Raw genomic sequence first — 57,671 nt, forward strand, 5'->3', positions numbered from 1 at the left:
CTGTCTGATACAGATGTCAAAAGCATAGCGATAGAAATAGGCAATCAGTTATCAGAGAATCAAACACCTACAGACAAAGCACCCGAGGAGGAAGAAGATTATGGCGAGGACACGTTCACTATCATCGATTAAGACTGAGATCTCAAAGGTAACAGCTGAACTTCAAAAGGCTCAGGAGAAGGTTGACGAGCTTACCCAAAGGCTGCTTGAACTCCAGGAACAGAAGCAGTCCATAGAGGCAAAACAGATCATGGATGCCTTCCGCAGGAGCGGTAAGAGTATGCAGGAGCTTATGACGTTTCTTGAGGTGTGAGGAGCGTCAGAATACTTTTAGTGTAACTTTTTTGCAAAGTTAGCATATAGGCCTTAAAGCCCTCGCCATCCAACTGTACAGTATCCATACCTACATGGATCAGCAGTTCGGCGCCGCTGTCGCTGGTAATTCCAATAGCGTGGAGGGTTGGAAATAAAGTAGAGACTGTGCCGTTGACCGGGGATACAACTTTCCCCTCTTTCGGCTCAATTCCCACGCCCTCACCCATAAGGCCGGAGGAAAAAGCCTCGTCTTTCAGTTCACTTAACGGAATAACTATCCCCTTCATAGGCGCTCCAAGCACCTCGCTCTTTTGATCCTCCCCAGATGTCCCCGCGGCTGGCACAGATGTTCCCACTGTTTCAACGGCTGTTGCCCCAGCTAAATGGTCTCTCCAGAAAATATAGGTCAGCAAAAATCCGATAACCATGGACACAACAATACATACAAAGGAATAGCACATAGACGTGGCGTCTCCGGTCTGCTGGTCAATAAAGCTTACAGTTCCAAAAATCCCAAGGCCGCCCACAATGTACTGGTGTCCGCCCATCATAGTAAATACACCGCCGCCGATAGCCGCCGCGATACAGGCAAAAATAAACGGCTTCTTTTCAGGAAGGGCGTAACCATAAATGCCAGGTTCTGTCACCCCGCAGAACCCGGAAATGATCATAGGCACCGCGAGAGATTTCCTCTTTTTGTCTTTCATCCGCAGGCACATGGCGATCAGCACCGCTGTCATGGCAAAAGTAGTGCCAAACTGTCCCACAAGGATGGTATCATATCCGAGATTTTCTATATTGACCATGGCCAGAGGCACGATCGCCCAGTGGAGACCAAAGATCACAAGGATCTGCCATGCAAAACCTACCAGAAGTCCGCTGATAATTGGCGAGAATGTATAAACCGCCGCGAATCCCTGACTTAGCAGTTCAGTGAGCAGTGAGATTACCGGCCCGATAATAAGCAGGCCAATAGGCAGGCTGATCAGCAGCACGAAAAAAGGGACAAAGAAGTTTTGAAACGCCTCCGGTATAATCTTTTTCGCGTATTTTTGGATCAGCGCCGCCAGAGCGACAATAATGACTACCGGGACAACGCTGCTTGTATAATTGGCAGGGACAAACGGAATGCCGAGAAATGTCGAATAAAAATCCCCAATGAGCGGAATAGAACCGATGGCATCTCCGGCCGCCGCCAGGGCATCCGCCTGGATGGCAGGGTAACACAGAGCGCCGCCGATGATCATGCCTACAATAACATTAACGTTAAATTTTTTCGCCGCAGTGTAGCCTAAGATAATCGGTAGAAAATAGAAAATCGCGTTGCCGATGGCGTTGAGAATGGCATATGTACCGCTGGCGTTATAGGATGTCCCCAGAATAAATACAAGGAGAGCGTTCAGGCCCCGGATAATACCTGACGCACACAGCGGGCCTAAAATGGGCTGGAAGCAGCCGCTGACAATATCAATAAGCTTATTAAAAACGCCCTTGGGAGCCTCCTCCTTGACCTCCTCTTTCGGACCATTTTCAATGCCACACACAGCGCAGACATTCTCATAGACAAAGGGCACATGATTTCCAATGACGACCTGGTACTGTCCGGCGCTGTGCATCACAGTGACCACGCCGTCCATATTTTTAAGAACGTCATCATGAGCTTTGCTCTCATCTTTCAGCCGGAATCTCAACCGTGTAATACAGTGGGTCACGCTGTTAATATTCTCATTGCCGCCCACATTTTTTACAATGTCTTCGGCCAGTTTCCTGTACTTTCCCATAGTATATCCTCCTTCTTCTTATAAGCTTTCCGCTTACTTTAAACACAGTATAGCCCTAAAACTGTCCTTAAAGAAGCCACGTATTAGTTGTGAAGTATATACCTATAGGTTTTATGCTGCCTGTTCATGTGCCCTTGGTTCCTGCTATCAAACCTCCTATAAGTTTATGTATAAAAACCGTCGATCACTTCAAAAAATTCATTAATATTAGACCCCTTTTTCCCCAATTTTTCCCAATCATAAACGGTAGAAACTTTTATTTCGTAATGCTTTCTGTTTATCGAAAAATGATTAACAACAAAACAATCTTCTTTTTTTAGCGATGACAGCATTCGGTTGTAAGAATTTCCATTGGTATTAAGAATATTATAAACATTTAAATCAGTCTTAAATTCATCTATACTTTTATACCCAAGTTCTTTCATAATATATTGAGTTACATTCTGTCCCCTATATTTAGGTGTATGCATACAGGCAATATACTCAAAATCAGGATAATCCAAAATCAAAAAATGCGGAACTCTTTCACTTTGATTTTGTAACATACAATATTCTAAAAGTTTCCGCAAATTTCTTTTTTCACTATCATCTGCTACTGCCCGGTCCCCATCAATAATTATAAATTTTGCCAGGCAGTTTGCAGTACCGTCTGTTTTTACCCGATCTAAAAAATTGCTATAACCCCCACCCTTCATATTCACTGGTTTTATAGCGATTGAAAGTTTTTTCTGCCGACGCATTTTATCAATATAATTATATTCTGTATCGCCTTCACAAAAAACCTTAAAATTCTTTTTTGTTACACGCAATTTTCTACTCAATAGCTGTACCTCCCAAAATCCCTTTCATATAAAATTCGTATATTTTTGTGGTTTCATATCTTATTTCTGGAAAATCTGCTAATGAATATAATTCTGATTCTAAAGTCTCGATATCTTTTGTAACAAAATAAATCTGTTCTTTCATATAGTTTTTTAAATCCAGATGTAAAACGTTATGTGTGGTAAAAATAAATTGTCCAAAATGATTTTTTCCATTTATGAAAGAAATAACCCGATCGGATAAAACAGGATTTAATACACGGTCCATCTCATCGGCAAACACAATCTTATTTTCATAGACCACTTTAAAAATCTGGACAGCCCATGCAAAAAATTCACGGACACCGCTTGAATCGTGAACCAGATCTCTGGAAAAAGTGCCGCCATCCTTTTTTTTACGGATCACCATAGTTTTTGAAAAGGGTTTTTCTTCATCCACCTTCAAATCTATAATACTATAATCAATCATTCTGAAAATATCCAAATACCTTGAATCATGTAATATTCTCAAATCATCAACTTCGTTTTTCATAGATTTATAGATATCATAATTTATAATATTTGTCTCCGGACACAAAACATTTTTTACCCAGTCTGTAAATGCAATCCCGTGTTCATTCCCTAACATCGCAAGTTTAGTCACTGTTAAGCCAAGAGCTTTTTCTTTATTGGCCGCATTTTCCAAAACTCTCTCAATTTCTTTTTCAAACCCCGGTATATCAAAAATATAGGCAACCTTAACTTCCGTATAACATTTTTGGTTTATACATTCGTCTTTATTTTTACATTCTATCTGACATTGATTCCTTGCTACAGAAAATATTTTTTTATATTTATTTTTTTCTAATTTTTTGAAATAAAGTTCTTCTTTTACGATTCCAACAAAATCCACCTCTAAGTGATAGAGATACATAATGTTTTCTTTGACAAAAATCTCAATTTCAAACGATTGTAATGTATTACTTTTTTTAGGACAAAAATCCTGGTTATTATTCGTATTTATAAAATTATTATAGGCTTTTGTTGATTCCGTTTTCAAAAAAAATGACTGAAAATAAGATAAACTTCTGATAAAGTTAGATTTTCCGCCTGCATTTTCTCCAACAACAACAGCAGTCTTTAACACATCAACTCCAACATTGGTTGTGATAAAATTATCAGGAAATCTTTTTTTAACTTTTGTTTTTGGCGCCACCATGGAAAATTCTACATTTTCCTTAAAAGACATAAAATTTTTAAATTTATAATTAAGTATCATGACACTCCTCCAAAAACTTTTTTTTGTTTTTCCTCATCGTTTTTATCATTATAATATACATATTTATATCAGTCAAATTTATTTTTTTGTATTAATAATTATATCCAATTTTTCCAAATAATATTAAAAGACCGACACAGAAAATGCCGGCCCAGAAAAATCAATATTCTTTTTCATCCATGACCCGTATACTCACTCTATAGGAGATCATCACACTGACCAGGGAGACAGCAATACCAAAAGCAACACGGAAAGGGAGAGATTGCAGAAAACCGCTGCCGGCCGGATAATTTTCCGAAAACTACTGTATGCCCTGGGCCAATTCCGGCCCAAAACAGATCATCGCGACAAGAGCTAACAGGGCAAACACCATAAAACTTTTACTTGTTTCACCGTATCCATACTTTAAACGGATTGGCAAAATGATCGCCATCATCACAAACACAAGATACACTATATTTTCTAAATAGTATTGCGATGCCGGCGCGGGAATATTTTGTGCAGAGCCCATGTGAACAAGATAAGCCAGGCCAACAGACAGCAACCACGCCGCACATAAACATAACCCGCTCAAAAAATATTTTTCCTTCACGTACGTTGTCCGCGTGACAGGTAAAGTTAATAAAAAGGGGGTTCCGTTATTTTCATCATCAATGGTCGCTGTATTTACAGCAAATAGCAAATAGCATAAAGCCATAAGAAAGCAGCTCAACCATAATATTTTCCCTTTCTGCCAAGAAAAGGAAACAGACACAGACAATACCCATAGCGGCAAAAAATAATTTCTGCCTTTTCATCAGCATAAAATCTTTGATCAATAACCCTCTCATCTTCCCAGCCCCTCCCGCGAACCTTAAAAACTTAAAAGTAACAGTTCATTTAAAGTAACACTTCAGCCCGCGCCTACGCTGGGCGCGCTTACGCGCTGACCCGCGGCTTACGCTGCTCCTTTGCTCATTTTCAGGCGCTCCGCTCATCAGAACTGGGGCGGCCAGATTCTTATGCAAGCATAAACCAGTCCGCCCAGCTCTGATGGCTAAACTGTTACACCTTAAAACTCTTTCTTTTCCACGATGCCCCTGCTGATCAAGGCAGAAATGACCATAGCCACTGCGCCGATGATAAGGACGGCTGCGGTAAAACCAGCCTTTTCCAAAGCAGAAACAAAATCAAAACTGTCTCCCAGCTTCACATTCAGAAGCTGAAGAACATATCCTCCTGCAAAAATGGCAGCGAAAAGGACGCCAAGGACGATCAGAAGAACAATACGGCCCTTTTCCGCGCCAAACTTTAACTGGAACGGAATCAAAAGGGACAGAAGAACCCAGTCGGCGGCAAGCAGCATCAGGCATTGAGGAAGCCATTGTGTCAGCAGCTCTGTCTGGGGATTTCTAAGTCCCCAGGCCACACTGGCAATCAGTGTTCCCACAGCCCAGGCAAGTATTCCGGTGAGCAGGCCAAAACCGTACTTTTCAAGGGCATACTGAGCCCGCGTAAAGGGCAGCGTAAATAAAAACGCGTTGCCGTTGTCAAATTCATCGTAGCTGATGGTGCTGATACAAAACAGGGAGCAGACATAGGTGATAAAACCCACGCAAAAACTTTCACCGCCCTCTCTTGCCGCAAAAACCACACACAGCAGAAACAGAACAATAAAATAGCCTTTCTGATTTTTCATCAGTTTGTAATCTTTAATCAATAAACCTTTCATACCTCATTCCCCCCGGATCATACACATAATCACGCCGTCAATGTCGGCATTTTCAACCACCATCCCAGGATAATTTTCCAGATAAAACTGTTTTTCACTGGTGAGACAGCAGTAACCGTAGCTTTCTTTCACTGTTTTCACCACATACTGTTTATCCATCCGGGCAAACTGTTCCTCGTCCATTTTCAAAATTCCATAACTTCCAAGAAGAACATCTGTATCCTCATGAAGAACAACTTTGCCTTTACAGATCATATACAGATCATCGCAAAGTCCTTCCAGGTCTGTGGCGATGTGGGAGCTGATCAAAATCGCGTTTTCCTCATTCATTTCCATGTAATCCCGCAAAAGCCCAAGGACATGATCTCTGGCCACCACATCCAGCCCCGCCGTAGGCTCATCCAGCACAAGAAGACCGGCATTGTGGGATATGGCGGATAACACTTTTAACTTGGCCTTCATCCCCGTAGAAAAATCTTTAATTTTTTTGTCCAAGGGAAGCTCAAAGTCCCGACACCGCTCCAAAAAATAAGATTTATCAAACTGACAGTACAAGCTGTTCATTACAGGAACAATATCCTTGATGGTCAGATAACCTGAAAAGCCAGAATCTGACAACACAACGCCCAGTCTCTCCCTGTCGCTGGCGGTAAGAGCCGAGACGTCCTTGCCAAAAAGTTTCACTGCCCCGCCGTCCGGCCGGATCAGGCCTAAAAGCGCCTTAAATGTGGTGCTTTTCCCGGCGCCGTTTGGCCCGATTAGTCCGGTGATCTGTCCCGGACACACATTCAAAGAACAATTAAGCTCAAAAGTTCCATACCTTTTCTTTAAATCTCTGATTTCAATCCTGTTATCCATTCTTACTCCTCCATGATAAGGTCAACTAATTCTCTGATCTCATCATCTGTTAATCCGCAGCTTCTGCCTTTTTGTATGGCCATTTCCAAATCGGCTTCAACTTCCCTGCGATATTCTTCTCGCATCAGTTCCTTATTGGCTGCCTTTACATAGGTTCCTTTACCGTGAACAGTCACGGTAAACCCTTCCTGCTCCAGATTGTCATAGGCTTTCTTCACAGTCAGGGCACTGATTTTAAGTTCCTTTGACAAAGTACGGACAGAGGGAAGAATATCATTTTCTTTGAGCGTCCCGTCAACAATCATTTTTTTGATCTGATCAATGATCTGCTCATAAATAGGCACCATGGATGCCCCGTTAATAATTATCTTCATTTTGATCTTCCTCTTTTATTTTCACCCGCAACTCCGGGCATCTCCTCTGTTCAATAAACAGTATATAACAGTATTAAACTGTTGTCAACTGTTATATACTGTTTATTTCAATCAGTTAAAAAAAGACCGGGGAAAAGGGATTTCCCCCTTTCCCCCAGTCTTTCATCCTTTGGCAAACTGTATGGGATCTGTATTTTCATCAATAAGTTCAAAACTGTATCCCGCTTCCTTCAACTGGCGGATGATCTCAGGGAGGGATTCAATAACAGTATCCTTTCCCGGAATATTATGCATTAATAAAATAGAACGTTTTGTATATGTACTTTCCTTGACGGCTCTTTTGATCAGGTCATCCCCCTTATATCCGTCGCAATCTCCGTCATAAGCATTCCAGTCATAATAAATCAGCCCTTCATCTTTCACCCGGCGGATCAGATCTGTCCGGATTGCCTCATTATATCCGGTGTTGCTGCCGCCGGGGAAGCGGAAAATCTTACTGGGTGTTCCGGTAGCTTTCTGTATAAGCTGATCCATCTTATTATAATCGGCCATAAAAGCGTCCACAGAGCTATAAATCTGCTTATAATCGTGGGAATAACTATGTACAGCTACTCTATGGCCCCGGTCACTGATATTCTTGATCTGCTCCACAAGGTCATCTTCACTCATAAACTGAGCGGTGACAAAAAAGGTGGCCTTCACCTGATATTTATCCAACACATCCAAAAGTTTCGGGGTTGTGGAGCAGGGACCGTCATCAAAAGTAAGATAAACAATCTTTTGGTTGTCTTTATTTCCATCCGGAGCAGAAGCGGAATCTGCCTTTTTATCTCCCTCTGGTTTAGAGGGTACCTGTAAAACTTCATTTGTCCCCGGGGAGAGCCGCTCCGGCACAGCTACAGTTTCAGATTCCGTCTCTGTCTCCTTCCTCGTATCGGTCTCCTTATCTGCCGTCCCGTTTTCCCTGCCATCCTGTTTTAACTGCTGACTCTCACTTTCCTGCCGGAGAGAAGATTCTTTGGTGCTGCAGCCGGAAAATATTCCTGCTGCCATTAATACAACAATAAATATAAAAATCAAGAATTTACCTGCTATTTTCCTGCGTTTATTTCCATGATTCTGTATATATCTCAATATTTCACACCTCCTGTATATTAACGGCCGGCGGGAATTGCCGCCCCCTTGGTCTTTTTATTAGAGGCATTATACAACAAGATTCTATCTTTTTTATATGCCAAAACCTTAAAAAGAACTGACAAAATTCCAACGCTTCCCCGTGTTTTGCCGTCATCCGGCATTTAGATATACATACTGGAAAAATAAGAGAAAAAAGGATATAATAACGCTAAAAATGTCCGCTTGTCTCGTTGCTCGCGGGAATAAAGGAGGAAAAACTTATGAAAAAAATAGCTGTTATCGGTTCGATAAATATGGATATGACGGTCCAGACACAACGCCATCCCAAAGTCGGTGAAACTGTTGCCGGGCACCATCTTTCCTACATTCCCGGCGGCAAAGGCGCCAATCAGGCTGTGGCGGCAGCCAGACTTGGCGGCGACGTGACTATGTTTGGCTGTGTGGGCGATGATATTTTCTCCGGACGCCTGATAGACAATCTTGCAAAAAACAATGTGGACACCCGACACATCCGTTCTGTGTCAAAAACATCCTGCGGCATTGCCATGATCACCGTCGCCCAAAAGGATAATACCATCATTGTCATCGCCGGCGCCAATCAATATGTAAGCCGGGAATATATTTCCCAGGAAAAAGAAAATATTTTACAGGCTGATATTATTCTCCTGCAAAATGAGATTCCTTTTGAAACTGTCGCTTACGCTGCGGATATGGCCTGGAAACATGGAAAGACAGTAATCTATAATCCGGCGCCTTTTCTGCCGGTACCCCAGAACTTTATGAACAAGATTACCTATGTCACGCCAAACGAGCATGAGGCGGCCCTTCTTTACGGGGAAGATCAATCCATTGAACAGATGTTAGAAAAAAGCAAAGGCAAAGCAATCATCACTCTGGGCGATCAGGGCGCCGCTGCCTGGATCAACGCAAGATCCGTCTTTATCCCGCCCCGTCCGGCAAATGTCACAGACACCACCGGAGCCGGAGATACTTTTAACGGAGCCCTCGCCTGCGGCCTCTCCCAGGGCCAGACTTTGGAGGAAGCCCTGCGCTTTGCCAATACGGCGGCCAGCCTGTCCACAGAAAAAATGGGAGCCCAGACCGGAATGCCGGACAGAGCCGCCGTTGCCCGTTGGATGCCTGCTCATGCACCAAAGATCTAGTATACTGGCTCCGGCGGGAACTAAACACGTGCCGCCGGCACGCAGCGCGTCCAGACGTATTGCGAAAAAAAAGCTGCCTCTTAAAGCACTTTAAACCATGCTTTAAAAGACAGCTTTTTACTTTATCTCTGATTATTGAGTTCTTAACTGGGCATTCAACTTTTTGCCGAGTTTTTTCATCACCTGATTTGCCGCGTTTTCAATTTCCTGAGAAGTGAGCGTCTTTTCACCGGAACCGATAGTCAGACGGATCGTCACAGACTTCTTTCCTTCGGGAATCTGTTTGCCTCTGTACTCATCAACAAAATCCGCGTTTTTCACAAGAGCGCTGGCTTTCTTTTGACCCATGATAGCGTCATAAATATCGTTCCATACAGCTTCTGAATCAAAGAGCATGGAAATATCATATTCCACTTCCGGATACTCGGCAAGGTGGGTAAATTTGTTGGTTCTTGATTTCAACGGCTGCAATCTGGAAGCATCCAGTTCAAAAAGCATGACGGAAAGATTTTTAATACCGCATTCCAGGGACACTTTCTTTGAGAGAAGGCCCATATCGCCAATCTTTTCATCGCCACGCCAGATATTTAACCACACCACATTGTCCGCCCACACAGGCTTCTCTTCTTTCTTAAATTCAAAACCTTCCATATGGGTGAAACGGGGCATATACTCTAGAACACCCTTGGCTTCTCTGAACAGCTCTGTAATATTTTTCACGCTGCTGGCAAAGGCACCGCCGATATGTCTGCGCTGTTCCGGAAGGGATTCCGCCGGGTCATATGGGGTGCTGTAATTTTTATCAAAAAATACAAGCGCTTCTTCAAAAATAGAGAAGTCGTTAAAATAACGCTCATTTTTCACTACCGCCTCGCACAAATTTGGCAGCAGGGAGCAGCGGATATAGCTTAAATCCGGCGCCGGAGGAGTGGACAGCTTTAACACGCCCTCGGTGGTCTGTAAAACGGCGTTGACAAAGATATCATTCATCCATGGATAGGTGTAAACTTCCTGCATACCACAGCGTCCGGCCAGATATTCTTTAATGTTGCGGATCAGATCCTGATCTTTCTGGTTAATGGCGTGGTCAAAAGACGTGGTAAATGCTGTGGGCTCAAAATTATCGTAGCCGTACATTCTCGCCACTTCTTCCATAACATCATCTTTGATGGAGATATCCCCGGTGGAACGCCATGCAGGTGCAATCACATGCATATTATCGCCGGCAATTTCAACTTCAAATCCGAGAAGCTCCAGCTTTTTGCGGATCACTTCATTAGGCAGAGTCTTTCCGATACGTTTCGCCAGCCAGGACAGGCTTACGTCAATTTCCGCTTTTTTCAGCGGTTTCACATAATTATCGCAAAATCCGGTGACTTTAAGTTCCGGGTAAAGCTCTTTAAAATATTTCATAGACAGGGCGAGGGCCTGATCACAACGCTCCGGATCCACAGCCTTTTCATACCTGGAGGAAGCCTCGGTGCGGGTATCATAGCGCAGCGCCGTTCTGCGGATACCGGTAGACTCAAAGTTGGCGACCTCAAGGATCACACGCTTTGTGTCCGGCAAAATGGAATCTTTTGCCCCGCCCATAACGCCGGCCAGGGCGACAGGGCCTTCCGAATCTGTGATCACAAGATCGTCGGGGCACAGTTCCAGTTCTTTTTCATTTAACAGCGTCAGCTTTTCCCCTGAAGCCGCATGTCTTACAACAATATGATCGGTAATATTGTCTGCGTCAAAGGCGTGGGTCGGGTTGCCTGTGGCAAGCATCACATAGTTTGTAATATCCACAAGGGCGTTGATGGGGCGCATACCTGCCTTCCAGATACGGTTCTGCATCATATATGGGGACGGTTTTACACCCACGCCGGACATTTCCACGCCGATATACCGTGTACAGCGGTCCGGATCGTTAATTTCCACTTTAAAATCCGAAGCCACATCTGTTTTATAAGGATCAATGGTCACTAAAGGCAGATCATATAAAGCGGCGATCTCCCGGGCAATACCATAGTGTCCCCACAGGTCGGGACGGTTGGTCATTGATTTATTGTCAATTTCAAGAATCACATCGTCCATGTCCAAAGCCTTAGCCAGAGGTGTTCCCGCAGGCACATCAAAAGCGGACAGGTCAAGAATTTCAGCCTCCTGACTTGAAGGGAACAACTCTCCCAGGCCAATCTCCTCGGAAGCGCAGATCATGCCGAAAGATTCAACCCCCCGCAGTTTGGAATTTTTAATGACAACCGGTTCGCCCTCGCCGTGCCAGCGGACAACGGCGCCGGGACAGGATACGGCCACTCTCATGCCTTCCTTCAGGTTAATGCCACCGCAGACAATGTCCTTGACCTCTCCACCGCCAATATCCACTTTGCACACTCTCAGCTTATCCGCGTTTGGATGAGCCTCAATTTTTTCGATCACCCCTACAACCATATTGTCAAAACGGCGGGCAAGGTATTCCACATCCTCCACCTCAACAGTTGACATGGTAAGGTCATAGGCCAGTTTTTTCAAATCAGTATCTTCAGGAATACTGACGTAATCTTTAATCCATGATAATGATAATTTCATTTCAAACTTCCTCCCCTTATCTGAACTGTTTCAGGAATCTGAGATCCGCGCTGTGGAACAGCCGCACATCGTCAACACCGTAGCGCATCATAACCAGACGGTCCAGGCCAATATTTACATAAAAGCCGGTATATTCATCCGGATCCAGTCCTGCAGCCCGCAGTACATTGGGGTGGGGTGAACCGCCGGGCATAACCTCGATCCAGCCTACATGCTTGCAAACACTGCATCCTTTGCCGCCGCATACCTGGCATTCCATATCAATCTCAAAGCCCGGCTCAACAAAGGGGAAGAAACCGGAACGCATTCTTACAGCCACATCGGTTCCGAAAACCTTGCTTAAAATACTTTTGATCATAACAATACCGGAAGTAAAGGTAATGTCTTTGTCAACGATCAGCGCCTCATACTGGAAAAAGGCTCGCTCATGGTGAGCGTCGGTTGTCTCATTGCGGTATACGCGGCCTGGATATACAAAACGGTAGGGCGGCTTGTGTGTCTGCATATAGCGGACACTCTCGCCAGTGAGATGGGGACGCAGACAGAGCTTTTCATTGGTACTGCCGCTGTCATGGCCTTCCAGCCAGTAAGTATCCATGCTCTCCCGGGCCGGATGGTTAGGCGGGAAATTCAGCTTATCAAAAGCGTACAGCTCACTGGTAATCTCGTTTCCGGAAAAAATTTCAAATCCCATGGAACGGAAAGTATCATTTAAATCGTAGCACATCTGTGTTATGGGATGAAGGGCTCCCTTTGACGGCATAATACCTGGAACAGAACAGTCAAAATCCGGGGATACCTGTGAAGCTTTAAGTTTCAGATCCATACGCTTTGCGTCAATCTGCTCTTTCACCTGATTTTTAGCCTGGTTCAGCAATTTTCCCATTTCCGGGCGAAGGGCCGGATCAACTGTGGGAAGTTCTTTCATCAGTAAGCTTAAAGAACCCTGCTTGCCGATATAAGCGTTTTTTACGCTCTGCAGTTCGCTCTCACTGGCTGCTGAGGCGATTTTTGCGTTTGCTTCCGATAAAATTTCAGCGATTTTATCCTTCATTGCGATTCTCCTTTTTTCATTTATTACCGCGGCAGTGCGATCCTGCGCGGAGCGTTTTTTATGTCGCAGGAAACGCCGTTTTCTGTGACACAAAAAAACACCGCCCTGCCAAAAAACAAGGGACGATGTTCATCGCGGTACCACCCTATTTCAGAGTATTTTATACTCTGCACTCATTTTACGTGCTTTACTGCCGCACTGGCATCCGGCTTAACGCGGCTCCCGCTTTTCGCCGGAAGGCTCCCATACTGAAACTTCCAGAAGGCTCGTGTGAAATGCTTTCAGCCGGTGACATCTCATCTCTGTCTCACTACATCTCCTGTACTCACATATGTTCATAGCCACAAATCGTTTTGATTCTAACACTTATCAGAATATTTGTCAATGACACCCGTGATAAAATCGCCGTTTTTCAGTCCCAAAAACACCTGACCGCCCTCAAAGCCGCGGCCGGGTCAGTAAGCCCCGCCCGCCAGCTTTTCAATATCCTCCGGAAAAGGCATCACTCTCAGCGCGCCCTTGCGGGTTGTGATCAAAGAGGCTCCGGCATTGGCAAAGATAAGCATCCGTTGAAGATCTTCCATATCCAATGCTTCCAGGCCGTGGCCGCAGATATAGTGAAGGACGCATCCGCAGAAGGTATCGCCGGCCCCGGTTGTATCCACCGTATTATCCTGAAGAAACGGGGCTGCCTGGACCATCATTCCCCGGTAATAAGCTCTGCTCCCCTCTTTTCCCATAGACACCAGGATCAGAGGAATGGAAAACCGCTCATTGATCCACGCCACACCCTCTGTATAATCCTCTTTTCCGGTCAGCCATTGGATCTCATTGTCAGAGATCTTCAGAATATGGCAGTGTTCCAGGCCATAGAGGACCTGCTTTCTGGCTTCATCCAGGCTGTCCCACAAAGGCGGGCGCAGATTCGGATCAAAAGAAAGAACGCATCCCGCGTCTTCGGCGATCCTGACAGCTTTTTTTGTAGCTCTGCGCACGCCTTCATGGGTCATAGACAGGGTGCCAAAATGGAAAATCCGGGAATTTTTCACAACATCTTCCGGAATCTCATCTTCCGTGAGCATCATATCCGCCCCAGGGCTTCGATAGAAGGAGAAATCCCGATCCCCGTCGGGAAAAGTATGAACCATAGCCAGAGTCGTATGGACATCTTTATCCATGCGAAGACAGGATGAATCAATACCCGCTTCTTCAATAGCTGATTTTAGCTGTTCCCCGAAAAAGTCCCGTCCAACTTTCCCAATGAACGCCGTACTGTGCCCCAGTTTTGCCAGCATGGCCAGGACATTGCAGGGCGCCCCTCCAGGGTTTGCCTCAAACAGAGGATTACCCTGGCCGCTGACGCCGTTTTCCGTAAAATCAATGAGAAGTTCACCAAGAGCTGTCACATCATATGTTTTCATAGATCATTTCCCTTTCTCAGATATTTTATATAAGGTCATATTTCACGACATCCATCGTCACCTTTCCATCAGCAAAAAAAGAAATCCCGTCCGCCAACGGATCTGTATACATAATTGCCGTCATGACCTGTTCCCCGTCATTAATAAAAACTTCCACGCTGAACCGGTCAAGGATCATTCTCAGTTTTAGTTCACCATTTTTACTGTTTACAAGGCTTCTGCGCTGATGAATGATCGCTCTGCGGGATCCGGAAAACTTTCTGTCCACCTTCAGCACAGACTCATGAGGGCGAAAACTTAAAGCGGTCTGATACTGGTCATTCTGGGCAAAACGCACAGCAAATTTCTGATACACAGAATCCGGGCTGCCTGATCTTATGGACAATTCCATATCAATTGTCCTTCCCTGTATTCCATCCAGAGTGATCACATCCGAAAAAGTGATATCATGATAAGCCACTTTATTGGCACGCATACTTTCCAGTTCTCTTACCGGCTGCTGGAACAGCCGGCCATCTCTGATCGAAAGTTCCCTGGGAATGCTCATCTGCCCCAGCCACTTCTCCTCCGGAGACCTCAGGCTGCAGGTATCCCAGTTCTGCATCCATCCGATCATTACTCTTCGACCATCAGGCGTAAGGGTTGTCTGGGAGGCATAAAAATCAATACCGTAATCAATAGCCTGGTTATGGTGTTCCGCAAACGTTCCGGTCTCCCCATCATAATCGCCGATAAGGCACAGCGTCCCATTACCGTTATGGTACTCAAAGCCTTCCGGCAGCATATCCTGAGGGCTGGTTAAGAGTACCCATTTCCCGTCCAGCAGAAAAAAGTCAGGGCACTCCCACATCAGTCCGAACCGGCCGCGGTTAGCGTCAAGGACGCTCTTAAATTTCCAGTCAAATCCGTCAGGGCTTGTAAACAGCAAAATCTGCCCGGTGCCATCGGCTGCCCGGTTGGCCACCACACAGCTATAGGTGCCATCCCCGTTACTCCATATTTTCGGGTCACGAAAATCATGGACACTGCTTCCCTCTGGAAGATCTGTTTTGTCCAGCACCGGGTTGGCCTCATACTTTTCATAATCCATGCCGTCGCCTACTGCCACGCACTGCGTCTGTATATCCCGGTATTCGCCGTCATCCTGCCGTTGCCGGACCACGCCGGTATACATGAGCAGATGTCTGCCATCCGGAAGCGCCACAGCACTCCCGGAAAAGCACCCGTCTCTGTCATAAGCCTCATCGGGAGCCATAGCCGCTGGAAGATACTCCCAGTGGAGAAGATCCTGACTCACCGCATGGCCCCAGTGCATAGGACCCCATTTTGACTCATAGGGATTATACTGATAAAAAAGATGATATTTCCCGTTATAAAAGGAAAACCCATTGGGATCATTCATCCAGCCTGTACGGGTGGATAAATGAAATTCCGGCCGTTCCTCTTTCCTGATCATTTTTTCGGAGGCTTCCTCATATCTTCTTGCTTCACGGAGTGTCTGGCTTGTCATATTTTATCGCTTCCTTTCACTGATTTTTCTTTAATTTTCCAAAGCAGTCGTGTCCGCGTTTTCTTCACCCTGACCGGACAGCGACGCCTGATACTGGTCAAAATATTTCTGCTTAATCCCGAGATACTCTGAGAGTCCATAATCTTCCATTTTCTGGAGATAGGAATCCCACTCTTCATCAATGCCGCCATTTAAAATCCAGTCTGCTTTCTTCTGCTCAGCGTATTTTTTGATATCCGTGTCAAGCTGTGACACTCTGTTCGTATCGTCAATACTCATAAATACATTTGGATAGACATATTGACTGTTCATATCTTCAAGGTAAGTCTCATGCATATTGTCCAGACGCCACTTGGCATCAGCCGGCTGGGTAACGTAGACATCGTAATATTCGTTCAGCACAGCCAGAGGGCCATTAACTGACTGAGCCTGCCGTACTTCTACAGGGGAAGCGTCGCCCAGATCCAGATGTTTTAACATTCCCCCGCCTTCCGCGTTGGTACTCAGTTCAAAAATGTTATCGGCGTCTTCTTCCCCGTAGGTCCCCCAGTTATTTTGTACCGACTGAAGGGGCGCGTACATCTGATCGATCCAGGCCGCGGCCAGAGCCGTATCCCGGCAGCTTGTGGTCAGCACGCATCTTCCGCGGTCAAAGCCGCTGGTCTCGCTGCCGTTTTGCCGTGTAATATTCACAAGGCCATCCGGCCCGGCCAGGGCCGGAAGCATGACATAATCCTCATAATTGTCAATGTTGGCAATGTCCCATGTAAAACACAGCCCGTATCTGTGATTTTTTCCTTTGGCCACATAGGTGGACCATTCCTGGGTAAATGCCTCCGGGTCTACAAGATCCTGCTCCACAAGGGAATGAAGCCACTTGATCCCCTCTTTGTAACCTTCCTGGACTGTGGTATAGATCACTTCACCTTCATCCGTCACGGCGAAATGATCTCCTGTATCCCCGTAACCTTCCCCAAAACCATTGATCAATATTGCCGGGTCCTGGTCACCGTTGTTGATGATAAACGACATGGGGATCACATCCCCCTCAATATTAAATTCAGTCTCAATGGCATCCGCGTTATCCCGGAAGGCGATAAGGACCTGCTCCAGCTCATCAGTCGTTTCAGGTACCTCAAGTCCGAGGAAATCCAGCCACTTTTTGTTAATATAAGGGATATTGCCAATAGCCTGTATCGCCTCTTTTCCTTCGCCGAGCTGTTCTATCCACGGGAAGGCGTAAATATGTCCGTCCGGGGCCGTACACATAGTCCTGTACTCCGGATATTTCTCAAATACTGCCTGGAGATTGGGCATATATTTATCAATAAGGTTTTCCAGAGGAATTATGATTCCCTGCTTCGCGTACCTGAGCAGATCATAGTTGCTCATCCCCGCCGTAAAAAGCCCGTCCGGAAGATTTCCAAACTGAGCCAGGGCAAGATTTTTCTTATCGGCAAACTGATCCTCCACAAAACAGGTCCAGTCAATATGGACATTCGTCTGTTCCTCCAGTCTCTGGAAAATCAGTTTCTCATTAGGATCCTGTGTGGTCGTCGCCGGAGCGCTTGTAATAAAGGACAGCTCTTTTGTCTCCGCCAACGGAAATGCGACCTCCTCTATCGGTGTATCCGGATCAATCTCCGCCACCTGGGCGCCTCTTCCGCCGCACCCCGCGGCAGAAAAAGCAAATATCATTGCCAGCCCCAATCCTGTCAGTCTCTTTATTTTTCTGTTCATTCTTTTCACCTTCCTAACCTTTTACAGAACCTACCATAATGCCTTTATCAAAATATTTCTGGAAGAACGGGTACATGATCAGCAGCGGCAGGCTGGATACAATAATCGTGGCATATTTCAGCAGCTCCGCCACCTTGGACATTTCCGCCGTACTCTGGATATCCGCGATCATGCCCGGCTGAGGCGTATTCTGAACAAGGATGGACCGCAGAACCAGCTGAAGGGGCTGCATGTCAGCGTCATTGAGATAGATCATAGCGTCAAAATAGCTGTTCCACATGCCTACAAATGACCAGAGGGCCAGCACGGCGATGATCGGCTTGCACACCGGCATCATAATCTTAAAAAAGTGCTGAAGCTCATTGGCTCCATCCAGCGAGGAGGCCTCCCGGAGTTCAGTTGGAATAGACTGATAATATGTTCTGGCGAGGATCATATTCCACACATTAAACGCTCCCGGGAGGATGATTGCCCAGACAGTGTTTACCAGATGAAGATTGTTGATCAATATGAATGTAGGAATCATTCCTCCGCCGAAAAACATAGTGATGACAAATATAATATTAAAAAACTTCCGTCCCACAAAGTCTTTTTTAGACATGGGATAAGCGGCCAGAAGCGTCACAAACACAGAAATAACTGTAAATGCTGCCGAATAAAAGAAGGAATTGGCAAAACCGCGCCAGATCATGGCATTTCCCAGCACCCGCCGGTAGGCTTCCAGCGTCCAGTCTTTAAAGTTAAAGCTGATCCCCTGATTATTAAGTACATTAGGGTCCATAAAAGAGGCCAGGACCACATAAGCCAGCGGCACAAAGACCGCGATGACAAACAGGCCAAGGAGCGTAAATCCCACACCAAGAATTACTCTGTCGGATAACCCCAGTTTCATTCGTCTTGTTTCCATCATCAAATCCCCCTTTATAATCCTTCGCCGTCATTAAGCTTCTTAACGACCCAGTTGACCAATATAAGAAGTATCACGTTGATCACTGAGTTGAAAAGCCCCACGGCCGTTGAATATCCATAGTCGCCATTGAGAAGACCAAGTCTGTATACATATGTAGAAAGGATCTCTGAAGCCGGAAGGTTCATATCTGTCTGTAAAGCGTAAGCTTTTTCAAATCCAATACTCATAATATTTCCCGCCTGTAAAATAAACTGGATCACAATAATATTTTTAATAGCGGGAAGCTGTACATATCGGATCTGCTGGAGGATATTGGCGCCATCCACGACCGCCGCTTCTTCCAGATCCTTGCTGGCGTTTGACAGGGCGGCTGTATACATAATAGATGACCATCCCGCCGTCTGCCAGATGCCGCTGGCAATGTAAATAGTTCTGAAAGCGCCCGGCATTGTCATCCAGTTTGTATCAATTCCGAGAAGGGAATTAATCGGACCTACCGGTGAGAGAAACATGCGGACCATACCGCAAAGGACGATAACCGAGATAAAATTCGGGGCGTAGATCAGAAGCTGGATTTTTTTTCGGATTCCGGTTCTTCGGATCTGATTCAGTAAAAGCGCCAGTATGATCGGTATGGGGAAACTCCACAAAAGCCCGTACACGCTCAACTTCAGCGTATTCATCAGATAATTCATAAAATCCGGCGAGGAGAGGAACCGTTTAAAATAATCCAGTCCCACCCACGGACTGCCAAGAACACCGTCAATAACGTTATAATCTTCAAAAGCGATGAGAATGCCGCCCATAGGACCATACTTAAAGATCAGTGTCAGTAAAAGCCCCGGCAGCAGAAAAAACACGTAAAGCTGCCAGTTCTTTTTAATATACTTCAGCTTTTCCCCGGACGTCTGTCTGGCAACCGCCGTGCTTTTTTTACGAAAAACTTTCATTTTTACACCCTCCTGTGTTTACATTTGCATACTCTGCACTTCTTTGAACGTTCTTTTTATGCACAGATTTGTTATTTGTTATGTTTATAGTACCATTCATTGTGCATAATGTCAATACTGTTTTTACATTTGCTCAAATTATTTATTTTACATTTGCACACACGCTATAATTACACAGCTATATGCACAGACAGTCTTTATAAATATCTGCCAACTTTGATTTTTACATTTGACAAATCTGCACAATTGGATTACATTAAATGTAACACTAAGATTTGAGAGGTAGGTCTTTATGGAAAAGAAAACGACCATTCAGGATATTGCAGACGCTCTGGGTCTTTCCAGAAATACAGTTTCAAAAGCATTGAATAACACAGGAGTCCTTGCCAACGAAACCCGTCAGAAAATTCTGAACAAGGCAGCGGAAATGGGTTACCGCCGGGTGATCTATCTGTCCCAGCCTGCCCCGGAAAAAACCGATGTAAAGGAACTGGCGCTGATCACTCAAAATATGCCCTACGGCTCTCATTTCGGCACTTATGCCCTGAATACTTTCCAGGAGCGGATCAGCCGGAATCACTGCCGTCTGTCTATGTTTCCGGTGAGAGATAAAGAAATAGCCTCAATGAGCCTTCCTCTGGGATTTAACCCGGAAAAAACAGACGGAATCATCTGTCTCGAACTTTTTGATACTGAATATATCGAAATGCTCAGCGCTTTAAACATTCCCCTCCTTTTTGTAGATACCGCCGCGGGCACTGACATGACCCGTATCAACGCGGACTTTCTCCTCATGGAAAACCACATGAGTGTATTTAATCTTACTGACAGGCTGATACAAAACGGACTTCGCCGTTTGGCTTTCGCGGGTAATCCTTATCACTGCCGTTCTTTTCTGGAACGCTACGAAGGCTTTATCCACGCCCTTGAGGCCAATCACCTTCAGTCCTGCAATTCCCAGTTTATGGGAAAAAGTGTTTTTGCCGACAAAAAGGTGCTTGAAGAGACTGTGCGCCGGACTCTGCAGCTCCCTGACGTTTTTGTGTGTGCCAATGATTTTGTGGCCATTGATCTGATCCGCGTCCTGAAAAAATGCGGAATCACAGCGCCCAAAGACGTTAAGATCACAGGCTTTGACAATGCCGCCGAGTCCAGACTCGTTGAACCCCATCTGACTACAGTTGATATTCCCAGTTCACAGATCGGATATATTGCCGCCGATATGCTTCTCTCCAGGATCAAGGCTCCTGATACTCCCTACCGGATCACCCACGTTCGGACCAGTTTAAAATTCAGAGAATCTACAGGGCTGCTCCAATGTTAAAATGGGGCCGGACAGACGTTTAGATCTGTCCGGCCCCATTTTGGCCTTATCCAGTTATTCCGGCGAATTATCTTCCGGGACAATGAGATTTAAAATAAACACAATAAGGAAGGATACAACAAGTGAGCTTCCCAAAATGTTCTGCACAAGCTGAGGACAGAACTGAAGAATGGACGGCACACTGTCGATACCAATGCCGATGGCCAGGGCAATACCTACGATCAGCTTGTTCCTGTAATTTAAAGGCTGCTCCCCGAGGAGCTGAATGCCGGACATGGTGATGGCCGCAAACACAGTGACTGTGGCGCCGCCAAGGACCGGCTGAGGGATCGTGGCCATAAAGGCGCTGAACTTAGGGAAAATACCCGCGGCCAGCATGATCACTGCCACAATGGTAAATACCCGCTTTGCCACAACCTTTGTGGTGCAGATCAGACCTACATTCTGGCTGTATGGGTCTGTGGGAAGCCCGCCGATGCAGGCGCCGATCATTCCGCAGATGCCCTGCCCTTTAATAGCGCCTCCAAGTTCTTTGTCTGTGGCCTCCCGGTTAAAACCTCCCATAGCCGTGGAGGACACATCCCCGATAGTCTGTACTGCCTGGACAATGTACATCAGGATCATCATCAAAATAGCGTCCGGATGAAATTCCAGGCCAAAAGCGAATGGCACAGGAAGGGCGAATACAGACGCCTGGGCCACATCTGAAAAATCAATGACGTCGCCCATAATCAGAGCTGCAACATAGCCCACGATAATACCAATGATCATACCGGAAACTTTAATATAGCCTTTTCCGAACAGGCTGCACCCTAAAGTTACCACCAGCGTTACAATGGCAAGTATCCAGAATTTCGGGGAACCGAAAGTCCCGTCCGCCTGGGCTCCTGAACCGCCGCCGATATAATTGATCGCTGTTTCATAGAGAGACAACCCGATACTTAACACTACAGTACCGCTGACAATGGGTGGAAAAAACTTTCGTATTTTTCCTATAAACATGCCAATAAAAATAGAGGCAAAGGCGGCCACAAGCTGAGACCCGAAAATGGCCGCTATCCCATACTGGGTTCCAATCATCGTGAGAATAGGCATATAGGCGAAAGCCACACCCATAACACTGGGCAGCCCCATACCAAATCCTAAAATCGGAAATAACTGTAAAAGTGTGGTCAGACCGCCAATAATCATGGCTGCCTGGATCAGCATTGTCTGCTGAGCGTCTGTAAGGTTCAGTGAACTGGCAATAAGCATAGGCGGTGTAATATTTCCCACCAGCATCGCCAACACATGCTGCAGCGCTTGGGGAAAAGCCGCGCCGAAAGACGGCTTTCCGTTAAGCTTAAACAGCTCCCCGCTGCGCTTAACATCTGCTTGTGCTTTCATTTTCATTCCTCCTGAGTTTTTCTATAATGCAAAAAGGCCTCCGCTGTGCGGAAGCCTTTTTGATTCCATCATCAGTCTACAGAAACGATCTCGCGTTTGTTGTAAGACCCACATTTTTTGCAAACTCTGTGAGGCATCATTAACTCGCCACATTTGCTGCACTTCACTAAAGCCGGAGCTGTCATTTTCCAGTTAGCTCTGCGGCTGTCGCGTCTTGCTTTAGAAGATTTATTTTTTGGACAGATAGACATGGATCACACCTCCTTAAAATTCTTAAAAATATCCCGGATCGCCGACATTCTAGGGTCTAATGACTCCCGGTCACATCCGCATTCGCCAAGATTTAAGTTCTGTCCGCACTTAAAGCAGATTCCCTTACAATCTTCACGGCATAATGTTTTCATAGGGAAATGAATCAGGATCTCATTTGACACTAACTGGTCAACATCCAAGCTGCTATGATCAATATAACTTGTCTCGTCCAGATCATTAATACGGTCTTCGTCAGACATCTTTAAATCAACTGTCTTCTCCACATCCAGGGAAAATGGTGTGACTACTTCCTCCAGGCACCGGTCACAGGGAATGGCAAGGGCAGCCTCGATTCGGCCTGAAATAGTGATCTCACGGTCGCCTGTATTGGTAATGTTCAGCCGGACCATCTCCTTCTTAATAAAAGGATAGGACTCCCCGCCGACGCAAAAAGCGTCCATCTCTATGGGAATCTGATAATCCACACTTTTTCCCGGAGTTGACAACAGTTCAGAAATATTTATTATCATAGGCATCTCCCAAATTTCATACGATTGTAATTATACATAGCCATAAGCCTTTTGTCAACATAAAATTTAAAAACTGTAAAGTATTTTTACTTGACAGCTTACTATTCACAGTCGATTTGAAGCAGGAACCTCCGCCAACCTATCCGCAAATGGCCTGACGGTAACAACAGAGTCAAAAAATATCCCGTCTTGGAGTGTTTTTTCATATCACAGGAAACACTGTGTATAGAAATAAAAACCCCGACAGACGCCGGGGTTTTTATTACTTCTTCAGCAATGCTACAGTCTCGCGGCAGATGGCCAGCTCCTCATTGGTAGGAATGGTCATCACAGCAACCTTGGACTCTGGAGTAGAGATGATAATATCTTCCCCTCTCACAGCGTTCTTTTCCTGGTCCAGTTCAACGCCAAGATATCCGAGATAAGCGCAGATATCCGTGCGCACATAGCGGTTATTCTCGCCAAGACCTGCGGTGAAAGCGATGGCGTCCACACCATTCATGGCGGCCACATAAGCGCCGATGTATTTTGCAACTCTGTAAGCGAAAACTTTCATTGTCAGGAGGGCTTCCGGCTTTCCGGCAAGACTGTCCACTTCCAGATCCATGAAATCGCTTGTATATCCGGATACGCCAAGGACACCGGACTTTTTGTTGAGAACTTCCATCACGCCGGCAATGTCCAGATTTTCTTTCTTTGCGATAAATTCCACAATAGCCGGGTCAATATCACCGGAACGTGTTCCCATAATCAGGCCTTCCAGAGGTGTAAGACCCATGGATGTATCTACAGATTTGCCATACTTAACTGCGCAGCAGCTTGCACCGTTGCCAAGATGGCATACAATTGTTTTTACCTGATCGTAAGGTTTTCCAAGAAGCTCGGCAGCCTTTTTGGAAACATAGCTGTGGCTTGTCCCGTGGAAGCCGTAGCGTCTGATCTTATATTTCTTATAATATTCAATAGGCAGACCGTAGAGATAAGCTTCCTCCGGCATTGTCTGATGGAAAGCTGTATCGAACACGCAAACCATAGGTGTGTCCGGCATAATCTTTTTGCAGGCGTCGATACCCATTAAGTGAGCCGGATTATGAAGGGGCGCCAGTTCTGAGCATTCTTCAATAGCCTTGTACACTTCATCGGTCAGAATAGTGGAGGAATCAAATTTCTCACCACCGTGAACGATTCTGTGTCCTACAGCGTCGATCTCGCTCATATCTTTGATCACACCGATTTCCGGATCTGTGAGAGCTTCGATAACCATGGAAATAGCTTCAATGTGGGTAGGCATAGGAGCTTCCTTGCGGATCTTGTCATGACCTGCCGGCTGATAAACAAGACGGCTTCCGTTAATGGCAATACGCTCGCACAAACCTTTGGCCAGAACAGCTTCAGTGTCAGAATTAATGAGCTGGAATTTCAGGGAAGAACTCCCACAGTTAATGACTAATACATTCATTGGTACGTGTCTCCTTTTTATTAACATTTCTGTATATCGCAACAGCCCGGCTATCCCTGATGGCTGAACTGTTTCTACACATGATACATGAATATTATATAATAATTAGGCATTGTATACAAGGGATTTCTCCATTTTTTCTTCTTGATACCGCCTATATTCTCCGCTATAATGATAGAATACTGTCTGTTATGACCGGAGCATTTATCTCACATCAGGAGGTTTCTATGAAAGTTCTTGGCATTATCGCGGAGTTTAACCCGCTCCATAAAGGGCATGAATATTTGCTTTTGCAGGCCAGGGAGAAGTGCCGCGCCGATTACACTATTGTCATTATGAGCGGGAACTTTACCCAGAGGGGCGAGCCGGCCATTTTTGACAAGTTTATACGGACCCGGTGGGCTCTGGCCTGTGGGGCCGACGCGGTTCTTGAACTGCCCGCTGTAGCTGCCACCGCCAGCGCCAAAGATTTTGCCCGGACAGGAGTCTCTGTCCTTGCCGGCACCGGCGTCGTCTCCCATCTGGCTTTCGGCTGTGAGAATGCCAGTCTCCCTCTGTTAGACGCTCTGGCCGATTTTCTCATGGAGGAGCCTCCAGACTTTCGCCGCGCCTTAAAAGAAGGATTAAAATCAGGCCTCTCCTGGCCCGCGGCGCGCAGTCAGGCTCTGAGCCGTTCCTTTTCCCCGCCGGATATGGTACATCAAGATAGCCCCCAAAAGAAAAAACAGGAGGATTTTCTGTCAGATCTTTTAAAACAGCCCAACAATATTTTGGCTCTGGAATACCTTATGGCTTTAAAAGAACTGTCCGGCGGCCAGTGTCCCATCCGGGCCGTCCCTGTCCAGCGGGTTCACTCCGGCTACCACGACGAAAGCCTGGACACTCCCATATGTTCCGCCACCGCCCTGCGCCGGGGAATTATTGAAAGGCTTGACCCTTCCTTGTGGATTTCACAGTTCCCCGAAACTATACGCGCTTGTGTGGCCAAACATTTAAAGACTATCCCTCCTGTGACCGTCAGCGATTTTTCCCAGGCTCTCGGCTACCGGCTTATGACCACTGACAGAAACGATCTTCAAAGTTATCTGGATATAGACAGAGAGCTTGGTCATCGCATTGCCGACTATATCGAATTTTATACAGGTTTTGAAGAGCTTTGCCGCGATCTATCCGTCCGGTCCTATACCGCCACCCGCGTCCGGCGGGGGCTGCTCCATATCCTTCTAGGTATCCGCCAGGAGGACAGAAAGATTCTGGAGAGGGAACATTACGCGCCTTATCTTCGTCTTCTCGGATTCAGGAAGGAATCCTCCGACTTGTTAAGCGCTATCAAAAAGCAATCCCAGCTCCCCATTATCACCCGTCCGGCAAGAGCTTTGGAACAGTTAGAGAGCCCCGGTGCAAGGCGGCTATTTAACCTGGATGCCTTTGCCTGCGCCCTCTATGACCAAACATTAAGTATAAAGAGTCACTCACCGGTGATCCATGAGTTTCGCCGCAAAATTATTACCTTCTGCCAGTAGACATTACCGCGGGATCACCTGTCTGTAGTATACCCATCCTTCCCGGCGCATAAACTTTACTAATCTGTTTTTATGCCGGGAGGCCTTTTTGAAAAAATATCTTCTTCCTGTTATTTTTTTTCTCATCCTTCTGATTACCCTCCCATCAATCTGCGCGCAAGGCGCCCGTTTTGGGCTTACACTTTGGTTTAACACCATCATTCCCACCCTTTTTCCTTTTATTCTTATGACAAACCTTCTCCGGGATCTTCATGGCATTGACTTTCTGGAGAGAATTTTCGCTCCGATAATTACACGGCTTTTTAAGACAGACAAAAGTGGAGCTTACCCGGTAGTCCTCGGTTTTTTGTGCGGCTATCCTATGGGCGCTAAAGCTGTGTCCGACAGCTATTCCCTTGGCCGGATCAGCCAAAGACAGGCACTCTATCTCCTCACCTTTGTCAACAATCCAAGCCCGGTATATATGATCAGCTATGTTGCCGACTTTACTCTGAACAGCTCAAGGCTGGCCCTGTGGATCGTTGCCGTTTCTCTTATAAGCTCCCTTGTGGCGGCCCGGCTCATTCACCCTTTTTTTACCCGGACTTTGCCATGGGAGAGGAAGCCGCGCAAAGCTCAGTCCCTGACTCTGAAAGCTCAGTCGGCAGATCATTTGCCAGACCAAAATGCGCATGTCCAAAAAAATGACACAGCCTCCGGAAATCTGTTGGATACATCTATTGTCAGTGCCTGCGAATTGCTTGTAAAAATTGGCGGATACATGATCCTCTTTTCCATTCTCTCCCAATGCATCGCCGCCATTCCCGGAATCTCTCCTCTGGCCGCCGGTCTTATCGCCGGTCTCCTGGAACAGACCACCGGCCTTGGACTTTTACAGCAGATGCGGCTGCCTCTGGAAATAAAAACAGTCCTCGCCATGGGATTTATATGCTTTGGCGGTCTGTCCATACTGGCACAAACTTCAAGCGTCATCCACAGGCAAGGACTGTCTGTTAAATACTGTATTCTGGGAAAAATTCTGACTGCGTTTTTGGCTATGGCTCTGATGACCGCTGTGCTGACTTTCACAGGGTAGCACTAAAAGCCCCCTATGTACCTGTCACATCAGTCGATATCATCATAATCAAATTCGTCATCGGAGAAGTCATCATCGTCATCGTCCACCACAGGCTCAGACTTTGACGCAGCCGCTGCTCTGGACGAAGGTCTTTCTTCCTGTTCCGGCTCTTCATACACCGGCTCAGTAATAGCAGATTCTTCAACCGCAGACATATCCACAGACGGCACAGCCTCGCTGGACACAGAGGCTGAAAGCTGGCTCTCCAGAGCGTCTTTATTGCTGACAAGGATATCGTAGTTATAGGAAAGGCCGTCGATGAGCGCCTGGGAATTAGCCTTAGCGCCTTCCAGTGTGCGGCCTACAATCGTCTCAAGATTTGTGATCAGCTCCTGGGTATACTCCAGAGCACTGCGGCGAATACCTTCCGCATCTTCGTTAGCCGCGTTAATGGTTGCCTCAGCCTGGGCATTGGCGTTATTCATAACTTCCTCCGCTCTCTCATAAGCCTTCAGCATGATCTCATGCTCTTCCACAAGAGAATTGGTGTAGGCCGTTGTCTCTTCCACCATCTTTTCGGCCTGGGCCTGGGCGTCGCTGATGATTTTATCCCGGTTGGCAATGATCTTCTGATAACGTTTGATCTCCTCCGGAGTCTTTAATCTCAGCTCTGTGAGCAGCTCATATAACTCATCTTTAGGCACGATTACCTTGGACTGGGAAAAAGGCTGTGGTTTACAGCTCTCAATAAATTCTTCAATTTCATCAATTAACTGTTCAATTCTGCTCATACTTGCTTCTCCTTTACCTGCACATTACTTTCTATCTACACAGTTGTACTTTTCTTTTAATTTCTCCGCCACATAAGGTGGAACAAAGGCGGAAATGTCTCCGTTTTGGGAGGCATACTCCCGGACAACACTGGAACTCAAATAGGAATACTGGACATTGGTCACAAGAAAAACAGTATCCATTGTGGGACAGACAATACGGTTGGACTGAGCCCACTGAAGCTCATACTCGAAATCCGTCACCGCCCGAAGGCCGCGGACAACGATGGCAGCGTTGCACTCAACAACAAAGTCCACAAGAAGCCCCTCAAAATAGCGGATCTCAACATTCGGGATTTCCCCACATACTTCCTTTAACATATTAACACGTTCCTGGGCAGAAAACAACGGCGTTTTTGCACTATTATGTAAAACACCAATAATCAGCCGGTCCACCATGGCGGCTGCTCTCTTTATAATATCGATATGACCATTAGTCACCGGGTCAAAGCTACCGGGATAAACGGCTATGCGCATAATCTTTACCTCATTTTTTCTCAATAAACATATGTTTATTGGTTTTGTATATCTTTTCCTTATATATATGCAGAGATAGATCCTCCACATAGTCAAAGGATGTATGAAGATCCGCCTCCACAACGATAATAGTATATTCATCGACGAGGCAGGAATGTGCCAGATATTCCAGGACACTTCTCTCAAGGTTCTTCCCATAGGGAGGATCCATAAAAATAATATCAAACGGCTGTCCTTCCCGCTCCAGCAGTCGCAGGACTGACAACACATCCTTGCGCAAAACTCTGCCGTAATCCTGCAGATGTGTAAACTGAAGATTCTCTTCAATACAATCGGCGGCTTTTGACATCTGCTCTGCGAAAATAGCGGTCTTAGCCCCCCTGCTCAGGGCCTCTATACCAATGGCTCCGCTTCCCGCAAAAAGATCCAGGAAACGGCAATCTGCCACATAGGGAGCCAGCACATTAAATAAAGTCTCTTTAATTCGGTCTGTCGTAGGTCTAGTCTCCATCCCGTCAATGGTTTTAAGCGGCAGATGTCTTGCTTTTCCCGCAATAACTCTCATAATCTCCTCTTTTCCCATATGGCACAGTTAGTAACAGTTTTTGTCCACCCAGCTCTGATGGCTGAACTGTTACCACAGTCATATTATGCCGTCTGAAATATGCTATTTCTATTTTATTCTACTTCCTTCATTTGTCAAGACTTTACCGAAAAAAAAGCAGGGCAGTTTCTATCCCCGTCTCCAAAAATCTCTGTTTTTGGTGAGGATTTCCCTGTCCTGCTTCCCCTAAGCTTACCGGCTTATCTTTTCATAAGAAAACCAGTCAAAAGCCGCGCTGTTATCGCTCATCTGTCCATTGCCGCTGGCAAACATGCCAACATATGTGCCGACCATGCCGCCGACGATCTCTGGATTGATCACCCTGGCATCAGCATTTTCATAGATACATGTCATAGTGACACCGTCGCCATAGTAGAAATCGCACCGCTGCCCCCGAACCTTTACCCCGATAACTACTTTCCCGCCGGAATATTCCACGCAGGCAAGCTCCTGTTGATGGCGGGTGTATGTAAATCCGGGCACATGGGGCGGAACCTTAAAGTCCGCAGTATTGACGACCAGGCGAAGAATCTGACGGCCGTCCGAGGTGGCCCGCTCCAGGCGCATCTGATGGCCGCTGGCCTGCATAATCACCAGACCTGCCGTGTCATTTTCTTCCGGAACAAATTCCATCTCCATGAAAACATCAAAATCAATATCTGTCTGCCGGCGTCCCACGAAACTTACGGTATTCTCCGGATCTGTAATTTTCGGACGGTCACGCAGAGGCTTCAGCGGATCACAAATCCCCCGCTTAAAGCACTTTAAAATGAGGCGGCTATCACCGATGGAATAAAAATCGCCGTAGGGTGTTCCCCAGAAATTCCAGACAAAGTCTAAGGTGTCCTTATCAAAATCATCTTTTGCCGGCGCCTGAGGGTAAGGTGTCCACGGCAAAGTCTCATCTGCCGGATATTCCCAGTCAACTTTTCCGCTTCCCGGAGAAAATACAGGCCAGTCCCGCTCCCAGATCACCGGGCATATGTAAGTCTCACGTCCCAGGTTTTTGTGCTGACCCTCAATAATCCTGGACGCCAGCATTACCGCGTACCATTTGCCGGAAGGCGTCTGGACAAGATCAGCGTGACCTACATTATCAATGGGATAGCCAAAGCCAAACTGACGGTGTGTCATCACCGGATTGGCCGGATTGCCTTCATACCATCCAAAAAGTGTCTTGCTTCTGGCCACAGTTACCGCATGATAATGTTCTGTGCCGCCCTCAGCGATAATCAGATAGTAATAATCACCCACTTTATAAATATGAGGTGCCTCCGGGGATGTGGCTACTCTCAGGGCACAGTCCCAGATCGTTGCCGGCTCTCCCACCGTCTTCATTGTCTCAATATCAAATTCACAAATCCAGATACCCCGATCCATAGTGCCGTCAGCTCTGGCTACCACATTGCCTGTTCCAAGGACATAGGCTTTTCCGTCATCGTCAAAAAACAAAGAGGCGTCGATCCCAGGGACATCATCCAGCCAGTGAGGCTGTGACCATGGCCCTGCGGGATCTTTCGCGGTTACAATAAAGTTGCCTTTATCGCAGAAATTAGCGTTAATGATATAATAAAGTCCGTTGTGGTAGCGGATCGTTGGCGCCATAACGCCTCCCGCTACAATATTAGCCTCCACATAAAAACCATTTTCTTTGGTCATGGCATAGCCGATCTGCTCCCAGTTGGCCAAATCTTTGCTGTGAAAAACAGGAATTCCCGGATACATCTCGAAACTGGAGCAGATCATGTAGAAATCATCCCCTACCCGGCAGATGGAAGGGTCCGGATAAAATCCTGGTAAAATAGGATTTTTAATCATATGTTGGGACATTTGCGTAAACCTCCTGATCACTGATAAGAAACTATTGTTTAAAAATTCACATTTATTTTACCATTAAACTAATTAAAATTCAACAAAAAAGGTACAGATAAAGACACCTTTTACAAAGGTTTCTTCACTGTACCCTTTCTGTCAGACATTATTTCCCTTTTGGGGCAGCGTTGTCTGGATTACTGAGGCATTTTTCCGGACATCTGCTCTTCCTGACGGCGAATCATCTGGCGGACCATCTCGCCGCCAACAGAGCCGTTCTGGTAAGATGTGAGATTTCCGTTATAGCCGTTAGTTAAAGGCACACCAAGTTCACTGGCCACTTCAAATTTGAATTTATCCAGCGCAGCCTTAGCTTCCGGCACCTCCGGTGTATTGGTTGAACTGTTCTTCATAACCTATACCTCCTGTTTGTAGATGTCCCTGCAAGGTTTGTTTCCTGGTGACACTATTATTATTGCCTCAACTACGGGAAATACTCTGGCAAATACTGTTACAAGACAAGTCCATCCCCGGCTCTGTCCATATACCGCTCCAGACGTTTTTTCAGCTCCTGTCCGGCACTGTCCCCGGTCCAGTCCTTTTCCTCAGCAAATTCCCTGGCGCTTTTTGACGCTTCTTTTAATAGGTCCATATCATTAAAAATATCACCGATCTTAAATTCCATAATGCCGCTCTGTTTCAGGCCAAAGAGATCCCCCGGTCCCCGAAGCTTTAAATCCTCACCGGCAATATAAAAACCGTCATTGGAGCGGACTAAAACTTCCAGGCGCCTCTGGGCCTGAGGCTTATCAGAGGTATTGACAAAAATACAGTAAGACTGGGCGTCACCGCGTCCAACCCGCCCACGAAGCTGGTGAAGCTGGGCAAGGCCGAAACGCTGGGCGTCCTCAATCATCATAACGGTGGCATTTGGCACATTTACTCCCACCTCCACCACTGTGGTGGAGACGAGAACCTGGATCTTTCCCAGGGCAAAATCTTCCATGATCCGGTTTTTTTCTTTCGGTTTCTGCTTGCCATGGAGATATTCCACAGTGACAGAATCCGGAAGAGACTCCCGCACTATTTTTGTATAATCCACCACATTTTCCCCATCCATCATCTCGCTCTCCTCCACCATAGGGCAGATAATGTAAGCCTGATGACCCTGAGCCACCTCTTTTTCAATAAAGCGGTAGGCTGTGGCTCTGTATTTTTTTCCGACCACACAATTTTTTATTGGAAGGCGCTTTGCCGGCAGCTCATCAATAACGGAAATATCCAGATCGCCATATAAAATCAGTGCCAGCGTGCGGGGTATAGGGGTGGCACTCATAACTAAAATATGCGGCGTCTGCCCCTTTCCAGCCAGAGACTCTCTCTGGCTGACGCCGAAACGGTGCTGTTCATCGGTGACCACAAGGCCAAGACAGTCATAGTTTACCGCCTCCTGGATCAGAGCATGGGTTCCCACAATAATATCCGCCCCGTGTCCGGCTATAGCCTCATAGGAGGCCCGCCGTTCCCTGGCTCCCATGCTCCCGGTCAGAAGCACTGTGGTCACACCAAAAGGTTCCAATAATTTTTGGAAAGTCTCATAATGCTGTCTGGCCAGGACTTCCGTGGGAGCCATGATACAGCCTTGGTATCCGTTCTTCGCCGTCTGTAGAAGTGCCAGCGCTGCCACAATCGTCTTCCCCGAACCCACATCTCCTTGTATCAGACGATTCATCACCACCGGCGAGGCCATATCCGCCTGGATCTGATCCCACGTCCGAAGCTGGGCACTGGTAAGATCATAAGGAAGGGAAGCAATGAGAGCATCACACTCAGAGCAGGATTCCATGACATAGTGATTTGGCGTCTGGCAGGTGTGCTGTCGTATCTGCCCCAAAGCCAGTGAAAAAATAAAAAACTCATCAAACACAAGACGCCGCCGGGCCGCCAGCATAGAGTTCCAGTCTTTTGGAAAATGAATCTGCCAAAGAGCGTAATTATATTCGGCCAGCTTATATTTTTTCCTGAGATCTTCTGGCAAAAACTCCCGGGACAAATCTACATTTTCAAGGGCCTGAGCCATAAGTCTTGAGATCAGCTTATTGCTCACGCCCTCCGTCAGCGGGTAGACAGGCTGCATCGCGTTCTGTTTCTGTTTATATTCCTCAGGGGTAAAAATTTCCGGCTGCTCGATGGTAAGACTTCCCCGCCGTACTTTCGCTGTTCCCCTGAAAATATAGGTCTCTCCTGCCTTTAAAGTATTTTTCAAATAAGGCATATGGTACCAGGTCATATAAAGCATACGCCCCGGCCCCCGTGTCTTTACAGACACCGACGGCGTCGTTCTTCCCCGGCTTACCGCCGGCGGTCCGCTAAGTGTACAAACTACCGCGGCTGTTTTGCCTTCTTCCACCTGTTCCGGAAAAACAGGCTCTCCATAAATATCATAATTTCTCGGATAATATTCTAGCAGATCCGCAACAGTAAAAATATTCAGGCGCGCCAGCATCTGCCGGGTCTTCTCTCCCACGCCTTTAAGCTGGGCAATATCACTGTATAATTCCATTTATTCTACAGACACAATATAGTAATAAATGGGCTGTCCGCCGCTCTGAACTTCCACGTCACAGTCCGGATATCTGGATTCTACCTTTTCAGCGAGAGCTGCGGCGCCCTCTTCTGTCACATCCTGACCATAGTAAATACTGATCAGTTCAGCGTCCACATCCATCATGGCGTCAATAAGGTCGGCTGTGGTTTTGGCAATGTCTTGACCTACGGCCATAATACCGCTGTCACCGATGCCCATAATGTCGCCCTCTTTAATGGTCTTATCATCAATCACTGTATCACGGACCGCATAAGTCACCTGGCCGGACCGCACAGCAGACATCTCCTGGGTCATGCGCGCCTCATTCTCGCTGGATGGCTGTCCCGGAACATAGTTGATCAGAGCGGTAATCCCCTGAGGGATGGTCTTTGACGGGATAACAATGATCTCCTTATCTTTCGTCAGTGACTGAGCCTGCTGAGCCGCCAGGATAATGTTTTTATTGTTAGGCAGTATATAGATGGTATCCGCATTGACCTGGTCAATGGCATTAAGCATATCCTCCGTGCTGGGGTTCATAGTCTGTCCGCCTTCAATAATATAGTCCACGCCAAGCCCGGTAAAAATCTCGCTTAATCCATCGCCGACGCTGACACTGATAAAACCGCACTCTTTTCTTGGCTGATCCTTGGCCTGAGCCTTCGCCTGATCTTCCTCAAGCTGCCGGGCCGCGGCGCTCTCGGCGTCTTTGATGACTTTCTCCTGATGTTCCTCCCTCATGTTGTCGATCTTCATACTGGTGAGGGAGCCATAGCTTAATCCCTTCTGAATAGCAAGTCCCGGATCATTGGTATGTACGTGGACTTTGACGATATCGTCCAGCCATACACAGACAATAGAATCACCGATGGATGACAGGTAAGCTTTAAACTCCCGCTCTCTATCCTCATTAAAGGGCTTTTCAAGCATTATAATAAACTCAGTACAATAGCCAAATTTAATATCCGCTGTGTCAATATCTTCCCGAGCAGATCCCACAGCCGCCAAACGCTCATCTTTCGATACTGCAGGCTCATCAAAAGACAGATCTGTCTCCTTGCCGATCAGGCAATCATAAGCGCCTTTAAGGACTTCCATAAGCCCCTGCCCGCCGGAATCCACAACACCGGCCTGTTTGAGAACCGGAAGAAGTTCCGGTGTCTGGGAGAGAACATAGTCCCCGTGTTCAAGGACAATTTTAAGGCCTTCCTCAAGATCGTCACAGTCAATAGCCACTTCCTGGATCTTATCAGCCATTCCCCTGGCTACAGTGAGAATGGTTCCCTCCTTGGGTTTCATAACCGCCTTGTAAGCGGTCTCTGTAGCTCTGGCAAAGGCATCGGCCATAACAGACATGGTGATCTGGTCACAGTCCCGGATCTCCTTTGTAAAACCCCTGAAAAGCTGAGACAAAATGACGCCTGAGTTTCCTCTCGCACCTCTGAGAGCGCCCATAGATATGGCCTTGGCCAGATTATCCATGGTCGGCTCGGCAATCTGGCGCACTTCCTTAGCCGCCGCCATAATAGTCAGTGTCATATTCGTTCCCGTATCGCCGTCAGGCACAGGAAAAACATTCAGCTCGTTGATCCACTCCTTTTTCTTTTCAATTCTATTGGCTCCCGCAAGAAACATCTTCTGAAGCATTCCGGCATCCAATATTTCGATAGCCACTGTAAGATTCCTCCTTAAAACTTGTAATTAATCAATCACCCGGACACCTTCAACAAAAACGTTGACTGTGCCTACTTTTATTCCGGTGAATTCTTCCACTTTATAGCGGACATTATTCATAAGATTATCGGCCACAGTGGCAATGCTTACACCATACGCGACAATAATATGGAAATTTATATGAAGCACATTATCTTCAATGGTAACGTCGACGCCTTTCGCCAGACTGTCCCGCTTTAAAAGCTTCGTCAGGCCATCTTTCATACTGACCATTGCCATACCGACAATACCAAAGCACTCAATGGCCGCCAGACCGGCATATTTGGCGATAACGTCAAGATCAACATTAATCTGACCCATATCCGTAATTACTCGACCCTTCATAGCTATACCTCCTGTACACACATTATATGTTGCCGTCCACACGCTGGACAGTAACCATCATACTTTGTATTATACCCGTTTTCTTTCAAAAAGAAAATGCTATTTTGTAATAAATTTTATCCTTTTTTACTTGCAATTGCATATTTTTTCTGTTAAAATGGGCTTGTTGTGAACCTGTAATGGTTAATTTAACTCAAGGAGGTGCTTTAAATGGCTAAATGTGCAATTTGTGATAAAGGGGCTCACTTCGGTATCCAGGTATCTCACTCACATAGAAGAAACAATAAAATGTGGAAATCCAACATCAAGAGAGTGAAAGTAAACGTAAACGGCGCTGCTAAGAAGATGTATGTTTGTACTTCCTGCTTAAAGTCCGGTTTAGTTGAAAGAGCTTAATAGAATCCGCAAGGTTCGGCTTCCATGCCGTTTCCATAAAAAGCCTTCGCGCATAAGCGCGAAGGCTTTTTATGTTTGTAACTGTTCAGTACCTTCACAGTTACTTATGTTCTATGATAACTGTTTGGGGTAGCCCGGCCTTCGGCCGGGCAATTAAAGATCAGTCCGCATAGTAGGTAAATTCATCGTTGGCGAAATTGATCCGCACACCATTGAGGAGAATATAATTTTTCCCTGCCTCAAGCTGCTCTCCATTTAAAAAGGTGGAATTGGTAGAGTAATTATCGCAAATATAGTATGCGCCGTCAATTTTATGTATAATGGCGTGCATACGGCTCACCGCCGGGTTATCGGTCAGCAGATAATCCGCCATTCCCGGAATTTTACCAATCTTAAACTCGTCTTTGTTAATGACCACTTTTTCCCCGTTCTTTTTCCGGATCATATAAGGGAATGCCGCAGGTGCCGCCGGTTCGGGCGCCTTCTCCTGGCTGATATCATCCAGACGGATCTCAGGAATTTCAAATTCATCTTTCTTTGGTTTCTCATCAGGCGTCTCAAAAGAAATATTCAGAGGGGACTCTTTTTCTTCTGACAGAGATTCCAGTGGAATCATATCCGGCTGAACCTCCGGTTCCGGTGAAGGTGTCTGCACCGGGCTCGGCTCCGGTTCCGGAATTGCCGGGGATGGGATCACAGGGGACGCCTCCACAGATTTCTTCATTGCCGGTGCAACCTTTTCTTCCTGCTCCAGGCTGTCCAAAAAGTCAATAAAATCTCCGGGATTTAACTTCTTATTCCGGTTGATATAATTAATGATCTTTCCAATGTATTCCAGATTTTCAGAGTCATCATACTGCATGTTGACGATCAGTTCCCGGATATAACTGCGCAGCGGCTTTGCCGAAAGACCGCTGTTGACTGCCGGGACACATATAAAACGAAGACTTCCTGTCTCCTCGGATACATAAACCAGATCTGAATCTAACAGGATGTATCTGGGATCAATATTTTTCTCCACACCGTACAAGAGGGCATCGGCTACTGCGGCAAACAGCGCGATGGTATCCCTCATGGTCATCTCTTTGTGAAGCTGGCTCCTCAACGATACCCGGCCGGTAATATCATAATAAAAATGATGTTTATCCGACTCCGCATAGATCAGAGGACTATTCCACTCACTGAGAGCTTTGGCAGCTTCCTCATCGGTCATAGCAGCCGAAGGAAGCCTTAATGTCAGCGTCTTTTCAAAGGGCGCTGTGTCCATTTCAAATTTATCAATATTCATTTCAATTACCTCCTGGCATAAAACATTTATCTATGAGCAATTAAACATATTGTAGCCAAGCACAAGAAAGAAGATCAGCACACACAAACTCAGAAGGCTGAATTTCATCAGCAGCATGATAGCCATACCGATGGCGATCCAGAACAGCACAAAACCGATGAGTTTTTTCATGGGATTCTCCGGGGCGTTCTCTTACAAATATTCTATGCGCCTATCCCTCTTCTTGTGCATGGCAAGGATAAAAGATCATCTGATGAAGGCGGCAAAAGGCATCATATTAACTTTCTTCATTCCCGCCGTCGATAATATCATCTACCGCCTTTTTCACATCCTCGTCCATATCCGAATGTTTTTTATCAGGCATAAATTTATTCACAAGTTCCGGAACAATGTCAATGATCTTGGAAACCATATCCTGAGGCTGGTTTACAGGGATCATGCGAGTCACGCCATTAGAGATCACCAGGACGGCGGCAGGTTTTATTTTGCCTCCAAGACCTCCGCCCGCGCTGTTTTTATCAGACTTTTCCCAGGCTCCGGCGGCGACGCCAAAAGACACGTCAACAAGTGGAACGATGATGGTATCCTTTACCGTAACTACATCGCCCACAACGGTTTTCGCTGAAATAAAGCTGTCCATCCCTTTAAAAAGAGATTCTACAGTTGTTGTAAATTTACTTGACTTTTCTGCCATGTCTGTAAAATACCTCCTGACTTATTTATAAGTTATAACTTTTTGAAAAACCGGATCGTCTGACGCACATTTTTATCAAGAAAGAGCGCCAACGCCGCGTAAACAAAAACCGCAATACGTATACGCCCCCGGACATCCACCCAGCCCTTAAAAATCTCCTTCTCAAAATCCGGATAAAGGGCTACCTGATCCTTAAACACGGGATAAAGCAAGCTTAAACCTCCAAGGGCGTATCCTGTGGCCGCCGGATCGTCAAAGCCAAAATAAACTTCTCCTTTCAGCTTCACAGGTTTTATATGCCTCAATATTCTAAAAATAATCTTTTTCACTTTGCTTAAAGCAGCTTTTGTCTCCTCCCTCCGAAAGATATCCATGATTCTGTCCTTTTTCTCACGGATATGGGAGAGTTTTTCTAAAAGGTTTCGGAACTTTTCCCTGATCTGTGACAGCTTTTTGGCAAAACTTTCTTTGATCCCTTTGAATTTCAGGATCATTTTCTGAAACCAGTTCTTTTTCCGGCCTTTGTTCTCCCCTGTCTTGACGTTACTCACAGTTTTGCCAGCCTTCATCCTGCTTTCGGTATCCTCATTTTTTTTGATATCCGCAGTTGTATCAGCCATCACTTTTTTTTCGGCAATCACAGGTTTTTTAGAGTCTTCCCGCTCCTGCTTTATGGATATATCTTTTGGGGGTGGGGTTTTGTCCTCTTTCTTTTTAGTATTATCGGAAGATTTTTTTTCATTCCTCCGGCTGTCAAAAAGGCTCTTTCCGAAAATCCGAACGACAAATCCCATATCTTTGCCGCCGGAATCAAACCAGGCTTTTATACTCAGTATATGAAACAGCCAGTGGACCTGAGCCTTTCCCCGGAAACTGTCTTCATATTCTCCATGAACCCGATAACGGACCGGAACAAATAATACCACACATACACAAAGAAGGATAAGGCCCAAAACAACGGCAAGGATAATCCCTATAATTTTTAAGATCAACAAAATGATATGTAGCATTACTGTGCTTCCCTCCAGCCTTTTAATATCAGCTTTGCTGTTTTAAAAACGCCCGGATATTCACCTGCCCTGTGGCGCTGTAGGCATCTTGGGCCATCTTGGCGAACAGATCAAAAGCCTGTGCTTTTCCAGGGGCCACCCCGGCGATAATAATTTCAGAAGATCTATGAATCTGTCCTTTTAAATACAACGCCTTTATAATTTCCGGCATATCTTTGCCCTCAGGGATAATAATAAAATAATAGTCTCCCGGATATTTTCTAAAACGGAACCGGCGGCGTATCGCTGCCGGCGATTCCTTTATATTTTCGTCCACATAAAGCGGACGGTGCCATTGAATCATAACAACCACTTCCCCGGCCGTCTTAAACGACCTTTGCGTTCATCATATCCGTCAGTATATTTTCAACGGCCGCCAGCTCATATTGCTGGGTACAGCCCTCAAGACTCTGACGGATACTGTCCCTTACATCCTCAAGGCGGTCAAAAGCCACCGGCATCTGGTCGAAGGCCATAGCGATAAGACTTCGCTTCATTAGCTGTCCACAGGACTTAAAGGACCGGTCATACACTTCTTCCAGCCTGCGGATCATATCAGCGACAGTCTCCTGTCCCACAGTGGCGTAAGTTGCAAGCTCTGTCACATCCACCCTGGAACCGGGCATAAAAAGGCGCTGGGCGGTGCGCAGGGCTGTAAATACGCCGCCAAGCATCATTCCATCGATGCACCTTTTGTTTTTCTCATAGATTTCCTCAAGGGCGTCCTCCATCATCATGTGTTCGCCCATATACTTCTGCTCCCCCTCCACGGTCTTTGACAGGCCGCCAAGGATATCCTCATCTATATCAAGGAAATCACCGCTATCCACAGCTTTTAAGTAGGCGCTTAAAATACCGCAGAGACGGTCCCATTCCGGGGATGGATGTACTTTATAAGGCTGCACAATCAAAAGGATATATAAATCATTGATCATATCTAAAAGATCAAGACCATTGCCAAGCTCCTTAGCAACCATAGTGGCCGCCACTGCCAGCTTTGCCGTAAAATCACGGCACTCATCCTTTGTCGCTTCTGCCGGCTCCGCCCCTTTAAACTGGGCAGCTATGGCGTAAAGCTGGCTTTCGCTCCGGTTTAGCCGGTCAAGAACCGGGAGGCTGGCGCACCGCTCCATGCGGGCAAAAAAAGCTTCCGCCATATCATTTCTGGCTCCTGTATAGCATAAGCAGCTCTTCTCCAGCAGTTCAAAAAACTTGGATGTGGTCAGACGCAGAGGGAGTTCCCCAAAAACCGCCTGTATCCGCTCGTTGACCATCCCCGCGTCCTGCTTCTGGGTAATATAGGCCATCACCTTCTCTGTCATCTCCCGGACATCAATAACAGACAGGCTTTCCTCAAATTTGTAGGAGAGACGGTTGAAAATATGTTCATAAAGCTGAAAATAATGGAGATACTCTTCCATAGTATCCATAGTCTGAATGACTTTTGTTCTGACCTCGTCCAGTTTTGCCAGATCGCCGGTAAAGGCGCCGGTTTTAGAGGATGTCAGATCTCTGGTAATCTGAGTCACCGTTCCCAAAACTTTCCGGGCGATACCGTCCTCATCCTTGGCCAGAAGATCATACTTTTCTGTAAAATCCAGTGCAAATCTTCCAAGAGCCAGCCGCTCATAAGATGAAAACATCCACTGGCTGTACGCTCCCAGATTCTCTTCTGGATTATTGCCATTTTTTAAATCTTTAATCAACCGGTTCATATTCATGTCTTTTAACGACCTTTCATATATAGTGAGTTTCCCGACAAAGGGGCATAATACCACTGAAAGCGCGGCGCAAACCTTGCTTCTGGCACTGCGCCAATCCTTTCTTTTGGAAACTGCCAGCGCAGATTTTACTTAACGTGAGTATGGGTAAAGAGATGATCCTGGCAGTACTCATAATTCCCATTACATTTGGAACAGTAACGAAATTCCAGAGTATCATCATCAAGCTCGGTACGGCCGCACACAGCGCACCGGTGTCTCGCCCCTCCGGGGTAAGACCCGGCACCTTTAGGAGACGTCCCCCGGTTGCCTCTGTATCCGGCAGACGCACCATAACCTTTAGCGGCCGCTTTCTTATACACATACTTCCGATGGATCTGCCGTGGCGAAGGTCCCTTTTTGCGCATAAAGGAAATAAAATAAAATAAAAAGTTGATCAGGGCCACAACAATGGCCACACGGGTTCCCCAGCCACCCTGAATAAAAGACCAGGCCAAAAGGACTACGTCCAGAATCGCCAGCCACTTCATCCGTACAGGGATGATAAACATGACAAGCACCTGCATATCCGGGATGATGGTAGCAAAAGCCAGAAACAGGGACAGGTTAATGTAATAGGTGTCCATGTAAAAATAAAGACCTGAAAGCCCTGTCACCAGGTAGACAATAATCGCCGCGAGGACTGTGCCGATAACGCCGGTAAAGTAATAGAGATTAAACCGGAAAGCTCCCCACACCTGCTCCAGGGTATTTCCCAGAAGATAGTAAAAATAGAGGGAAAATATAACAAAAATCGGATTATTGCTGGGAGAGTTGAGAAGAAATGTAAAGATCCGCCACACTTCTCCATGGAGAATGCGCTCCGCGTCCAGGCAGAAGTAGGTATAATATACTTCCGGCATGGCAAAGCTCAGGAAAAAGCCGATAGCGTACAGCACAATAATATATCGCATCAGATTCTTGATGGCGTATCTGCCAAATTTTCGTTCAAGTTTATCTAACATAAATTGATAATTCCTCACTTTCTGCAACAAACAAAGATCCTCTTAATTATAGTTGACCCCCATTTTCTTGTCAACCATTATGGTTCACTTGCTTACCTGTAATTACCTATTTTAATATGTTTTTATTTTATTTTCATAAATTATCCATTGTTTTTTTATAGTTGATAGCGTATAATAATCTCGGTTAAATGACAAGATTTATAGAATAGTTAGGAGGTTATTGCGGGGCGGTTCCCGCAATTTGCATGATGACACAAAAGATTAGTTTAGGCATTGACATTGGTTCCACTACGGTCAAAGTTGCCTTTTTAGACGAAGAAAAAAATGTACTTTTCTCGGATTACGAACGCCATTTTGCTAATATCCGCGAAACCCTTCTCGCCCTTGTAGAAAAAGCTTATGACAAGCTGGGATCTGTGGAGATCTACCCCATGATCACTGGTTCCGGCGGTATGTCCTTATCTAAAGCCGTCAATATCCCCTTTGTCCAGGAAGTAATTTCTGTATCTACTGCTCTTGAACTTTTCGCTCCCCAGACAGATGTGGCCATTGAACTTGGCGGAGAAGACGCGAAAATCATTTACTTTTATGACGGCAATATTGAACAGCGTATGAACGGCATCTGCGCCGGGGGTACCGGCTCCTTCATCGACCAGATGGCCTCCCTGCTCCAGACAGACGCTGCAGGGCTCAATGAATACGCCAAAAATTATAAAGCGGTTTACCCTATCGCCGCCCGGTGCGGCGTGTTCGCCAAATCAGATATCCAGCCTCTCATCAATGAGGGTGCCACAAAAGAAGACCTGTCTGTCTCCATTTTCCAGGCCGTGGTTAACCAGACCATCAGCGGCCTTGCCTGCGGCAAGCCGATCCGGGGCAACGTGGCATTTCTCGGCGGTCCTCTCCACTTTTTGTCGGAGCTGCGCCAGTGCTTTATCCGCACTTTAAAACTGTCCGGTCCACAGATTATCGCTCCGGATAACTCTCACCTTTTTGCCGCCATGGGCGCTGCCCTCAACTTTAAAGAGGACAACCATACATCTATCACAGACCTGATTACCCTTCTCTCATCAGATATTAAGATCGAGACAGAGACGACCCGCATGCAGCCCCTCTTTGAAGACCAGGATGAATACGATGAATTTATAAAGAAACACAGTGTACATACTGTGAAGAAAGGAAGCCTTTCTGATTATGAGGGCGACTGCTTCCTTGGCATTGACGCCGGTTCCACCACCACAAAGGTGGCTGTCATCGGCGAGGACGGCACGCTCCTTTACTCATTTTACAGCAGCAACAACGGCAATCCCTTAAAAACTACCATCCGTGCCATTAAGGAGATTACCGAGATGATGCCGGACAGCGCTCGCATTGTCAACTCCTGCTCTACCGGCTACGGCGAGGCGCTGATCAAGGCGGCGCTCATGCTGGATGAAGGGGAAGTTGAGACTGTGGCCCACTACTATGCCGCCGCCTTTTTCGAACCGGATGTGGACTGCATCCTGGACATCGGCGGACAGGACATGAAGTGTATCAAAATTAAAAATAATACGGTAGACAGCGTTCTCCTCAATGAAGCCTGTTCCTCCGGATGTGGTTCCTTTATCGAAACCTTCGCACACTCTTTGAATTACAGTGTGGCGGATTTTGCCAAAGTGGCTCTCTTTGCCAAAAATCCTGTGGATCTGGGCTCCCGCTGTACAGTATTTATGAACTCTAATGTAAAGCAGGCACAGAAAGAAGGGGCCGAGGTGGGGGATATTTCCGCCGGTCTTGCCTACTCTGTCATTAAGAACGCCCTCTACAAAGTTATTAAGCTGACAGATCCCCAGGATCTGGGCAAAAAAATCGTTGTCCAGGGCGGTACCTTCTACAATGACGCAGTACTGCGCAGTTTCGAGCGAATCTCCCAGAGAGAAGCTGTCCGCCCGGATATCGCCGGGATCATGGGGGCGTTTGGCGCTGCCCTCATTGCCAGAGAGCGCTACGACGGCACAGAATCCACTATGCTGCCTTTGGATAAGATCATCGACCTGAAATATACCACGTCCATGGCCCGGTGCAAAGGATGCACAAACAACTGTCACCTGACCATCAACCGTTTTTCCGGCGGACGTCAGTTTATCACCGGAAACCGCTGTGAAGTGGGTCTTGGCCGTGAAAAGAAAAAGAGCGATGTCCCCAACCTTTTCGCTTACAAATTAAAGAGACTCTTCTCCTACGCCCCTCTGGACGCGGATAAAGCGTACCGTGGAACGGTAGGTATCCCCAGAGTCCTGAACATGTATGAAAACTATCCGTTCTGGTTCACATTTTTTAACGAGCTTGGCTACCGTGTCATTTTATCGCCGCCTTCTTCCGCTAAGATCTATTCACTGGGTATTGAATCCATCCCCAGCGAATCGGTATGCTACCCGGCGAAACTTGTCCACGGCCATGTGATGTGGCTCATTAAACAAAATATTAAATTTATCTTCTACCCAAGCATTCCCTACGAGCGCAACGAGGTGGAAGGTTCCAACAACCACTACAACTGCCCCATTGTCACATCCTACTCGGAAAATATCAAAAACAATGTGGAGGAACTCCGAGACGAAAGTATCCGTTTTATGAACCCGTTCCTGGCCCTGGATAATCTTGACAGGCTGAAAGAACGTCTCGTTCAGGAGATCGGTAAGACTTTCAATATTCCTGACAGCGAAATCAACCTTGCTGCCCAGAAAGCGTGGGATGAACTGGCCCAGGCCCGCCAGGATATGCGGGATAAAGGCGAGGAAACCCTGGCCTATATCCGGGAACATCACATGAAAGGTATTGTCCTTGCCGGACGCCCCTACCATACCGACGGGGAGATCAACCACGGTATTCCGGAACTGATCACCTCCTATGGCATCGCAGTACTGACAGAGGACAGCGTCTCCCATCTTGGGCAGCCAGAACGGCCGCTGATTGTCTCCGACCAGTGGATGTACCACTCCCGCCTTTACGCTGCTGCTCAGTTTGTAAAGACCCAGAACAACCTGGAGCTGATACAGCTTAACTCTTTCGGCTGCGGACTTGACGCCGTAACTACTGATCAGGTGAAAGATATTCTCACCGGCTCCGGACGGCTTTACACCTGCTTAAAGATTGACGAAGTCAGCAATCTTGGTGCCGCCCGCATCCGTATCCGCTCCCTCATCGCAGCCATCCGTATGCGGGAACAGAAAAATATTAAGGGTGAAGTCCATACCGCGGCCCACGACCGTGTTCTTTTTACAAAAGAGATGGCAAAGGACTACACCATCCTTGTGCCAAATATGTCGCCGATCCACTTTGAGCTGCTGGCTCCCGCCTTAAACGCCCACGGTCTCCATCTGGAACTGTTGCCGGACTGCGACCGGGAGGCTATTGACATCGGCTTAAAATATGTCAATAACGATGCCTGCTACCCGTCCATCTGTGTTGTGGGACAGATTATGAAAGCTCTCCTCTCAGGAAAATATGACCTGAACAAAGTGGCTGTAGCCATGTCCCAAACCGGAGGCGGCTGCCGCGCCACCAACTATGTAGGATTTATCCGTCGTGCCCTGCAAAATGCCAATATGCACCAAATCCCTGTCATCGCCCTGAGCGCCCAGGGTATTGAAAAAAATCCCGGATTTAAGTATACCCTTCCAATGTTAAAGGCAGCCATGGAAGCCATTGTCTACGGCGATGTTTTCATGCGGGTTCTTTACCGCATGCGTCCATATGAAAAAGTAAAAGGCAGCGCCAACGCCCTCCATGAGAAATGGGCCAAACGGTGCATAGACTCCCTCACAGGCAAGAGAAAGAGCAATTTCAAGAAAAATATCCAGGGCATTATCCGTGACTTTGACGCCCTGCCTATTGATGAAAACTTAAAGAAACCGAGAGTCGGCATTGTAGGCGAGATCCTTGTAAAGTTCTCACCATCCGCCAACAACTACCTTGTAGACCTTCTGGAGTCTGAGGGGGCAGAAGCGGTTATGCCGGATCTTCTGGATTTCTTCCTCTATAGTTTTTACAACGCCAACTTTAAGCGCGACTTTCTTGGAAAATCTAAAAAGGCAGCTCTGATCTGCAACATCGGCATCAAGTTTCTTGAGGCCATCCGCAAAACTGCCCGCCTGGAGCTTCGCGCCAGCAAACATTTCTGTGAGCAGGCGGTGATCCAGGATCTGGCCAAATACGCCGAGCCTATTGTCTCCCTTGGAAATCAGACCGGTGAGGGATGGTTTTTGACCGGTGAGATGATCGAGCTGATCCACCAGGGCGCGCCAAATATTGTCTGCACTCAGCCATTTGGCTGTCTGCCCAATCACATTGTTGGAAAAGGCGTCATTAAAGAGCTGCGCCGCCAGTATCCTGAGGCCAACATTGTGGCTATCGATTACGATCCCGGCGCCAGCGAAGTCAACCAGGTCAATCGGATTAAGCTGATGCTTGCCACCGCCAATAAAAACATGGCATAAGAAGGCATGGGCGCTCAAATTTTCTGAAAATGCTGAAAGGAACATAAATAGACATGACAGAGAAGGAAAAAATGCTGGCCGGAGAACTCTATGACTCCTCCGATCCTGAATTGGATGAGTTACGGCTAAAAGCGCGCAAATTATCCAGACAATATAATCTGACGGATGAGGATGATACAAAACGTCAGACAGACATCCTTAATGAGCTGCTTTCCAACACCCCCGAACTTCCTGTACTCCAGGCTCCCATTCAATTTGACTACGGGTGCAATACGTATTTTGGAAAATACTGCGGGGTCAACTTCAACTTTACATGCCTTGATGTCTGCCCTGTATATATTGGTGACAATGTGCTGATGGGACCTAACGTCACGATCGCCACTCCCATGCATCCTCTCCTTCCGGAAGAACGCAATATCCGCGCCAGAGAGGATGGCAGCCTGTACTTTCTTGAGTACGCAAAACCTGTAACCATTGGAAGTAACTGCTGGCTGGCCTCCAACGTCACTGTCTGCGGAGGGGTAACCATCGGTGAAGGGTGTGTTATCGGGGCAGGCAGTGTGGTGACAAGAGACATTCCTCCACACAGTCTTGCCGCAGGCAATCCGTGCAGAGTGATCCGTCAGCTCACAGAAAAAGACCGGATGGAAAAAGATACGTAGCAAAAAGGCACCCTCGATTAAATCCTGATCAACAATTTCTAATAAAAAAATACCCCGCCCCCGTTGGGCGCTGCCAGATCGATGCTTTGTTGTTTGCAGCGCCCGAGGGGACGGGGTTATTTGCTTTATATCTGCATATACAGCTTATTTTGGAAGAATATGGATCAGCCCCATCTCTACAGGGTTAAAGATCCTTGGAATCCATGTGTAATAGGCCAGCCCGCGGCTGACAATCTGCGTCTGGCTGCCAAACTTATAAGCACCTCCGGTGTAAGAAGGGAAAATTCCCTGTCCAGGAGCGTAAAGGCCGTTGATCAGCCCTGGCAGCCGCCACTGGCCGCCATGGGCGTGGCCGGACAGGACAAGATCAAAAGGAAACATAGAGTAAATTCTGGCCAACTCCGGCCGATGAGTCAGCAGCACTGAAAAGTCTTCGCCATTACATCCCCTTGCTGCCGCCCCCAGCTCATCTTTCCATTTTCTGTCAGGATTAATAGGATCATCCACACCACAGATATGGATTTTCGCGCCGGAAATATCCACGGTCCCGTAGCTGCCCTCCAGAACATGGACTCCAAGGGAGGAGACATACTTTTTCACAGCCCTGTAATTTTCAAAATGAAATTCATGATTTCCGGCAACAAAAAAACAGGGGACCGCTCCGGCCAAAGGTTCCATCAGATCTCCCGCCGCCTCTTTCCAAAATTTTCGCTCCAGCATATCACCGGTCATGCAGACGAGGTCCGGCGACAGCGCCCAGATCAGTTTCAGCAGACGGCTTTGACGGTGACCGTACCAGCAGCAGTGAAGATCGGATAAATGAAGACACCGCACAGGCCGTTTTACTTTAGATGTTTTTACAGTGTAGGTCCTCACTACCGGCGTCTCCCATGGCCGGTTATTCCACCATACACCTTTCCCTGTCCTTGATCCATGGCTTTGAGCCATATAACCATCACCTCTTTTTATTTCGAAATGAACGCAACCGTCCAGCGCCAAACAAATGTCACTGACACACAGCGCCCCTCCGGCATATCGCGCAAAAACCCTGCCGCGGTGTCCGCCTTTTTCTCTGCCTTAACAGGAAAAAAGACAGACCAACACGTCAGGGTCCATTTTCATTTATTAATTTCTGTCACGGAGCTTGCTTGCTGCGCTGAGACGGGACATAGCCCGGGCCAGAGACGCTTTGCTTAAATGATACTCCTGAAGGCTCATCTTCTGCCGAAGCTGCTCTTTTGCCCGCTCCTCAGCTTCCCTGGCCCGGACAATATCAATATCTTCCGGGCGTTCCGCTGTAAGGGTCATGACGCGCACACGGTTATTGATCACTTCCGCGAAACCCGCGCTGACCACGCACTCCCTGTGTTCGCCCTCTTTTGTATCAAAGGACACGGTTCCGGGCACTACAGCAATGATCATATTTTCATGGTGGGCAAGAATGCCTACGGTCCCGTCAGGGACCGGAAGGATAATATTGGTTGCCCGGCCGGAGAAAAACTGTTTGTCACTGGCAAGGATCTCCAATGAAAAAGTATTTGTACTCATTTACCCTACCTCCTGTCCTGACAGATTATTCAGCTTCCATCGTTTTTGCTTTCTCAATCACATCGTCAATGGTTCCAACGTTGAAGAAAGCGTTTTCCGGATACTGATCCATCTCACCGTCAATGATCATCTTAAAGCCCCGGATTGTCTCTTTCAGTGGCACATACTTTCCGGAAACGCCGGTAAAGTTTTCAGCCACATGGAACGGCTGGGATAAAAACTTCTGGATCTTTCTGGCGCGGAACACTGTATTTTTATCTTCCTCAGAAAGCTCCTCCATACCAAGGATGGCGATAATATCCTGAAGTTCTTTATACTTCTGCAAAATCTCCTGAACTTTGCGGGCAGTATTGTAATGTTCCTCGCCGACAACATCCGCCTCAAGGATACGGGAAGTCGATTCCAGAGGATCAACCGCCGGATAAATACCCTGCTCAACAATCTTTCTGGAAAGTACTGTGGTGGCATCCAGATGGGCGAAGGTTGTGGCCGGAGCGGGGTCCGTCAGGTCATCGGCTGGCACGTAAACGGCCTGAACACTGGTAACAGAACCGTTCTTTGTGGATGCGATACGCTCCTGAAGTTCACCCATCTCAGTGGCCAGTGTAGGCTGATAACCTACCGCGGAAGGCATACGTCCGAGAAGAGCTGAAACCTCTGATCCAGCCTGGACAAAACGGAAAATATTATCAATAAACAAAAGCACATCCTGATGTTCCTCATCGCGGAAATACTCAGCCATAGTAAGGCCAGTCTCCGCCACACGCATACGGGCTCCGGGCGGCTCGTTCATCTGACCAAACACCAGAGCCGTCTTATTTAAAACGCCGGACTCGCTCATCTCTGTCCACAGATCGTTACCCTCACGGGAACGCTCTCCAACACCGGTGAAAATAGAATAGCCGCCGTGTTCTGTGGCCACGTTCTGGATCAGTTCCTGGATAAGCACAGTCTTACCGACACCGGCGCCGCCGAAAAGTCCGACTTTACCGCCTTTGGCGTAAGGCGCCAGAAGGTCGATAACTTTAATGCCTGTTTCAAGGATTTCCACAACAGGGCTCTGATCTTCAAATGAAGGGGGATCTCTGTGGATCACCCAGTGTTTTGTATCTTTTAAAGATTCACCATTATCAATGGTATCGCCAAGGACATTAAAGAGACGGCCCAATGTCTGAGTTCCCACAGGAACGGCAATGCCGCCGCCGGAAGCTGTCACTTCCATATCCCGGCAAAGTCCCTCGCTGGCAGACAGCATGATACAGCGGACTGTGTTATTTCCCATATGCTGGGCTACCTCCATAACACAGCGCTTGCCGTTATTGTCCACCTCAAGGGCGTCTTTTATATAAGGCAGGTCATTATTTTCAAAGACTACGTCCACAACAGGACCCATAACCTGTACAATCTTACCTTTTCTCATATCTGTCACTTCCTTTTTTGCGCTCTTGCCCCGCCAATGACCTCTGTGATCTCCTGGGTGATGGCAGCCTGTCTCGCACGGTTAAACTCAATCTCCAGATCTTTAAGCATATCTTTCGCGTTGTTGGTAGATGACTCCATAGCCATCATTCTGGAATTATTTTCACTGGTATAGGACTCTACAAGAATACCGTAGATCATGCCGGTGATATAGTTTGGGAGTACATAGCTTAAAACCTCCTGAGGTGAAGGCTTCATAGAGATCTCCTCATGGTACAGATCCGGCGGAAGCTTGGAGGCGTCGAAAGATGATTTTTTTAGGGGAAGAAGCTGCTCTGTCTTTGTCTCAACGGTCACAGCGTTTTCAAGCTCAGAGTAGATCACCTGGATCTCGTCCAGGTCTCCCTTTTGAAAATCATCCAGTATCCGCTCGGCGATAACACGGGCCTGATGGAGCGTCGGTTTCTGGACAGTGTATAAAAAGTTTGGATCGTCGTCCACATCCACATCCTTTTTGGAAAAATACATCCGTCCCACAATGCCGAGAACAAATAATTTATAAATTCCCGGCTGCTCCATCATCTCCTCGGCTTTTTTCAGCACGTTATGGTTGTAAGCTCCGGCCAGTCCCTTGTCGCCTGTAATCACAATAATACCGACCTTTCTCTGCTCCTTAGGGATATCCCCCCGCAGGTCAAACAGAGGATGTTTCACATCGGGTACATGGCGCAAAATACGGGTCAGTTCCCCCCGAATTCTGAAAAAATAAGGCATGGTGGCCGCAAGCTCCTTTTTGGCCCGTTTCATTTTTGAGGAAGAGATCATATACATGGCATTGGTAATCTTCATCGTATCTTCAATACTGTGGATACGATCTTTTATTTCCTTTGTATTCGCCATAAAATCACCTGTTCTTATCTTTAAACTCTTTGGCCGCGCTGACGATCTGCTCTAAGAGAGCGTCTGTCAGATCTTTTTTCTCCTCAATCTCCTGTCCGATCTTTGGATAAGCGTTGTCAATATAGGCGAGCATATCCATCTGAAATTCCTTGATCTTGCTGATCTCTATATCGGTAAATATTTTATGGGTGGCAGCGCACAGGGTGATCACCTGCTCATGGAGAGACAGGGGATGGCACAGCGGCTGTTTTAAAAGCTCCATCAGGCTGCTTCCGTAAGCGAGCTGAGCCTTTGTGGCGGCGTCCAGATCCGAGCTGAACTGGGTAAACACTTCCATCTCACGGTACTGGGCGAGGTCAATACGGATACTTCCCGACGCCTTCTTCATGGCTTTTGTCTGGGCCGCACCGCCCACACGGGATACAGAAAGGCCAACATTAACCGCCGGACGCATACCCTCAAAGAAAAGGTCGCTTTCAAGGAAAATCTGTCCGTCAGTAATGGAAATAACATTTGTCGGAATGTAAGCGGATACATCCCCGGCCTGGGTTTCGATAATAGGCAGAGCCGTAATGGAACCGCCGCCGGCCTCATCGCTCAGACGGCTGGAGCGCTCCAGAAGTCTGGAGTGAAGATAGAAAACATCGCCCGGGTAAGCTTCACGTCCCGGGGAACGCTCAAGGAGCAGGGAGAGGGCACGGTAAGCTACCGCATGTTTGGACAGATCATCATAGACAATGAGAACATCCTGCCCTTTATACATAAAATACTCTGCCAGAGACGTTCCGGCATATGGGGCAATATACTGAAGAGGCGCGCAATCACTGGCGGTAGCGCACACAATAGTTGTATAGCTCATAGCGCCGTATTTTTCAAGAGTGTTGACCAGCTTGGCAATAGTGGATGCCTTCTGTCCAATGGCCACATAAATACAGATCACATCTTTCCCCTTCTGGTTGATGATGGTATCTGTGGCAATGGAAGTCTTACCTGTCTGGCGGTCGCCGATGATCAGCTCTCTCTGTCCCCGTCCGATAGGAAACATGGAATCAATGGACAAAATACCGGTCTCAAGGGGAACACCTACAGACTTACGGTCAATGATACCTGGAGCTTCCTGCTCAATGGGACGGTAATCGTCGGCTTTAATATCGCCCTTGCCGTCGATAGGGGCGCCCAGGGCGTCGATAATACGTCCCACAAAACCTTCGCCTACAGGGATACCTGCTTTTTTCTTTGTACGGGTCACTTTCATATCCGCACGGATACCTGTATCCTTACCGAACAAAATACAGCCGATGCTGTCTTGACGGATATCCTGAACCATACCTTTCAGTCCGTTTTCAAAAACAACGATCTCGCCATACATGGCGTGATCAATGCCATAAATATTGGCAATTCCATCGCCTACAGAAATAACCCGGCCAGTCTCCTGTTCTCTGCTGATTTCATTATAATTTTCAATTTCTTCTTTTAATATGGATATAATTTCATCGGAATAAATTGTACTCAACCTTTTCACCTCCGGATTAATTTCTGTTCAAGCTGGTTGAAGCGTCCGCGAAGACTGTTGTCAATCTCACAGCCGCCGGCTTCAATAATAAATCCGCCCATAAGTGACGGATCTTTTATAATATCCATGTGTACGTCATCCGCCTTAAACCGGCGCAGTACATACTTGCGAAGCCCTTCGAGCTGACGTTCATCGGGAGGGGTCACGCAACGCAGCACGGCGTGAATGACGTTTTTCTTTGAATCTGCATACTCTTTATAGCCGTCAAAGATTCCTTTCAGCAGCGCCCATCTGCCGTGGGTACACACAACCTTCAAAAAGCTGCGCATACTTTCGGGAAAGATCCGGTCCACACATCTGAGCTTCTCTTTCAGTGCCACAACCGGGCATGATAAAGCTTCCATAAGCTGGGGAGCGCTTTCCATGATCTGAACGCTGGTCTCAATATCTTCCTTTGGAAGACCTAATTCATATAATGCCACGGCATAGGCTTTTACTGCCTGTCGGTTAATTGTCTGTGTCATGGTAATCACCTGCTTCTTCCAGGAACTGATCGTAAAGCTTCAGATCCTGAGCGCTGTGGTCTTTTTCGCCGGTAACCTTCCGGGCAGCCTCCATAGCAAGGCCCGCCACCTGAGATCTGAGATCGAACATCGCCTTCTGTTTTTCCAGCTCTATATTCTTTCCGGCATTTTCAAGGAGTGCCGCCGCATCCTTCTGGGCGTCCTGCATGACGCGGTCATACTCTGTCTTGGCAGTGGCTTTCGCCTCAGCTACGATCTTACTTGACTCATCCCTGGCGCCTGTCAATGCGGTTTCATACTGTTCTTTTAATTTCAACGCTTCATCCTGATCCTGTCTCGCCTGATTAAAGCCGTCCTCAATAAGTTTCTTTCTCTGCTCCATAATATTCATGATGGGTTTGATCAAAAACTTGCGCATGAGGATATAAAAAATAACCAGGTTGATCAGAGTGAAGAGAAGGTTCCAATCCAGTTTAAGCACCTTTTTTACACCTTCCTTTTCTAATGTGATTAAGGTATATGCCTGCTGGCATATTTACAGATGAACGCCTGATCCCCGCCAACACCTGAGACACAAGGCCCACAGGCAACTTTTGACGGGGACTTTCTCCTGACATTAACCCAGGAACAGGATGATAAACAGGGCAACGATAAAACCATAAATAGCTGTGGCCTCGGCAAGAGCACATCCAAGGATCAGAGATTTGCTGATCTTGCTCTCTGCTTCCGGCTGTCTGGCAATAGCCTCAACAGCTTTTCCTGTGGCAAGGCCGATACCGATACCGGCTCCAATACCTGTTAATACTGCAACTGCTGCTCCGATTGCTACTAATGTTGTCATAATAGATTCTTCCTTTCTCTTCTCTTAAACTTTTTCAAACATGTCTTTATTCGTCTTCCACGGCTTCCTTTATAAACAGCGATGTGAGGAAGACAAAGACGTAAGCCTGGATAAGGCCGTCAAATACGTCAAAATACAGGCTGAATGGTACCGGCAGTCCCACTGGCAGAAGCTGTTTTAAAAGCTCCATAACAACAAAAGCGCCAAGGACATTGCCGAAAAGACGCATACACAGCGACAGCGGCCGGATAACCAACTCAAGAACATTCAGGGGGGCAATGACAGGCACCGGCTGAGCGAATGATTTAAACCAGCCTTTCACACCTTTTTTATGAATCCCGGAATACTCAATAACAATAATACTGGCAATTCCCAGTGCCGCTGTTACATTCATATCCTTTGTCGGAGGAGTAAAACCCAAAATACCGATCAGGTTGGACGCACCAATGTAAAGAGCTACGGTGATCAGGTATGGAACATAACGTTTGCCGTTTTTCCCAACAGTACCCTCAAAAAAATTCTGAAGGAACGCAATTCCTGCCTCTAACGCCAGTTGCTTTTTACTTACGTTCTCCACCCGCAGATTGCGCACAAGGATAATGGCCAGCAATGTAAAGACTGCCATAATGATCCATGTCACAACTACAGACTCGTATATGGGTATGCCACCGCCAATAGGAATGGTGAACACAGTATGGACTTCAAGGGCATCCATCAAGTCATTTGCAAATCCTTCCGTATGGAATCCTCCTTTCTTATTCCCTTTTTTTATTGTTCCCAGCCCTTCACTCATCATGCGCGGCGCTGGCCACGCTTTATACAGATCGGGAACAGGAACATCTTTTTCGTCATTTTACTACTTTTATTTTTATTTGAAAAATGATAAAATATTATAGTTGATATATCATTTTGTTATATCTCTGTCCAATTTGCACAAAAATGTAATGTTTTTTTGTACATACAAAGGAGTTTTGTAAAATGTCGGCGAATTTTGAATATTATAAAATTTTTTATTATGTGGCCAAATACAAAAATCTCACCCAGGCCGCTGATGCTCTCATGACCAGTCAGCCAGCCATCACCCGCAGCATAAAAAATCTGGAGAATGAACTGGGCTGCCGCCTTTTCATCCGCTCCAGCCACGGAGTGACCCTGACCCGTGAGGGCGAACTTCTCTACCGCCATGTGACACCGGCATGTGAGCTTTTATTTAAAGGGGAAGAGGACTTAAACACTGTCCTGGGTCTCAAGGAGGGACAACTCTACATCGGAGCCACTGAGACGGCCCTTCATTGCTATCTTCTGGAAAAGCTGGAAAAGTTCCATCACCTCTACCCCGGAGTCCATATAAAAATCAGCAACCAGACAACCCCCATGACTTTCCATGAGTTTAAAGCGGGAAAAATTGATCTGGCCCTTGTAACCACACCGTGCAACTGCTCTGAACCCTACCACCTGACGCCGGTAAAAACCTTTAACGACGTTTTAGTCGGAAACAGGGAATACGCCCGCATGGCCCGCCAGACATGGCATCTGTCAGAGCTTTCCAAATATCCCCTTGTATCATTAAGCCGGGACACGATGAGTTATCAGTTCATTCAAAAATTTTATGCATCCTGTCAGGTTCCGTTAAGACTGGACATTGAGCTGGCCAGCGCCCATCTGATCATGCCGGTCATCCTCCACGGTCTGGGCATCGGATTTATCCCAGAGGAGATGGCCCGGCCAGCCTTAGAGAGCGGAGAGCTTGTCCAGATCCCCCTCTACGAGCATATACCCGCCCGGCAGATCTGCTATATCCGGGATTTAAGCCGGAGCATGAACGCAGCCACACGAAAGCTTCTGGAACTTATGCCTGCGGATACAAAGCACTTCTGAACTGTACCGCAAAGCATAATTTCCCGGTTCAGAATCTTCCTTTTCCAAAATCTTTCTAACCAGAAAAGAGACGAAGAAAGATCGTTACTGTTCACAGAGACAGTAACGATCTTTTTTTCGTCTTCTATCTTCTTTCCGGCAACAGTTCTTCCATCCAAAACAGCGCGGTCAAACTGTCATTATCTTGGAGCTTTCTCCAAATATTCTTTTCCGCCCATATACATGCGCAGGGCCTCCGGGATACGAACCCGGCCATCAGCCTGGAGATTATTCTCAAGGAAAGCGATAAGCATTCTTGGAGGAGCAACCACGGTATTATTTAGGGTATGGGGCAGATAGTTGCCGCCTTTGTTGCGGACACGGATGCCGAGACGGCGGGCCTGGGCATCACCGAGATTGGAACAGCTTCCCACCTCAAAATATTTCTGCTGGCGGGGTGACCATGCTTCCACATCTACACTCTTGACTTTCAGATCCGCAAGATCGCCGGAACAGCATTCCAGGGTGCGCACCGGGATATCCAGTGAGCGGAAAAACTCAACGGTATTCATATAAAGCTTCTTAAACCAGTCCATGCTCTCCTCAGGACGGCACACGACAACCATCTCCTGCTTTTCAAACTGATGGATGCGGTAAACGCCCCGCTCCTCGATGCCGTGGGCTCCCACTTCCTTGCGGAAACAAGGGGAATAGCTGGTTAATGTCTGCGGGAGCTGATCCTCGTCAAGGATAGTATCAATAAACTTTCCGATCATGGAATGTTCGCTTGTTCCGATGAGATAAAGATCCTCCCCTTCAATCTTGTACATCATATTTTCCATCTCAGAAAAACTCATGACACCGTTGACCACATTGCCGTGGATCATATAAGGCGGAATGTAATAAGTAAAGCCCCGGTCGATCATAAAATCCCGGCCGTAGGACAAAATAGCGGAGTGAAGGCGGGCAATGTCCCCCTTGAGATAATAAAATCCGGCGCCGCTGGTCTTTCTGGCGCTGTCAAGATCAATGCCGTTTAAACGCTCCATAATGTCCACATGGTAGGGGACCTCGTAATCGGGGACAACAGGCTCGCCGAAGCGCTCCAGCTCCACATTCTCGCTGTCGTCTTTGCCGATGGGCACGCTATCATCAATAATATTGGGGATCACAAGCATCCGCTGGCGGATCTCATCGTTTAACTTGTCCAGGCGGGGCTGCAGCTCATTCATCTCATCAGCCATAGCCACTACTTCTGCCTTTTTAGCCTGGGCCTCCTCTTTTTGTCCCTTAGCCATAAGACCGCCGATCTCCTTGCTTATGGAATTTCTCTGGCTTCTCAAATATTCATAACGTGTACGCACATCCCGGATCTCTTTGTCCATCTCAAGAATCTCATCCACAAGGACAAGTTTCTCGTCCTGGAACTTTTTTCGTATATTTTCTTTAACCATGTCCGGGTTGGCCCGTAAAAACTTAATATCTAGCATGTGTTGCTTCCTCCTTCTTGAGTTTTATCATATACGATTTTGCCAAAATTATCAAGGTATCGCCAAAAAAACTCACAGAAGATTTAATAACAGTGTTACTGCTCGCTGGCTTGACAGTGAACAGTAACGTAACAGTTTAGCCATCAGGGATGGGCTGGAGAGACGCATGCCCGGATTTCACACTTCCCCTACAGTCTTTTTGTAGCGTCCAAGGGCATCATTCCACTGGCTATAGCTGCTGTCCTGGCGGCGGTCTTTAAGGCTGAATTTTTCTTTTACAAATTTTCCAAACCAGGAGGACACTTTTACAGCTCCGGAATGATTGAGATGATCCCCCTGATCCCGTGTATCCTTTGTCCAGTCAATAGGGATCTCCTGCCGCATTAAATTCATATCAATATAAGGAATATTATATTCTTTTGCCAGCGCTTCAATCCCGTTATGGCGGGAGTAGTTCCAATTGACCGTACTTGGAGTGCTGACAAGGAGGAAGGCGACACCGTTTTCCCTACAAAATTCCGCCATATTTTTAACATACTCCTCATTTAATGCTTCAATAGGCGCCGCCTGATCTGTAGGAATCATATATTCCTTAGTGGGGGCCTGATCAACAGCATTATTATAACGGTACCCTTTCATATCATCGGTCCATGTATAATTCACCGGTTTTAAAAAATCATCGCTTCCCATAGATTTCCACCGGTCATGATAGCGGAATATGGAAAACATATTTTCCACCGTATTCATTACGGCTGCGCTGGGGGACATTTTTCGGTAGATGGCGTTAGTTTCCAGGACAACGACAGATGGT

General features: G+C 46.8%; 54 protein-coding genes (1 of these 54 running past the window's edge). 9 read left to right on the forward strand and 45 right to left on the reverse strand.

What is annotated here, in order from left to right; genetic code table 11:
- Positions 1-100 precede the first annotated feature (100 nt).
- A complete protein-coding gene (locus tag HNP82_RS10280; protein WP_183774122.1) occupies positions 101-313 on the forward strand; it encodes a DUF4315 family protein in 213 nt (70 codons plus the stop codon).
- Here HNP82_RS10280 and HNP82_RS10285 read toward each other — a convergent pair.
- The 8 genes from HNP82_RS10285 to HNP82_RS10320 form a co-directional block, all read right to left on the reverse strand.
- Positions 291-2,096 (reverse strand): glucose PTS transporter subunit IIA, encoded by a 1,806-nt coding sequence (locus HNP82_RS10285; protein ID WP_183774125.1) that lies wholly within the window; start codon positions 2,094-2,096, stop codon positions 291-293. The two genes, HNP82_RS10280 and HNP82_RS10285, sit on opposite strands and share 23 nt — an antisense overlap.
- Before the next feature lie 164 nt (positions 2,097-2,260).
- The gene (locus HNP82_RS10290) at positions 2,261-2,917 is read right to left on the reverse strand and encodes a hypothetical protein (RefSeq protein ID WP_183774128.1); all 657 of its coding nucleotides are present in this window, start codon (positions 2,915-2,917) and stop codon (positions 2,261-2,263) included.
- Positions 2,910-4,175, reverse strand: a complete 1,266-nt coding sequence (locus HNP82_RS10295) for an AAA family ATPase (RefSeq protein WP_183774131.1) — start codon at positions 4,173-4,175, stop codon at positions 2,910-2,912. Before HNP82_RS10295 ends, HNP82_RS10290 begins: the two co-directional genes overlap by 8 nt.
- 301 nt (positions 4,176-4,476) lie before the next feature.
- Positions 4,477-4,950 carry an ABC-2 transporter permease gene (locus tag HNP82_RS10300; RefSeq protein ID WP_183774134.1) on the reverse strand — a complete coding sequence of 158 codons (474 nt, stop codon included), beginning with the start codon at positions 4,948-4,950 and terminating at the stop codon, positions 4,477-4,479.
- Between the two features lie 276 nt (positions 4,951-5,226).
- The gene (locus tag HNP82_RS10305; protein WP_183774137.1) at positions 5,227-5,886 is read right to left on the reverse strand and encodes an ABC-2 transporter permease; all 660 of its coding nucleotides are present in this window, start codon (positions 5,884-5,886) and stop codon (positions 5,227-5,229) included.
- Between the two features lie 3 nt (positions 5,887-5,889).
- A complete protein-coding gene (locus HNP82_RS10310; RefSeq protein WP_183774140.1) occupies positions 5,890-6,744 on the reverse strand; it encodes an ABC transporter ATP-binding protein in 855 nt (284 codons plus the stop codon).
- Positions 6,745-6,746: 2 nt separating this feature from the next.
- Positions 6,747-7,118, reverse strand: coding sequence for a GntR family transcriptional regulator (locus HNP82_RS10315; protein WP_183774143.1), 372 nt, complete (start codon positions 7,116-7,118; stop codon positions 6,747-6,749).
- 162 nt (positions 7,119-7,280) lie between these two features.
- Entirely contained in the window at positions 7,281-8,198 is a 918-nt protein-coding gene (locus HNP82_RS10320) for a polysaccharide deacetylase family protein (RefSeq protein ID WP_183774146.1), read from the reverse strand.
- 317 nt (positions 8,199-8,515) lie between these two features.
- On the opposite strand from HNP82_RS10320, the gene rbsK reads away from it, so the two are divergent.
- A complete protein-coding gene (gene rbsK, locus HNP82_RS10325; RefSeq protein WP_183774149.1) occupies positions 8,516-9,418 on the forward strand; it encodes a ribokinase in 903 nt (300 codons plus the stop codon).
- Between the two features lie 132 nt (positions 9,419-9,550).
- Here rbsK and pheT read toward each other — a convergent pair whose 3' ends face one another.
- From pheT to HNP82_RS10360, 7 genes are all read right to left on the reverse strand, one after another.
- Positions 9,551-11,995 (reverse strand): phenylalanine--tRNA ligase subunit beta, encoded by a 2,445-nt coding sequence (gene pheT, locus HNP82_RS10330; RefSeq protein ID WP_183774151.1) that lies wholly within the window; start codon positions 11,993-11,995, stop codon positions 9,551-9,553.
- 16 nt (positions 11,996-12,011) lie between these two features.
- Entirely contained in the window at positions 12,012-13,049 is a 1,038-nt protein-coding gene (gene pheS / locus HNP82_RS10335; RefSeq protein WP_183774153.1) for a phenylalanine--tRNA ligase subunit alpha, read from the reverse strand.
- A 455-nt stretch (positions 13,050-13,504) separates the two neighbouring features.
- Entirely contained in the window at positions 13,505-14,470 is a 966-nt protein-coding gene (locus HNP82_RS10340) for a carbohydrate kinase family protein (RefSeq protein WP_183774156.1), read from the reverse strand.
- A gap of 25 nt (positions 14,471-14,495) precedes the next feature.
- Positions 14,496-15,980 (reverse strand): glycoside hydrolase family 32 protein, encoded by a 1,485-nt coding sequence (locus tag HNP82_RS10345; protein WP_183774159.1) that lies wholly within the window; start codon positions 15,978-15,980, stop codon positions 14,496-14,498.
- Positions 15,981-16,010: 30 nt separating this feature from the next.
- Entirely contained in the window at positions 16,011-17,720 is a 1,710-nt protein-coding gene (locus HNP82_RS10350; RefSeq protein WP_183774162.1) for a type 2 periplasmic-binding domain-containing protein, read from the reverse strand.
- Between the two features lie 13 nt (positions 17,721-17,733).
- Positions 17,734-18,630, reverse strand: a complete 897-nt coding sequence (locus HNP82_RS10355; protein ID WP_330599536.1) for a carbohydrate ABC transporter permease — start codon at positions 18,628-18,630, stop codon at positions 17,734-17,736.
- Positions 18,631-18,641: 11 nt separating this feature from the next.
- Positions 18,642-19,580, reverse strand: a complete 939-nt coding sequence (locus tag HNP82_RS10360) for an ABC transporter permease (RefSeq protein WP_183774165.1) — start codon at positions 19,578-19,580, stop codon at positions 18,642-18,644.
- A gap of 292 nt (positions 19,581-19,872) precedes the next feature.
- Between HNP82_RS10360 and HNP82_RS10365 the strand changes: the two genes are divergently transcribed.
- Positions 19,873-20,904 (forward strand): LacI family DNA-binding transcriptional regulator, encoded by a 1,032-nt coding sequence (locus HNP82_RS10365; protein WP_183774168.1) that lies wholly within the window; start codon positions 19,873-19,875, stop codon positions 20,902-20,904.
- Positions 20,905-20,958: 54 nt separating this feature from the next.
- Here the strand turns inward: HNP82_RS10365 and HNP82_RS10370 are convergent, their stop codons facing one another.
- The 4 genes from HNP82_RS10370 to HNP82_RS10385 all read right to left on the reverse strand — a co-directional run bounded on the left by HNP82_RS10370 (position 20,959) and on the right by HNP82_RS10385 (position 24,531).
- Positions 20,959-22,290: a uracil-xanthine permease family protein gene (locus HNP82_RS10370; RefSeq protein WP_183774171.1), complete on the reverse strand. Its 1,332-nt coding sequence runs from the start codon at positions 22,288-22,290 to the stop codon at positions 20,959-20,961.
- A gap of 71 nt (positions 22,291-22,361) precedes the next feature.
- Positions 22,362-22,541 (reverse strand): 50S ribosomal protein L32, encoded by a 180-nt coding sequence (rpmF, locus tag HNP82_RS10375; RefSeq protein WP_183774173.1) that lies wholly within the window; start codon positions 22,539-22,541, stop codon positions 22,362-22,364.
- A 3-nt stretch (positions 22,542-22,544) separates the two neighbouring features.
- A complete protein-coding gene (locus HNP82_RS10380; protein ID WP_183774176.1) occupies positions 22,545-23,072 on the reverse strand; it encodes a YceD family protein in 528 nt (175 codons plus the stop codon).
- A 262-nt stretch (positions 23,073-23,334) separates the two neighbouring features.
- Complete coding sequence (locus HNP82_RS10385) at positions 23,335-24,531, reverse strand: acetate/propionate family kinase (RefSeq protein WP_183774179.1); 1,197 nt, start codon at positions 24,529-24,531, stop codon at positions 23,335-23,337.
- 227 nt (positions 24,532-24,758) lie between these two features.
- Here HNP82_RS10385 and HNP82_RS10390 point away from each other — a divergent pair, with 227 nt between their 5' ends.
- Both HNP82_RS10390 and HNP82_RS10395 read left to right on the forward strand, forming a co-directional pair.
- Complete coding sequence (locus HNP82_RS10390; RefSeq protein WP_183774182.1) at positions 24,759-26,054, forward strand: tRNA(Met) cytidine acetate ligase; 1,296 nt, start codon at positions 24,759-24,761, stop codon at positions 26,052-26,054.
- Positions 26,055-26,142: 88 nt separating this feature from the next.
- Entirely contained in the window at positions 26,143-27,129 is a 987-nt protein-coding gene (locus tag HNP82_RS10395; RefSeq protein ID WP_183774185.1) for a nucleoside recognition domain-containing protein, read from the forward strand.
- A 29-nt stretch (positions 27,130-27,158) separates the two neighbouring features.
- On the opposite strand, the gene HNP82_RS10400 is transcribed toward HNP82_RS10395, so the two are convergent.
- The 8 genes from HNP82_RS10400 to HNP82_RS10435 all read right to left on the reverse strand — a co-directional run bounded on the left by HNP82_RS10400 (position 27,159) and on the right by HNP82_RS10435 (position 35,479).
- Positions 27,159-27,902, reverse strand: a complete 744-nt coding sequence (locus HNP82_RS10400; protein ID WP_183774188.1) for a hypothetical protein — start codon at positions 27,900-27,902, stop codon at positions 27,159-27,161.
- Positions 27,903-27,926: 24 nt separating this feature from the next.
- Positions 27,927-28,418, reverse strand: a complete 492-nt coding sequence (coaD, locus tag HNP82_RS10405) for a pantetheine-phosphate adenylyltransferase (protein WP_183774191.1) — start codon at positions 28,416-28,418, stop codon at positions 27,927-27,929.
- Between the two features lie 10 nt (positions 28,419-28,428).
- Entirely contained in the window at positions 28,429-28,983 is a 555-nt protein-coding gene (rsmD, locus tag HNP82_RS10410; RefSeq protein WP_183774194.1) for a 16S rRNA (guanine(966)-N(2))-methyltransferase RsmD, read from the reverse strand.
- Positions 28,984-29,214: 231 nt separating this feature from the next.
- The gene (locus HNP82_RS10415) at positions 29,215-30,852 is read right to left on the reverse strand and encodes a glycoside hydrolase family 43 protein (protein WP_183774197.1); all 1,638 of its coding nucleotides are present in this window, start codon (positions 30,850-30,852) and stop codon (positions 29,215-29,217) included.
- Positions 30,853-31,031: 179 nt separating this feature from the next.
- Positions 31,032-31,247: an alpha/beta-type small acid-soluble spore protein gene (locus HNP82_RS10420; protein WP_183774200.1), complete on the reverse strand. Its 216-nt coding sequence runs from the start codon at positions 31,245-31,247 to the stop codon at positions 31,032-31,034.
- A 98-nt stretch (positions 31,248-31,345) separates the two neighbouring features.
- Entirely contained in the window at positions 31,346-33,397 is a 2,052-nt protein-coding gene (gene recG / locus HNP82_RS10425) for an ATP-dependent DNA helicase RecG (protein ID WP_183774203.1), read from the reverse strand.
- A complete protein-coding gene (locus tag HNP82_RS10430; protein WP_183774207.1) occupies positions 33,398-35,095 on the reverse strand; it encodes a DAK2 domain-containing protein in 1,698 nt (565 codons plus the stop codon).
- 27 nt (positions 35,096-35,122) lie between these two features.
- Positions 35,123-35,479, reverse strand: coding sequence for an Asp23/Gls24 family envelope stress response protein (locus HNP82_RS10435; RefSeq protein ID WP_183774209.1), 357 nt, complete (start codon positions 35,477-35,479; stop codon positions 35,123-35,125).
- Positions 35,480-35,689: 210 nt separating this feature from the next.
- On the opposite strand from HNP82_RS10435, the gene rpmB reads away from it, so the two are divergent.
- Complete coding sequence (gene rpmB, locus HNP82_RS10440) at positions 35,690-35,875, forward strand: 50S ribosomal protein L28 (RefSeq protein ID WP_183774212.1); 186 nt, start codon at positions 35,690-35,692, stop codon at positions 35,873-35,875.
- A 160-nt stretch (positions 35,876-36,035) separates the two neighbouring features.
- Here the strand turns inward: rpmB and HNP82_RS10445 are convergent, their stop codons facing one another.
- The 7 genes from HNP82_RS10445 to HNP82_RS10475 form a co-directional block, all read right to left on the reverse strand.
- Positions 36,036-37,163: an FHA domain-containing protein gene (locus HNP82_RS10445; protein WP_183774215.1), complete on the reverse strand. Its 1,128-nt coding sequence runs from the start codon at positions 37,161-37,163 to the stop codon at positions 36,036-36,038.
- A 30-nt stretch (positions 37,164-37,193) separates the two neighbouring features.
- Positions 37,194-37,334, reverse strand: coding sequence for a hypothetical protein (locus tag HNP82_RS10450; RefSeq protein WP_183774218.1), 141 nt, complete (start codon positions 37,332-37,334; stop codon positions 37,194-37,196).
- A 106-nt stretch (positions 37,335-37,440) separates the two neighbouring features.
- On the reverse strand, positions 37,441-37,857 hold the full coding sequence (locus tag HNP82_RS10455; protein WP_183774221.1) for a GerW family sporulation protein: 417 nt from the start codon (positions 37,855-37,857) through the stop codon (positions 37,441-37,443).
- Between the two features lie 32 nt (positions 37,858-37,889).
- Positions 37,890-38,867: a DUF2953 domain-containing protein gene (locus HNP82_RS10460; RefSeq protein WP_183774224.1), complete on the reverse strand. Its 978-nt coding sequence runs from the start codon at positions 38,865-38,867 to the stop codon at positions 37,890-37,892.
- Between the two features lie 28 nt (positions 38,868-38,895).
- Positions 38,896-39,210 carry a hypothetical protein gene (locus HNP82_RS10465; protein WP_183774227.1) on the reverse strand — a complete coding sequence of 105 codons (315 nt, stop codon included), beginning with the start codon at positions 39,208-39,210 and terminating at the stop codon, positions 38,896-38,898.
- A gap of 22 nt (positions 39,211-39,232) precedes the next feature.
- Complete coding sequence (locus tag HNP82_RS10470; RefSeq protein ID WP_183774230.1) at positions 39,233-40,621, reverse strand: hypothetical protein; 1,389 nt, start codon at positions 40,619-40,621, stop codon at positions 39,233-39,235.
- 134 nt (positions 40,622-40,755) lie between these two features.
- Positions 40,756-41,631 carry a rhomboid family intramembrane serine protease gene (locus HNP82_RS10475; protein ID WP_183774233.1) on the reverse strand — a complete coding sequence of 292 codons (876 nt, stop codon included), beginning with the start codon at positions 41,629-41,631 and terminating at the stop codon, positions 40,756-40,758.
- Positions 41,632-41,870: 239 nt separating this feature from the next.
- Here HNP82_RS10475 and HNP82_RS10480 point away from each other — a divergent pair, with 239 nt between their 5' ends.
- Positions 41,871-46,106 (forward strand): acyl-CoA dehydratase activase-related protein, encoded by a 4,236-nt coding sequence (locus tag HNP82_RS10480; RefSeq protein ID WP_408609658.1) that lies wholly within the window; start codon positions 41,871-41,873, stop codon positions 46,104-46,106.
- Between the two features lie 53 nt (positions 46,107-46,159).
- A complete protein-coding gene (locus tag HNP82_RS10485) occupies positions 46,160-46,768 on the forward strand; it encodes a sugar O-acetyltransferase (RefSeq protein ID WP_183774236.1) in 609 nt (202 codons plus the stop codon).
- 144 nt (positions 46,769-46,912) lie between these two features.
- Here HNP82_RS10485 and HNP82_RS10490 read toward each other — a convergent pair whose 3' ends face one another.
- The 9 genes from HNP82_RS10490 to HNP82_RS10530 form a co-directional block, all read right to left on the reverse strand.
- Positions 46,913-47,716 carry a metallophosphoesterase gene (locus HNP82_RS10490; protein ID WP_183774239.1) on the reverse strand — a complete coding sequence of 268 codons (804 nt, stop codon included), beginning with the start codon at positions 47,714-47,716 and terminating at the stop codon, positions 46,913-46,915.
- A 177-nt stretch (positions 47,717-47,893) separates the two neighbouring features.
- A complete protein-coding gene (atpC, locus tag HNP82_RS10495; RefSeq protein WP_183774242.1) occupies positions 47,894-48,316 on the reverse strand; it encodes an ATP synthase F1 subunit epsilon in 423 nt (140 codons plus the stop codon).
- Positions 48,317-48,341: 25 nt separating this feature from the next.
- On the reverse strand, positions 48,342-49,736 hold the full coding sequence (gene atpD, locus HNP82_RS10500; protein ID WP_183774245.1) for a F0F1 ATP synthase subunit beta: 1,395 nt from the start codon (positions 49,734-49,736) through the stop codon (positions 48,342-48,344).
- Between the two features lie 5 nt (positions 49,737-49,741).
- Positions 49,742-50,635, reverse strand: a complete 894-nt coding sequence (gene atpG, locus HNP82_RS10505; RefSeq protein ID WP_183774248.1) for an ATP synthase F1 subunit gamma — start codon at positions 50,633-50,635, stop codon at positions 49,742-49,744.
- Between the two features lie 4 nt (positions 50,636-50,639).
- Positions 50,640-52,148 carry a F0F1 ATP synthase subunit alpha gene (gene atpA, locus HNP82_RS10510; RefSeq protein ID WP_207720605.1) on the reverse strand — a complete coding sequence of 503 codons (1,509 nt, stop codon included), beginning with the start codon at positions 52,146-52,148 and terminating at the stop codon, positions 50,640-50,642.
- Between the two features lie 5 nt (positions 52,149-52,153).
- A complete protein-coding gene (atpH, locus tag HNP82_RS10515) occupies positions 52,154-52,672 on the reverse strand; it encodes an ATP synthase F1 subunit delta (RefSeq protein ID WP_183774254.1) in 519 nt (172 codons plus the stop codon).
- Positions 52,656-53,153, reverse strand: coding sequence for a F0F1 ATP synthase subunit B (gene atpF / locus HNP82_RS10520; protein WP_183774257.1), 498 nt, complete (start codon positions 53,151-53,153; stop codon positions 52,656-52,658). Before atpF ends, atpH begins: the two co-directional genes overlap by 17 nt.
- 135 nt (positions 53,154-53,288) lie before the next feature.
- Positions 53,289-53,513, reverse strand: a complete 225-nt coding sequence (gene atpE, locus HNP82_RS10525; protein WP_183774260.1) for an ATP synthase F0 subunit C — start codon at positions 53,511-53,513, stop codon at positions 53,289-53,291.
- A 46-nt stretch (positions 53,514-53,559) separates the two neighbouring features.
- Positions 53,560-54,228: a F0F1 ATP synthase subunit A gene (locus tag HNP82_RS10530; protein ID WP_243164742.1), complete on the reverse strand. Its 669-nt coding sequence runs from the start codon at positions 54,226-54,228 to the stop codon at positions 53,560-53,562.
- Positions 54,229-54,491: 263 nt separating this feature from the next.
- On the opposite strand from HNP82_RS10530, the gene HNP82_RS10535 reads away from it, so the two are divergent.
- Complete coding sequence (locus tag HNP82_RS10535) at positions 54,492-55,391, forward strand: LysR family transcriptional regulator (protein WP_183774263.1); 900 nt, start codon at positions 54,492-54,494, stop codon at positions 55,389-55,391.
- A gap of 179 nt (positions 55,392-55,570) precedes the next feature.
- Here HNP82_RS10535 and serS read toward each other — a convergent pair whose 3' ends face one another.
- Entirely contained in the window at positions 55,571-56,860 is a 1,290-nt protein-coding gene (gene serS, locus HNP82_RS10540; protein WP_183774266.1) for a serine--tRNA ligase, read from the reverse strand.
- Between the two features lie 177 nt (positions 56,861-57,037).
- Positions 57,038-57,671 carry the 3' portion of a hypothetical protein gene (locus HNP82_RS10545; RefSeq protein ID WP_183774269.1) on the reverse strand. The gene runs 323 nt beyond the window's last position, so 634 of the gene's 957 nt are visible here — the last part of the coding sequence; the start codon falls outside the window, past its right edge; it ends in the stop codon at positions 57,038-57,040.

The sequence above is a fragment of the Catenibacillus scindens genome (assembly GCF_014202115.1).
Taxonomy (GTDB): domain Bacteria; phylum Bacillota; class Clostridia; order Lachnospirales; family Lachnospiraceae; genus Catenibacillus; species Catenibacillus scindens.

Excerpts from the sequence above, each read along its gene's own strand:
- HNP82_RS10280 (WP_183774122.1), top strand. The coding sequence starts at position 101 with ATGGCGAGGACACGTTCACTATCATCGATTAAGACTGAGATCTCAAAG.
- HNP82_RS10285 (WP_183774125.1), bottom strand. The coding sequence starts at position 2,096 with ATGGGAAAGTACAGGAAACTGGCCGAAGACATTGTAAAAAATGTGGGC.
- HNP82_RS10295 (WP_183774131.1), bottom strand. The coding sequence starts at position 4,175 with ATGATACTTAATTATAAATTTAAAAATTTTATGTCTTTTAAGGAAAAT.
- HNP82_RS10305 (WP_183774137.1), bottom strand. The coding sequence starts at position 5,886 with ATGAAAGGTTTATTGATTAAAGATTACAAACTGATGAAAAATCAGAAA.
- HNP82_RS10310 (WP_183774140.1), bottom strand. The coding sequence starts at position 6,744 with ATGGATAACAGGATTGAAATCAGAGATTTAAAGAAAAGGTATGGAACT.
- HNP82_RS10315 (WP_183774143.1), bottom strand. The coding sequence starts at position 7,118 with ATGAAGATAATTATTAACGGGGCATCCATGGTGCCTATTTATGAGCAG.
- rbsK (WP_183774149.1), top strand. The coding sequence starts at position 8,516 with ATGAAAAAAATAGCTGTTATCGGTTCGATAAATATGGATATGACGGTC.
- pheT (WP_183774151.1), bottom strand. The coding sequence starts at position 11,995 with ATGAAATTATCATTATCATGGATTAAAGATTACGTCAGTATTCCTGAA.
- pheS (WP_183774153.1), bottom strand. The coding sequence starts at position 13,049 with ATGAAGGATAAAATCGCTGAAATTTTATCGGAAGCAAACGCAAAAATC.
- HNP82_RS10340 (WP_183774156.1), bottom strand. The coding sequence starts at position 14,470 with ATGAAAACATATGATGTGACAGCTCTTGGTGAACTTCTCATTGATTTT.
- HNP82_RS10345 (WP_183774159.1), bottom strand. The coding sequence starts at position 15,980 with ATGACAAGCCAGACACTCCGTGAAGCAAGAAGATATGAGGAAGCCTCC.
- HNP82_RS10350 (WP_183774162.1), bottom strand. The coding sequence starts at position 17,720 with ATGAACAGAAAAATAAAGAGACTGACAGGATTGGGGCTGGCAATGATA.
- HNP82_RS10355 (WP_330599536.1), bottom strand. The coding sequence starts at position 18,630 with ATGATGGAAACAAGACGAATGAAACTGGGGTTATCCGACAGAGTAATT.
- HNP82_RS10360 (WP_183774165.1), bottom strand. The coding sequence starts at position 19,580 with ATGAAAGTTTTTCGTAAAAAAAGCACGGCGGTTGCCAGACAGACGTCC.
- HNP82_RS10365 (WP_183774168.1), top strand. The coding sequence starts at position 19,873 with ATGGAAAAGAAAACGACCATTCAGGATATTGCAGACGCTCTGGGTCTT.
- HNP82_RS10370 (WP_183774171.1), bottom strand. The coding sequence starts at position 22,290 with ATGAAAGCACAAGCAGATGTTAAGCGCAGCGGGGAGCTGTTTAAGCTT.
- rpmF (WP_183774173.1), bottom strand. The coding sequence starts at position 22,541 with ATGTCTATCTGTCCAAAAAATAAATCTTCTAAAGCAAGACGCGACAGC.
- HNP82_RS10380 (WP_183774176.1), bottom strand. The coding sequence starts at position 23,072 with ATGATAATAAATATTTCTGAACTGTTGTCAACTCCGGGAAAAAGTGTG.
- HNP82_RS10385 (WP_183774179.1), bottom strand. The coding sequence starts at position 24,531 with ATGAATGTATTAGTCATTAACTGTGGGAGTTCTTCCCTGAAATTCCAG.
- HNP82_RS10390 (WP_183774182.1), top strand. The coding sequence starts at position 24,759 with ATGAAAGTTCTTGGCATTATCGCGGAGTTTAACCCGCTCCATAAAGGG.
- HNP82_RS10400 (WP_183774188.1), bottom strand. The coding sequence starts at position 27,902 with ATGAGCAGAATTGAACAGTTAATTGATGAAATTGAAGAATTTATTGAG.
- coaD (WP_183774191.1), bottom strand. The coding sequence starts at position 28,418 with ATGCGCATAGCCGTTTATCCCGGTAGCTTTGACCCGGTGACTAATGGT.
- rsmD (WP_183774194.1), bottom strand. The coding sequence starts at position 28,983 with ATGAGAGTTATTGCGGGAAAAGCAAGACATCTGCCGCTTAAAACCATT.
- HNP82_RS10415 (WP_183774197.1), bottom strand. The coding sequence starts at position 30,852 with ATGTCCCAACATATGATTAAAAATCCTATTTTACCAGGATTTTATCCG.
- HNP82_RS10420 (WP_183774200.1), bottom strand. The coding sequence starts at position 31,247 with ATGAAGAACAGTTCAACCAATACACCGGAGGTGCCGGAAGCTAAGGCT.
- recG (WP_183774203.1), bottom strand. The coding sequence starts at position 33,397 with ATGGAATTATACAGTGATATTGCCCAGCTTAAAGGCGTGGGAGAGAAG.
- HNP82_RS10435 (WP_183774209.1), bottom strand. The coding sequence starts at position 35,479 with ATGAAGGGTCGAGTAATTACGGATATGGGTCAGATTAATGTTGATCTT.
- rpmB (WP_183774212.1), top strand. The coding sequence starts at position 35,690 with ATGGCTAAATGTGCAATTTGTGATAAAGGGGCTCACTTCGGTATCCAG.
- HNP82_RS10445 (WP_183774215.1), bottom strand. The coding sequence starts at position 37,163 with ATGAATATTGATAAATTTGAAATGGACACAGCGCCCTTTGAAAAGACG.
- HNP82_RS10450 (WP_183774218.1), bottom strand. The coding sequence starts at position 37,334 with ATGAAAAAACTCATCGGTTTTGTGCTGTTCTGGATCGCCATCGGTATG.
- HNP82_RS10455 (WP_183774221.1), bottom strand. The coding sequence starts at position 37,857 with ATGGCAGAAAAGTCAAGTAAATTTACAACAACTGTAGAATCTCTTTTT.
- HNP82_RS10460 (WP_183774224.1), bottom strand. The coding sequence starts at position 38,867 with ATGCTACATATCATTTTGTTGATCTTAAAAATTATAGGGATTATCCTT.
- HNP82_RS10465 (WP_183774227.1), bottom strand. The coding sequence starts at position 39,210 with ATGATTCAATGGCACCGTCCGCTTTATGTGGACGAAAATATAAAGGAA.
- HNP82_RS10470 (WP_183774230.1), bottom strand. The coding sequence starts at position 40,621 with ATGAACCGGTTGATTAAAGATTTAAAAAATGGCAATAATCCAGAAGAG.
- HNP82_RS10475 (WP_183774233.1), bottom strand. The coding sequence starts at position 41,631 with ATGTTAGATAAACTTGAACGAAAATTTGGCAGATACGCCATCAAGAAT.
- HNP82_RS10485 (WP_183774236.1), top strand. The coding sequence starts at position 46,160 with ATGACAGAGAAGGAAAAAATGCTGGCCGGAGAACTCTATGACTCCTCC.
- HNP82_RS10490 (WP_183774239.1), bottom strand. The coding sequence starts at position 47,716 with ATGGCTCAAAGCCATGGATCAAGGACAGGGAAAGGTGTATGGTGGAAT.
- atpC (WP_183774242.1), bottom strand. The coding sequence starts at position 48,316 with ATGAGTACAAATACTTTTTCATTGGAGATCCTTGCCAGTGACAAACAG.
- atpD (WP_183774245.1), bottom strand. The coding sequence starts at position 49,736 with ATGAGAAAAGGTAAGATTGTACAGGTTATGGGTCCTGTTGTGGACGTA.
- atpG (WP_183774248.1), bottom strand. The coding sequence starts at position 50,635 with ATGGCGAATACAAAGGAAATAAAAGATCGTATCCACAGTATTGAAGAT.
- atpH (WP_183774254.1), bottom strand. The coding sequence starts at position 52,672 with ATGACACAGACAATTAACCGACAGGCAGTAAAAGCCTATGCCGTGGCA.
- atpE (WP_183774260.1), bottom strand. The coding sequence starts at position 53,513 with ATGACAACATTAGTAGCAATCGGAGCAGCAGTTGCAGTATTAACAGGT.
- HNP82_RS10530 (WP_243164742.1), bottom strand. The coding sequence starts at position 54,228 with ATGGATGCCCTTGAAGTCCATACTGTGTTCACCATTCCTATTGGCGGT.
- HNP82_RS10535 (WP_183774263.1), top strand. The coding sequence starts at position 54,492 with ATGTCGGCGAATTTTGAATATTATAAAATTTTTTATTATGTGGCCAAA.
- serS (WP_183774266.1), bottom strand. The coding sequence starts at position 56,860 with ATGCTAGATATTAAGTTTTTACGGGCCAACCCGGACATGGTTAAAGAA.